This is a genomic window from Methylocella sp. (assembly GCF_044226135.1).
Lineage (GTDB): Bacteria > Pseudomonadota > Alphaproteobacteria > Rhizobiales > Beijerinckiaceae > Methylocapsa.
The window spans coordinates 56385-113060 of sequence record NZ_JBGAHM010000005.1 but is presented as its reverse complement, the minus strand read 5'-3'; the positions used below and the strand labels follow the sequence as shown (position 1 = coordinate 113060).

General features: G+C 69.4%; 48 protein-coding genes (2 of these 48 running past the window's edge). 29 read left to right on the top strand and 19 right to left on the bottom strand.

Annotation, left to right across the window (positions count from 1 at the left end; translation table 11 throughout):
* The 7 genes from ACILRB_RS04340 to ACILRB_RS04310 all read left to right on the top strand — a co-directional run.
* Positions 1–1331 carry the 3' portion of an acyl-CoA synthetase gene (locus ACILRB_RS04340; protein ID WP_395665070.1) on the top strand. Its footprint begins 310 nt before the window's first position, so the window shows 1331 of its 1641 coding nt (coding positions 311–1641); the start codon falls outside the window, past its left edge; its stop codon occupies positions 1329–1331.
* A 73-nt stretch (positions 1332–1404) separates the two neighbouring features.
* A complete protein-coding gene (locus tag ACILRB_RS04335) occupies positions 1405–2034 on the top strand; it encodes a TetR/AcrR family transcriptional regulator (RefSeq protein WP_395665069.1) in 630 nt (209 codons plus the stop codon).
* 337 nt (positions 2035–2371) lie between these two features.
* The gene (locus ACILRB_RS04330; protein WP_395665068.1) at positions 2372–2605 is read left to right on the top strand and encodes a hypothetical protein; all 234 of its coding nucleotides are present in this window, start codon (positions 2372–2374) and stop codon (positions 2603–2605) included.
* 139 nt (positions 2606–2744) lie between these two features.
* The gene (locus ACILRB_RS04325; protein WP_395665067.1) at positions 2745–3044 is read left to right on the top strand and encodes an HdeA/HdeB family chaperone; all 300 of its coding nucleotides are present in this window, start codon (positions 2745–2747) and stop codon (positions 3042–3044) included.
* A gap of 31 nt (positions 3045–3075) precedes the next feature.
* Complete coding sequence (locus tag ACILRB_RS04320) at positions 3076–3369, top strand: HdeA/HdeB family chaperone (RefSeq protein ID WP_395665066.1); 294 nt, start codon at positions 3076–3078, stop codon at positions 3367–3369.
* 187 nt (positions 3370–3556) lie between these two features.
* Complete coding sequence (locus ACILRB_RS04315) at positions 3557–4840, top strand: AraC family transcriptional regulator ligand-binding domain-containing protein (protein WP_395665065.1); 1284 nt, start codon at positions 3557–3559, stop codon at positions 4838–4840.
* Positions 4837–5082, top strand: a complete 246-nt coding sequence (locus tag ACILRB_RS04310) for a hypothetical protein (RefSeq protein WP_395665064.1) — start codon at positions 4837–4839, stop codon at positions 5080–5082. Before ACILRB_RS04315 ends, ACILRB_RS04310 begins: the two co-directional genes overlap by 4 nt.
* 79 nt (positions 5083–5161) lie before the next feature.
* Here ACILRB_RS04310 and ACILRB_RS04305 read toward each other — a convergent pair whose 3' ends face one another.
* Positions 5162–5563, bottom strand: a complete 402-nt coding sequence (locus tag ACILRB_RS04305; RefSeq protein WP_395665063.1) for a GtrA family protein — start codon at positions 5561–5563, stop codon at positions 5162–5164.
* 107 nt (positions 5564–5670) lie between these two features.
* Between ACILRB_RS04305 and ACILRB_RS04300 the strand changes: the two genes are divergently transcribed.
* From ACILRB_RS04300 to ACILRB_RS04285, 4 genes are all read left to right on the top strand, one after another.
* Positions 5671–6168 carry a DUF992 domain-containing protein gene (locus ACILRB_RS04300; RefSeq protein WP_395665062.1) on the top strand — a complete coding sequence of 166 codons (498 nt, stop codon included), beginning with the start codon at positions 5671–5673 and terminating at the stop codon, positions 6166–6168.
* A gap of 104 nt (positions 6169–6272) precedes the next feature.
* Complete coding sequence (trxB, locus tag ACILRB_RS04295; RefSeq protein WP_395665061.1) at positions 6273–7262, top strand: thioredoxin-disulfide reductase; 990 nt, start codon at positions 6273–6275, stop codon at positions 7260–7262.
* A 105-nt stretch (positions 7263–7367) separates the two neighbouring features.
* Positions 7368–7730: a ComEA family DNA-binding protein gene (locus tag ACILRB_RS04290; protein WP_395665060.1), complete on the top strand. Its 363-nt coding sequence runs from the start codon at positions 7368–7370 to the stop codon at positions 7728–7730.
* Positions 7731–7860: 130 nt separating this feature from the next.
* Positions 7861–9360 (top strand): phosphomannomutase/phosphoglucomutase, encoded by a 1500-nt coding sequence (locus tag ACILRB_RS04285; RefSeq protein WP_395665059.1) that lies wholly within the window; start codon positions 7861–7863, stop codon positions 9358–9360.
* Between the two features lie 79 nt (positions 9361–9439).
* Here the strand turns inward: ACILRB_RS04285 and ACILRB_RS04280 are convergent, their stop codons facing one another.
* The gene (locus ACILRB_RS04280; RefSeq protein ID WP_395665058.1) at positions 9440–11776 is read right to left on the bottom strand and encodes a glycosyl hydrolase family 28-related protein; all 2337 of its coding nucleotides are present in this window, start codon (positions 11774–11776) and stop codon (positions 9440–9442) included.
* A gap of 375 nt (positions 11777–12151) precedes the next feature.
* The gene (gene dgcA / locus ACILRB_RS04275) at positions 12152–13132 is read right to left on the bottom strand and encodes an N-acetyl-D-Glu racemase DgcA (RefSeq protein ID WP_395665057.1); all 981 of its coding nucleotides are present in this window, start codon (positions 13130–13132) and stop codon (positions 12152–12154) included.
* Positions 13133–13294: 162 nt separating this feature from the next.
* On the opposite strand from dgcA, the gene ACILRB_RS04270 reads away from it, so the two are divergent.
* A complete protein-coding gene (locus ACILRB_RS04270; protein WP_395665056.1) occupies positions 13295–13666 on the top strand; it encodes a FecR/PupR family sigma factor regulator in 372 nt (123 codons plus the stop codon).
* Between the two features lie 3 nt (positions 13667–13669).
* Here the strand turns inward: ACILRB_RS04270 and ACILRB_RS04265 are convergent, their stop codons facing one another.
* From ACILRB_RS04265 to ACILRB_RS04245, 5 genes are all read right to left on the bottom strand, one after another.
* Positions 13670–15454 carry an acyl-CoA dehydrogenase C-terminal domain-containing protein gene (locus ACILRB_RS04265; RefSeq protein ID WP_395665055.1) on the bottom strand — a complete coding sequence of 595 codons (1785 nt, stop codon included), beginning with the start codon at positions 15452–15454 and terminating at the stop codon, positions 13670–13672.
* Between the two features lie 71 nt (positions 15455–15525).
* Positions 15526–17886: a 3-hydroxyacyl-CoA dehydrogenase/enoyl-CoA hydratase family protein gene (locus tag ACILRB_RS04260; protein WP_395665054.1), complete on the bottom strand. Its 2361-nt coding sequence runs from the start codon at positions 17884–17886 to the stop codon at positions 15526–15528.
* On the bottom strand, positions 17886–19019 hold the full coding sequence (locus ACILRB_RS04255) for a thiolase family protein (RefSeq protein ID WP_395665053.1): 1134 nt from the start codon (positions 19017–19019) through the stop codon (positions 17886–17888). Before ACILRB_RS04255 ends, ACILRB_RS04260 begins: the two co-directional genes overlap by 1 nt.
* 183 nt (positions 19020–19202) lie before the next feature.
* A complete protein-coding gene (locus tag ACILRB_RS04250; protein WP_395665052.1) occupies positions 19203–19589 on the bottom strand; it encodes a hypothetical protein in 387 nt (128 codons plus the stop codon).
* A 148-nt stretch (positions 19590–19737) separates the two neighbouring features.
* Positions 19738–20853, bottom strand: coding sequence for a hypothetical protein (locus ACILRB_RS04245; protein WP_395665051.1), 1116 nt, complete (start codon positions 20851–20853; stop codon positions 19738–19740).
* Between the two features lie 452 nt (positions 20854–21305).
* Between ACILRB_RS04245 and ACILRB_RS04240 the strand changes: the two genes are divergently transcribed.
* From ACILRB_RS04240 to ACILRB_RS04210, 7 genes are all read left to right on the top strand, one after another.
* Entirely contained in the window at positions 21306–22424 is a 1119-nt protein-coding gene (locus ACILRB_RS04240; RefSeq protein ID WP_395665050.1) for a glycosyltransferase family 4 protein, read from the top strand.
* A complete protein-coding gene (locus tag ACILRB_RS04235; RefSeq protein ID WP_395665049.1) occupies positions 22421–23662 on the top strand; it encodes a hypothetical protein in 1242 nt (413 codons plus the stop codon). Before ACILRB_RS04240 ends, ACILRB_RS04235 begins: the two co-directional genes overlap by 4 nt.
* Positions 23659–25125: an O-antigen ligase family protein gene (locus ACILRB_RS04230; RefSeq protein WP_395665048.1), complete on the top strand. Its 1467-nt coding sequence runs from the start codon at positions 23659–23661 to the stop codon at positions 25123–25125. The genes ACILRB_RS04235 and ACILRB_RS04230 overlap by 4 nt, the downstream gene beginning before the upstream one ends.
* Positions 25122–26150 carry a glycosyltransferase family 2 protein gene (locus ACILRB_RS04225; RefSeq protein WP_395665047.1) on the top strand — a complete coding sequence of 343 codons (1029 nt, stop codon included), beginning with the start codon at positions 25122–25124 and terminating at the stop codon, positions 26148–26150. Before ACILRB_RS04230 ends, ACILRB_RS04225 begins: the two co-directional genes overlap by 4 nt.
* 258 nt (positions 26151–26408) lie before the next feature.
* The gene (locus ACILRB_RS04220) at positions 26409–27581 is read left to right on the top strand and encodes an acyltransferase family protein (protein ID WP_395665046.1); all 1173 of its coding nucleotides are present in this window, start codon (positions 26409–26411) and stop codon (positions 27579–27581) included.
* 2 nt (positions 27582–27583) lie between these two features.
* On the top strand, positions 27584–28813 hold the full coding sequence (locus ACILRB_RS04215) for an acyltransferase family protein (RefSeq protein ID WP_395665045.1): 1230 nt from the start codon (positions 27584–27586) through the stop codon (positions 28811–28813).
* A 38-nt stretch (positions 28814–28851) separates the two neighbouring features.
* Positions 28852–30564 (top strand): FAD-dependent oxidoreductase, encoded by a 1713-nt coding sequence (locus tag ACILRB_RS04210; RefSeq protein WP_395665044.1) that lies wholly within the window; start codon positions 28852–28854, stop codon positions 30562–30564.
* A 97-nt stretch (positions 30565–30661) separates the two neighbouring features.
* Here the strand turns inward: ACILRB_RS04210 and ACILRB_RS04205 are convergent, their stop codons facing one another.
* Both ACILRB_RS04205 and ACILRB_RS04200 read right to left on the bottom strand, forming a co-directional pair.
* Entirely contained in the window at positions 30662–31762 is a 1101-nt protein-coding gene (locus ACILRB_RS04205) for a thioesterase domain-containing protein (protein WP_395665043.1), read from the bottom strand.
* Positions 31763–31856: 94 nt separating this feature from the next.
* Entirely contained in the window at positions 31857–32558 is a 702-nt protein-coding gene (locus ACILRB_RS04200) for a hypothetical protein (protein ID WP_395665042.1), read from the bottom strand.
* A 351-nt stretch (positions 32559–32909) separates the two neighbouring features.
* Here ACILRB_RS04200 and ACILRB_RS04195 point away from each other — a divergent pair, with 351 nt between their 5' ends.
* Positions 32910–34334 carry a GumC family protein gene (locus ACILRB_RS04195; protein ID WP_395665041.1) on the top strand — a complete coding sequence of 475 codons (1425 nt, stop codon included), beginning with the start codon at positions 32910–32912 and terminating at the stop codon, positions 34332–34334.
* Between the two features lie 67 nt (positions 34335–34401).
* On the opposite strand, the gene fdhE is transcribed toward ACILRB_RS04195, so the two are convergent.
* The 4 genes from fdhE to fdnG form a co-directional block, all read right to left on the bottom strand.
* Positions 34402–35334 (bottom strand): formate dehydrogenase accessory protein FdhE, encoded by a 933-nt coding sequence (gene fdhE / locus ACILRB_RS04190; RefSeq protein WP_395665040.1) that lies wholly within the window; start codon positions 35332–35334, stop codon positions 34402–34404.
* Positions 35335–35440: 106 nt separating this feature from the next.
* Positions 35441–36094, bottom strand: coding sequence for a formate dehydrogenase subunit gamma (locus tag ACILRB_RS04185; RefSeq protein ID WP_395665039.1), 654 nt, complete (start codon positions 36092–36094; stop codon positions 35441–35443).
* On the bottom strand, positions 36091–37035 hold the full coding sequence (gene fdxH / locus ACILRB_RS04180) for a formate dehydrogenase subunit beta (RefSeq protein WP_395665038.1): 945 nt from the start codon (positions 37033–37035) through the stop codon (positions 36091–36093). Before fdxH ends, ACILRB_RS04185 begins: the two co-directional genes overlap by 4 nt.
* Before the next feature lie 69 nt (positions 37036–37104).
* Complete coding sequence (gene fdnG, locus ACILRB_RS04175; RefSeq protein WP_395665037.1) at positions 37105–40179, bottom strand: formate dehydrogenase-N subunit alpha; 3075 nt, start codon at positions 40177–40179, stop codon at positions 37105–37107.
* Between the two features lie 239 nt (positions 40180–40418).
* Between fdnG and selD the strand changes: the two genes are divergently transcribed.
* Positions 40419–41468, top strand: a complete 1050-nt coding sequence (gene selD / locus ACILRB_RS04170) for a selenide, water dikinase SelD (protein ID WP_395665036.1) — start codon at positions 40419–40421, stop codon at positions 41466–41468.
* Positions 41469–41474: 6 nt separating this feature from the next.
* On the opposite strand, the gene ACILRB_RS04165 is transcribed toward selD, so the two are convergent.
* Together ACILRB_RS04165 and ACILRB_RS04160 are read right to left on the bottom strand one after the other, a co-directional pair.
* Positions 41475–44585 (bottom strand): hypothetical protein, encoded by a 3111-nt coding sequence (locus tag ACILRB_RS04165; protein ID WP_395665035.1) that lies wholly within the window; start codon positions 44583–44585, stop codon positions 41475–41477.
* Between the two features lie 134 nt (positions 44586–44719).
* Positions 44720–46237: a hypothetical protein gene (locus ACILRB_RS04160; RefSeq protein ID WP_395665034.1), complete on the bottom strand. Its 1518-nt coding sequence runs from the start codon at positions 46235–46237 to the stop codon at positions 44720–44722.
* Between the two features lie 530 nt (positions 46238–46767).
* Here ACILRB_RS04160 and ACILRB_RS04155 point away from each other — a divergent pair.
* From ACILRB_RS04155 to ACILRB_RS04145, 3 genes are read left to right on the top strand one after another with little or no spacing between them, the layout of a single operon-like run.
* Positions 46768–47790: an iron ABC transporter substrate-binding protein gene (locus ACILRB_RS04155; protein ID WP_395665033.1), complete on the top strand. Its 1023-nt coding sequence runs from the start codon at positions 46768–46770 to the stop codon at positions 47788–47790.
* Positions 47791–47838: 48 nt separating this feature from the next.
* Complete coding sequence (locus ACILRB_RS04150; RefSeq protein ID WP_395665032.1) at positions 47839–49431, top strand: ABC transporter permease; 1593 nt, start codon at positions 47839–47841, stop codon at positions 49429–49431.
* A complete protein-coding gene (locus ACILRB_RS04145) occupies positions 49428–50480 on the top strand; it encodes an ABC transporter ATP-binding protein (protein WP_395665031.1) in 1053 nt (350 codons plus the stop codon). Before ACILRB_RS04150 ends, ACILRB_RS04145 begins: the two co-directional genes overlap by 4 nt.
* A gap of 49 nt (positions 50481–50529) precedes the next feature.
* On the opposite strand, the gene ACILRB_RS04140 is transcribed toward ACILRB_RS04145, so the two are convergent.
* Entirely contained in the window at positions 50530–51390 is an 861-nt protein-coding gene (locus ACILRB_RS04140) for a transglutaminase family protein (RefSeq protein WP_395665030.1), read from the bottom strand.
* A gap of 216 nt (positions 51391–51606) precedes the next feature.
* On the opposite strand from ACILRB_RS04140, the gene ACILRB_RS04135 reads away from it, so the two are divergent.
* Positions 51607–52020 (top strand): DUF3775 domain-containing protein, encoded by a 414-nt coding sequence (locus ACILRB_RS04135; RefSeq protein ID WP_395665029.1) that lies wholly within the window; start codon positions 51607–51609, stop codon positions 52018–52020.
* Positions 52021–52093: 73 nt separating this feature from the next.
* On the opposite strand, the gene ACILRB_RS04130 is transcribed toward ACILRB_RS04135, so the two are convergent.
* Entirely contained in the window at positions 52094–52447 is a 354-nt protein-coding gene (locus ACILRB_RS04130; protein WP_395665028.1) for a c-type cytochrome, read from the bottom strand.
* 153 nt (positions 52448–52600) lie between these two features.
* Here ACILRB_RS04130 and ACILRB_RS04125 point away from each other — a divergent pair, with 153 nt between their 5' ends.
* From ACILRB_RS04125 to ACILRB_RS04110, 4 genes are all read left to right on the top strand, one after another.
* Entirely contained in the window at positions 52601–54064 is a 1464-nt protein-coding gene (locus ACILRB_RS04125; protein WP_395665027.1) for an NAD-dependent succinate-semialdehyde dehydrogenase, read from the top strand.
* A gap of 128 nt (positions 54065–54192) precedes the next feature.
* Entirely contained in the window at positions 54193–54507 is a 315-nt protein-coding gene (locus ACILRB_RS04120) for a hypothetical protein (protein ID WP_395665026.1), read from the top strand.
* Between the two features lie 208 nt (positions 54508–54715).
* On the top strand, positions 54716–55927 hold the full coding sequence (locus tag ACILRB_RS04115) for an MFS transporter (RefSeq protein ID WP_395665025.1): 1212 nt from the start codon (positions 54716–54718) through the stop codon (positions 55925–55927).
* A gap of 90 nt (positions 55928–56017) precedes the next feature.
* On the top strand, positions 56018–56545 hold the full coding sequence (locus ACILRB_RS04110) for a flavin reductase family protein (protein ID WP_395665024.1): 528 nt from the start codon (positions 56018–56020) through the stop codon (positions 56543–56545).
* Between the two features lie 24 nt (positions 56546–56569).
* Here the strand turns inward: ACILRB_RS04110 and ACILRB_RS04105 are convergent, their stop codons facing one another.
* Positions 56570–56676, bottom strand: partial view of a LysR family transcriptional regulator gene (locus tag ACILRB_RS04105; protein ID WP_395665023.1) — the 3' end only. 787 nt of this gene lie beyond the right edge of the window; the window shows 107 of its 894 coding nt (coding positions 788–894); its start codon lies beyond the right edge, outside the window; its stop codon occupies positions 56570–56572.

Genomic DNA, 56676 nt, shown 5'->3' with positions numbered 1-56676 from the left:
CGCGGCTCGACGCCGAAAGCCTCGCCTTCATGCTGTCGCACGCCGGCGCGAAGGTCGTGCTCGTCGACCCCGAATTCGCCGACGTGATGGAGAAGGCGCTCGCGCTCGTCGATGGCCCCGCGCCCTATGTGATCGACGTCGACGACGCCGCCGCGCCGCGCCGGCGCCTGATCGGCGCGATCGAATATGAGACCTTCATCGAAGGCGGCGACCCGGCCTTCGCGATCCGCCCGCCCGACGACGAATGGAGCGCGATCGCGCTCAACTACACCTCCGGCACCACCGGCGACCCCAAGGGCGTCGTCTACCATCATCGCGGCGCCTATCTCGCCTCGGTCAGCAACATCCTCGCCTGGGGCCTGCCGCAGCGCGCCGTCTATCTGTGGACGCTGCCGATGTTCCATTGCAACGGCTGGTGCTTCCCCTGGGCCATGGCGGCGGTCGGCGGCCTCAACGTGTGCCTGCGCAAGGTCGACCCGGCGAAGATCTTCGAGCTGATCCGCGCCCATCGCGTCACCCACATGTGCGGCGCGCCGATCGTCTACAATTTGCTCGTGGCGAACGCCGAGGCCGCCGGCGGGCCGGTGCGCGTCGAAGGGCTGGTCGCCGGCGCGCCGCCGCCGAAGGCGGTCATCGCCGGCGCCGAGCGGCTCGGCCTGGCGCTGACCCATGTCTATGGCCTGACCGAAACCTTTGGGCCGGCCTCGATCTGCGCGCAGAAGCCCGAATGGGCGCAGCTCTCGACCGAGGAGCGCGCCCATCTCAATCGCCGCCAGGGCGTCGCCTATCCGCTGCAGCAGGAGATGGCCGTGCTCGACCCGACGACGCTCGAGCCCGCGCCGGCCGACGGCGAGACGATCGGCGAGATCATGTTCCGCGGCAACATCGCCATGAAGGGCTATCTGAAGAATCCCGAGGCGACGCGGCGCGCCTTCGAGGGCGGCTATTTGCGCACCGGCGACCTCGCCGCGCGCGACCCCGACGGCTATGTGGTGATCAAGGACCGCTCCAAGGACGTGATCATCTCGGGCGGCGAGAACATCTCCTCGGTCGAGGTCGAGGACGCGCTGTGCCAGCATCCGAGCGTGATGATGGCGGCCGTCGTCGCGACGCCCGACCCGAAATGGGGCGAGGTCCCCTGCGCCTTCATCGAGCTGCGCCCGGGCGCGGCCGCGACCGAAGCCGAGATCGTCGCCTTCTGCCGCCAGCATCTCGCGGCCTTCAAGATCCCGAGGAAGGTGGTGTTCTGCGCCATTCCCAAGACGGCCACGGGCAAGATGCAGAAATACCTCCTGCGCCAGCAGGCCCGCTCGGCCGACGCCATCTATTGACGCGACGCCGCCAAGGCCCTTTGCTGCGCAAGGAACCTCGCGGACGGCGCGGGACAGGCGCTGGAGAAGGTTCATGACCAAGGCGACGGCGGAGACCAGGCCGTCCCGCTCGGCGACCATGCGCGCCCTTCTGAAGAAGCGGCGCGGCGACCGGCGGCTCGACATCGTCGAGGCCGCCGCGGCCCTGTTCGCCGAACGCGGCTATCAGGGCGCCTCGATGCGCGACATCGCCGACCAGGTGGGGCTGCTCAGCGGGTCGCTCTATCATCATTTCAAGTCGAAGGACGCGCTGTTCCTCGAAATCCACGAGCTCGCCCTCCAGGGGGCGGCCGATCTGATCGAGGAGGCGGTGGCCGGCCGCGAAGACCCGTGGGACCGCCTCGAAGCCGCCTGCGCGCAGCTTATCGAGATCCAGCTCGACCCCCATTCCGTGACGACGCCGCTGATGAACGACCTGCGCGCCGTGCCGCCCGACGTGCGGGCGCGGCTCGTCGAGCGGCGCGACGAATTCGAGACCGTCTTCACCCGGCTCGTCGACGCCCTGCCGCTCGACGGGCGGCTCGACCGCAGTCTCTACCGCGTCCTTCTGCTCAACCTCATCAACACGGCGAGCGTCTGGTACAGGCCGGGGCGCCTGTCGCCGACCGACATCGGCCGGCAGATCATGCTGATTTTCAGGCGCGAGGCGCGCGCCGCGCCCTAGATCCGCGTCAGGCCCACGGCCGCCGCGCACCCCCCTGTTGCCGGAAACACACAGCGGCCCGGCGTCTTCGCGCCTGCGCCGCGATGAGCGCGGGCTGTCAGATTCAAGGTGAAAACTGTCAAGTTCGCCCGCTCCGTTTGGATTATGCGCAGAGTCAGGCCGCCACGGTTGGGCGAACCGCCTCCCGGCGCCGCCGGACGCGGGGCGCGCATAGCCCTTCTACAACTGGACCGGCGTCTATGTCGGCCTCGTCGGCGCCGCCGCCGGATCGGGCGGGCGCACGTCGAGCGCCGGCTCTTGCGCGCCAGACCCAGTTTACGCCAGGAGAGTAAGACCGATGCCCGCCAAAAGCCTGTCGATCGCCGCAGCCCTGCTGTTTTCCGCCATGCTCGGCGCGGCCTCCGCGCAAGCCGCCACCCTGGCCGAAGAGCAGGCCGCCTGCGAGGGCGACGCCTTCGAATATTGTTCCGCGTATATTCCAAACCGCGACGAGATCCGCGGCTGCCTGTTTGAATATCGCAACGAGATCAGCCCCGCCTGCCGCGCGCTCGTCGCGCCGCGGGACCGCTGACCCGGCCGCGCTTTCGCAAGGGGACGCGACCCCTTGAGGCGTCAGGCCGCCGCCAACCGGGACATGCGTCGCGATTCGCCGTTTCAGGCGACGCCTGTTCCAGAAGACCGCCCGTTTCAAGAAACGCCAGGGAAAGACAATGAGCAAACTCGCCATCGCGCTCGGCCTCGCCGGCGCGTTCGTCTGCGCGTCGGCGCAGGCGCAGGTCATGATCGACATGCGCCTCGTCACCTGCAAGGACTTCCTCGCCATGACGCCCGCCGACGCGGCGCTGGCCAGCGGCTGGCTCAGCGGCTGGTTCAACCAGAAGACCGGCTCGACCACCGTCGATCTCGAGGCCTTCGCGCGCAACGTCCAAAACGTCACGAAGTGGTGCGCCTCCTATCCGCAGGAAACCCTGATGGACGGCCTGCAGCGCGCCACCGCCACCAAGCAATAAGGCCCGCCGCGCCGAATCCGGAGAAGCTCCCATGAAAATCAAGATCGCCGCCGCCGTCGCGATGATGACGCTCGGCGCGGCTTCCGCCGCCCGGGCGCAGGTGATGGTCGACATGTCGCTCATCACCTGCAAGCAGCTCGTCGAATCGCCCGAAGAGCGCATGCCCTTCATCACGGCCTGGATGGCGGGCTATTTCGGCGCCAAGGAGAACCGCTCGACGATCGACCTGCGGTATCTCGCCCGCAACATCAAGGTCGCGACCGAATATTGCCGCTCGCATGGGTCCGAGACCGTGATGCAGGCCGTCGAGAAGACCGCCAAGTAAGCCGGACGGCGGCGTTTGCCGCGCCGCGCGGGGCGCATGGACAAAGGCGGCGGCCGTGTTTCGGCCGCCGCCTTTCGCGTTTTTCGCGCGGCGGTCCGCGGCGGCCGGAATCGACTTGACAGATCAGGACGCCAGACGACAGATTGAGCCTTGCTTCTTCTCGCCGTCTGTTCATTTCCCCCGCGCCATGTCCAGTCTTTCGCATGAAGTCGACGTCCCGGAGGCCAACGGGCAGGCGCCTGTCATTCCGATCTATCGCGCGGGCCTCGGACGCCTGCTGCCGCCCGGCCATGTGCGGATCGCGGTGGCCGGCGCCGTGCCGGATCTGATGCGCCAGTTCGGCCTGCCGCTCGACGACATCTTGCGCAAGGCGGCGTTGCCCTGCGACGTGTTCGACCACCCGGACAACGCCATCCCCTTCGACTCGCTCGGCGACATCCTTTCGTTCGGCGTCCGGTCCACGGGACGCGAGGATTTCGGCCTGCTCATCGGCGAACGCGCCGGCGCGTCGTCCCTCGGGTTGAGCGGTTTTCTGCTGCAACAGGCGGTAGACGTGCGCACCGCGCTCGGCGACCTCGTGCGCTATCTGCATCACCATGACCGGGGCGCCTCTCCCTTTGTCGAAGTAGACGGGGTCGACGCATTTCTCGGCTATTCGATCTCCCATTACGACGGCCCCGGGCGCCCCTTCATCTATGACGGCGCGCTGGCCATCGGGCGCAACATCATGGCGGGCCTGTGCGGGCCGCAGTTTTCCTTCGTCGACGTGTCGCTGTCGCGGCCGAAGCCGTCCAGTCCCGCCCGCTACGCCCAGTTCTTCGGCGCGCCCGTCAAATTCGACGCGGAACGGAGCGCGCTTCGCTTCCGCGCCTCCTGGCTCGACCACAAGCTTCCGAAGACGGACGCGCTGCTGCGCCACATGCTGCAGGAGCAGCTCGACCTGCTCGAGGCCGAGGAGGCCGGCAATGCGACCGAGCAGGTGCGGCGCCTGCTGCGCGCGGCGCTGATCAAGCGTCCCATGGCCCATGAGGACGTGTGCGCGCTGCTGAACGTCGGGCGCCGCACCCTGACCCGGCGGCTGGCGGCGGAAGGCGTCACCTTTCAGGAAATCCACAACGAGATCCTGTTCGAGATCGCCCGCCGCATGCTGGCCCAGCCCGCCCGCCGATCACCGAGATCGCCCTCGCGCTGCATGTGGAGTCGGAGCCTTCGCCCGCGCCTTCCGGCAATGGGCGGGCATGTCGCCGCGCGCCTGGCGCATGAGCCGGCGCCTGCCCGCAGGGATCTGACGCGGGCGCCGCCTCCCGCGCCCGGCGAAAACGCCCGCGCCGCGCCACATGCCGGGCTCGCCAATTGCCGGGCTCGCCATAAAGCTTTCTTTAACGACGTCGTGAACCGAAGCGGGGACGTCCACGTTATGGAGAGGGTTGTCCGGGCGAAGTCCGGCCCAGAGCTGGAGTTGGGGGGATGAAGCAGTTCGCCATAGCGGCGGGGGTCGCCGCGCTGTTCGCCGGATCCGCGGCGGCCGCTCTCGCGCAGGTGCGCACTGTCGGGCCGGCGCGGCCGATCCTCGCCACGGGCCCGCTCGTCAACGTTCCGCCCCTGCTTCAGGCCCAGCCGATCGAATATCGCTCGGCCGCGCCCGCGGCCGCGGACCCTGCGCCGGCCGCGGCGCCTGGCGGCGCCCCGCCCGAGGCGCGTCAGGCGCCATGACCGCCCCCGGGGCCGCGCGGCATGGGGCGCTTCGCCGGGCGGCCGCCCGCCCGCGTGGACGCCTTGCCGCGCGGACGCCTTACGACCCAGCGGCGCGGGGCGGCTCCCGAAACGTCCACAGCCGATGGGCCGCGAAGGTCCAGATCGTGACGATCCCGCTTGCGACCATCTGCGCCGGGATATAGGGCGCGCCGAGCCCATCGACGAACAGCCGCATCAGCGCATAAGTGAGGCCCGCCGCGCCGAGCGCGACGAGGCCGAAGCGCAGGCCGGCGCTGCGATGCGAGCGCGTCGAGCTGAAAGTGCGGCGGCGGTTCTCGCCATAGGACAGGACCGCCCCCGCGAGCGCGCCGGCGAGCGCGGCCGGCGGCGCGGCGACCCCGAACATTTCGACGAGACAGATCAGCACGGCGTAATGCAGCGCCGTCGCCGCCACGCCGACGCCGAGGAAGGCGGAGAACTGGCGCGCCAGCCCCTTCATGCTTATAGATCGCCTCGCTTCATTCCCGCGCGCGCCTGCGCCGCGAAAGGGAGGCGACCTTCGGCCGGACGCGCGCGAAGGTCAACGCCGATCGTTCAGGAGTCGTCATGGCCAAGTTTCTTTCCTTCAACCGCGCCGCCTTCGCCGGCGCCTGCCTGCTCGGCGTCCTCGCCGGCGGCGGCGGGGCGCAGGCCGCCTGGACCCAGGCCGGCGTCCTGACCTGCAACGTCTCGGCGGGCTTCGGCTTCGTGCTGACCTCGAGCCGCGCCCTGTCCTGCGTCTTCAAGCCGCGGCGCGGCCCGGTCGAACATTATGTCGGCACGATCCGCCGCTTCGGCCTCGACATCGGCTTCACCACCGGCGGCACCTTCGCCTGGGCCGCCCTTTCGGCCGGCCGCAACGTGCCGCCCTACGCGCTCGCCGGCGAATTCGTCGGCGCCGGCGGCAACGCGGCCTTTGGCGGCGGCCTCTCGGCCAATGCGCTGGTCGGCGTCAACAACCGCTCGATCAGCCTGCAGCCGCTCGCCGTCGGCGTCGAGACCGGCGTGAACCTCTCAGCCGGCGTCGGCGCGCTGCGGCTCGAGCCCGTCGCCAATCCGCGCTGACGCGCCCCCGCCACGGGCGCGGCGCAAAGGTTGCCCCCGCCTTGCGCCGCGCCTAAATTCGGCGGGCGGCCCGTTCCGTCCGCGAGACCCTTGAGACCCGCCCGATGACGTCCTCCGCGCCCGCCCCCTCGACCGGCCATCCCCGCCTCATCATTCTGGGGTCGGGGCCCGCCGGCTACACCGCCGCCATCTATGCGGCGCGGGCCATGCTCGAACCCGTGCTGATCGCGGGCTTCGAAGCCGGCGGCCAGCTCATGATCACGACCGACGTCGAGAATTACCCGGGCTTCGCCGAGCCGGTCCAGGGCCCCTGGCTCATGGAGCAGATGCGGCTTCAGGCCGAGAAGGTCGGAACCCACATGATTTCCGACCATGTCACGCAGGTCGATCTCTCGCGCCGCCCGTTCCGCCTGTTTGGCGACAGCGGGCAGGCCTACGCCTGCGACGCGCTGATCGTCGCCACGGGCGCCAGGGCCAAATGGCTCGGCCTTCCCTCCGAGGCGGCGTTCAAGGGCTATGGCGTCTCGGCCTGCGCCACCTGCGACGGATTCTTCTATCGCGGCCGGGACGTGATCGTCGTCGGCGGCGGCAATTCCGCGGTCGAGGAGGCGCTTTATCTCAGCCATCTCGCCGCCCGCGTGACGGTCGTGCACCGGCGCGACGCCTTCCGGGCCGAGCGCATCCTGCAGGAGCGCCTTTTCGCCCGCCCCAATGTCGAGGTGATCTGGAATCACGCCGTCGAGGAGATCCACGGGACGCAGGAGCCGCCCGGCGTGACCCATGTCACGCTGAAGGACGTGACGAGCGGCGCGCTGCGCCAGGTGGACGCGCATGGGCTGTTCGTGGCGATCGGCCACCAGCCGGCCTCCGACCTGTTCAGGGGCCAGCTCGAGCTCAAGCCCAACTTCTATGTCAGGACCGCGCCGGATTCGACCGCGACCAACGTGCCGGGCGTGTTCGCCGCCGGCGACGTGACCGACGACATCTATCGCCAGGCGGTGACGGCGGCGGGCATGGGCTGCATGGCCGCGCTCGAGGCCGAGCGTTTCCTTGCGGCGCTCGAACATCACCCGCAGACCGCGCAGATCGCCTGACCCGTCGCGCAGGATCATATTTCGCGTGAACGCCGGCCGGGGCGTTGTGGCCGGCGCCCGAACTGTCATTCTGGCGCCCGCGCCGTCCTGCGCCGGAGCCTCGCCATGACCCAGATTCGCGCCCTTCCCTTCGCGCTCGCCCTCTCCTGCGCGCTGGCCCTGCCCCTTGCCGGCGCGCTCGCGCCCGCCGCCGCGCAGACGGCCGCGCCCTCCGCCGCGCCCGCGCCGGGCGCCAAGCCCGCCCCCGCGGCGAAGCCCGCCGCGCCGCACGCCAGAACCGAGCTCATCGACATCAATTCGGCGAGCGACGCCGAGCTGCGCGCCCTGCCGGGCGTGGGCCTCGCGCGCGCCGGCGACATCATCAAGAACCGGCCCTACAAGGGCAAGGACGAGCTCGTGCAGAAGAAGATTCTGCCCGGCGCGGTCTATGACAAGATCAAGGACCAGATCATCGCCAGGCAGAAATAGGCCGGCTTCGCGCCCTGGCGGGCGGGCCGGCGCGGCGCGCGCCATTCATTCGTCGCCAAACTTGTGCTAAGCGCGGCTCAAGCTCACCGCGCCGGGCGTCTTTGCGCGTCCGCAACCCTGGAAGGCGTCCATGTTCCCGAAGCCCCAGCCGCAGCTCTTTCCGAACACGCTCGCCTATGAAACGACGCCGATGGTGAAGCCCACGGGCTTCCGCGAATATGACGCGCGCTGGCTGTTCGAGAAGGAAATCAACCTCATGGGCGTGCAGGCGCTGGGCCTCGGGCTTGGCGCCTTCCTGCATGAGGCCGGCGTGAAGCCCGAGATCGTCACCGGCCACGACTTTCGCGGCTATTCGGCCTCGATCAAGATCGCGCTGATCTCGGGCCTGATGGCCGCCGGCGTCAAGGTGCACGACATCGGCCTCGCGCTCTCGCCGATGGCCTATTTCGCGCAATTCGCGCTCGACGCGCCGGCGGTCGCGATGGTCACCGCCTCGCACAACGACAATGGCTGGACCGGCGTCAAGATGGGCGCGCAACGCCCCGTCACCTTCGGCCCCGACGAAATGAGCCGGCTGAAGGAGATCGTGCTCGCCGGCGCCTATCGTTTCGCCGAGGGCGGCTCCTACCGCTATGTCGAGAATTTCCCCGCCGTCTACGCCGCCGACCTGACCAACCGGCCGAAGCTCAGGCGCAAGCTCAAGGTGGTGGCGGCCTGCGGCAACGGCACCGCCGGCGCCTTCGCGCCGCAGATCCTCGAAGCGCTCGGCTGCGAAGTGATTCCGCTCGACACGAAGCTCGACTTCACCTTCCCGCGCTACAATCCGAACCCCGAAGACCTCGAAATGCTGCACGCCATGGCCGACAAGGTGCGCGAGACGGGCGCCGACGTCGGGCTTGGCTTTGACGGCGACGGCGACCGCTGCGGCGTCGTCGACAATCATGGCGAGGAGATCTTCGCCGACAAGATCGGCGTCATGCTGGCGCGCGACCTCTCGGCGCTCTATCCCAATTCGACCTTCGTCGTCGACGTGAAGTCGACCGGCCTGTTCGCCGCCGATCCCGAGCTGCAGGCGCGCGGCGCGAAGGCGGACTACTGGAAGACCGGGCATTCCTACATCAAGCGCCGCGTTTCGGACCTTGGCGCGCTCGCGGGCTTCGAGAAATCCGGCCATTTCTTCTTCAACGCGCCGGTCGGGCGCGGCTATGACGACGGGCTTCTGACGGCGATCCATGTGCTCGACATGCTCGACCGCAATCCCGACAAGTCGATGGCCGATCTTTACGCGGCGCTGCCCAAGACCTGGGGCTCGCCGACGATGTCGCCGCATTGCGACGACGAGAAGAAATATGGCGTCGCCGACAAGGTGCTGGCGCGGCTCTCCGCCCTGCACGCCGGAGGCGCGTCCTTCGCCGGCCAGAAGATCAAGAGCCTCGTCACCGTCAACGGCGTGCGCGTGACGGTCGAGGACGGCACCTGGGGGCTGGTGCGCGCCTCCTCGAACAAGCCCGAGCTCGTGGTCGTGGTCGAAAGCCCCGTCTCCGAGGCGCGCATGCGCGAGATGTTCGCCGCGATCGACGGGGTGTTGCGCGAGAATCCGGAAGTGGGCGCCTACAACCAGACGATCTGACGATTTTTGCCGGCCGGGCCTGTCCGCCCGGCCGGCGACGCTCCGGGGGCGGGGCCGCGCCCGCCCCCTTTTCGCGGGGCTAGTCCTTGCCGACGACCGTGCCCTTGGACTTGCCGACGGCCGGGACGATCGCGAGGTCGCTCAGGAAGGTCGAGACGGAGCCGGCCGAAGCGCTCGTCACGGCGTTCCAGATCGTCGTGTCGACCGAGCCGGTGTTGAGGCGGTAGGCGACCGGGCAATTGACGCAGACGTCGCCCTGAAACACCATGCCGCGCATCGCGCTCGGCGAGCCTCCGAGAAACGGCCCGCCGCCCGCGTTCTGGTAGACGGTCATGTGGTTGAAGCCCTCTTCGGAAAACAGCGCCAGCGTGCCCTTGCGTGCGACGATCTGGTTGGCGCGCGCCTCGATCGCGTAAAGGCTTCGCCCCCAGAAGTCGTTCTCCGAGATCATCACGAAATTGACCGTGACATAGGACGGGAACAGCCCCTTCGTGTTGCGCAGCGCGTTGTTGTTGATCTCGATGTTGAGCGCCACGTTGAATTCGCGCGGCGCGCCGCTCGGCGCCTTCTGCGCCGGATACAGATAAATCCCGCCATTGTCGACAAGCTGGTTGGCGACCACCGACACGTTGAGATGGGCGCCGTGATACATGGCCACGCCGAACGGATTGCCGGACATGGTGTTGTTGCGGATGATCGCGTTTTCGAGCGACGGCACGGCGACCGAGAAGCGGTCGCCCGCCGCGGGCGCGACGTCGAAGGGCGATTCGAGCGTGAAAGCGTCTCCGTCACAGGAAAGGACGCGCCTGTGCTGGCCGGCGCCGGCGCCGCTGACGACGAAGAGCCGCGCGCCCGGATAGACGCGCCAGCCGCAGCCCGGGCATTTGGGCCGCGCCAGAAGCTGCGCGCCCGAGACCGAGGCGATGGTCCCCGCCTCCTCGCGCGGCGAAGGGCCGCCGCCCTCGCTCAGGATGGTTTCGCCGTCATTGTTGTTCCACAGGATGGTCCCGTCGGAGGTCGAGAAGGCGTTGTTCTGGATGACGAGATTGGCGACGAAATTGGTCGAGAGCTGGCGGCCCATGACGCGCGAGACCTTCTCGCCCATCGCGACCGGACGCGGCGGATAGGGAAAGGGCCATGACCAGCTCGCCTGGCCCGGACCGGCGACGATGACGTCGGAGGCGCTGCGCACGAAACGGTTGTTTTCGACGAGCGCGCCCGTCACGTCCTTGAAGGAGATCTGGTCGGTGGTCCAGCTGATCGTGTTGTTCCGCAGGACCACATTGGTGACCGAGGCGAACCTGAACGGCCCGATCCCGCCGGTGCGCTGCGCCGGATCGCCGGTCAGATAATTGACCCTTTGCCTGAAGGTGGAGTTCAGGATGGCGATGCGGTCGCCCTTGAGGGAGATCGGGCCGCCCGTGCCAAGATCCCAGACCACGCGCTGGATGATGAACTTTCCGAAGGGCTGGTCGTAGCTTGAAAGATTGCTCGTCGCTCCGCTCGCGTCCTGATTCTGGAGCGTGAGGTCGACGAAGCCCGTCAGCGCGGAGCCCGGCTCGATGATGAAGCCCGGCCGCGTCGCCCGGTAGACGATTTTCGACGACGCCGCAGTGTAGCCTCGCAGCACCACGCCCGGCTTGAGGTCGATGCTGGCCGAGCCGATGTCATAGACGCCCGGCGGCAGATAGACGACGCCGCCGTAGGCCGCCGCGAGGTTGATCGCGTTCTGGATCGCCGCCGCGTCATTGGCCTTGCCGTCGCCCTTCGCCCTGACCGACAGGGCGACGTCGGTCTTGACGTTGAAGACATGATGGTCGGCCTTCTTCGCCCCCGCGGCGCCGGCCTTGTAGCCCGGCCCGTCGGCGGCCGTGGCCGCGAAATCGAAGGCCCAGGGCAGGCCGACGGCGAAAGGGTCCGGGCCGCGGTCGCGCCCGAGCAGCGTCGCGGCGCTCGGGGCGCTCCAGACATAGCCGTTGAACACCTTGACCCGGTAGCTGCGGCCGGCGACGACGCCCGCCGGCGGCGTGACAAAGAGCGCATAGGGACTCGAGCCCGAGGTCGTCACGACCCCCTTGAGCTCGGCCCCGCTCGCCGCGTCGACGAACACGGCGGCCGGCGCGAGCGGGCCGATGTAGAGATTGCGGCCGAACACGCGCAGCCGCGTCCCCGGCGCGGCGTCGGGCATGTCGAAATGATGCGCCTCCGGCGCGTTGAGGCGCGCGGGGGCGCTCGTCGCGCCGCCGTTCGCGACCGTGACCTCGTAGACGTCGAGGACGAGCGATCTCGGGACCTGCGTCACCGCCGTGCCGTCCTCCGCGCTCTTGACAGCGAGTTCGACGGTCTTTTGCGCGCGCAGCGCCTTGAGGAAGATGCGCGGCGCCGCGCCAAACCCCGATCCGTGCAGGCTGAACACGTCTCCGGGCTTCGCCGTGAACGGACGGACGGCGATGAAGGGCGCGGCCGTCGCCGGCGCGCAGGCCGCGCCAAGCAGGCTTGCGGCGAAGAAGACGCCTAACGCAGCGAACCGGCGCGGACCCCGCGAATTCGCGCGTAAACCGCAAACAATTTTGAGATAAATCCAAAACATTCCGCCGGCTCTCCAGTCTCCGCCGGCGGCTCCGCTGCGTCATATCGTCGAGATGACGCAGCGTAACGCCGGCTTTGACATGAAGAGTGCTGGAAAGACGTTGCGTCGCCCTCGCCGAAACGGGGCGTTATTAGCGGATAGGATTTAGTCAACTTGCGCGGCGGCGTGACGCAAGGCGTCGGGCGCGCAGGCCCGCGCCGCTCAGCCCCAGAGCGCGGGCGGGGCCGGCAGGATCTGCGAACCCTCGTAGACGAGCCCCTCGGGGCGGTCGCGCGCCAGCAGCAGCGGCCCGTCGAGGTCGACATAGCGGGCCTCCCCCGCGACGAGCAGCGCCGGGGCCATGGCCAGCGAGGAGGCGACCATGCAGCCGACGAAAAGATCGAAGCCGAGCGCGCGCGCGTCCCTCGCGCAGGCCAGCATCTCGGTCAGGCCGCCGGTCTTGTCGAGCTTGAGGTTGACCGCGTCATAGCGCTCGCGCAGCGCCGCGAGGCCCGCCCGCGCATGGACGCTTTCATCGGCGCAGACGGGCACGGGCCGTGCGATCCGGGCGAGCGCCTCGTCGCGCCCGGCCGGCAGCGGCTGCTCGACGAGCGCCACGCCGGCCCGCGCGCAGGCCTCGAGCCGGCGCTCGAGGTCGTGCGGCGCCCAGGCTTCGTTGGCGTCGACGATCAGCGTCGCCGCGGGCGCCGCCGCGCGCACGGCCGCAAGCCGCGCTTCGTCGCCTTCGCCGGCGAGCTTGACCTTGAGCAGGGGGCGCGCCGCAGCCCTTCGCGCCGCCGTGGCCATGTCTTCAGGCGTCCCGACCGACAGGGTGAAGGCGGTCGAGACCGCGCGCGGGGCCGGCAGGCCGGCGATCTCATGGACGCGCCGCCCGCTGCGTTTGGCCTCGAAATCCCACAGGGCGCAGTCGAGCGCGTTGCGCGCGGCGCCTGGCGCGAGCAGCGCCTGCAGCGCGTCGCGGCCGGCCCCGGCCTCGAGCGCCGCCCGCGCCGTCTCGACGTCGGCCAGCGCGCGTTCGACGCTCTCGCCATAGCGCGCATAGGGGACGCATTCGCCGCGTCCGCGCGCGCCCTCGCCTTCGAGCGTCGCGACGATCACGACGGCTTCGGTCTTGACCCCGCGCGAGATGGCGAAAGTGCCGGCGATGGGAAAGCGTTCGACGGCGACGGAGAGTTTCGGCATCGGCTTCGATTAGACCGCCCGCCGCGCCCGTTCAACCGCGCCGCCGCGCCGAAATGCGACGGCGGGCCGGAAAATTCCGCATCCTTATGTGCGGAAAATTTGGCCTCGCTCGTTTATTAGAATGGATGTAAAAAGCGGCTCGGGCCCAGAAAGGCGAAACTCATGACGGCGCATGGCGGCGACGGGCCGAACGACGCGCAGCGCGACGCCGCCGCGCTCTGGCTCATGCGCCGCGCCGGCGCGAAGCCCAGTCCGTCGCTTGAGCGGAACTTCGCCGCCTGGCTCGACGCCGATCCAGACCATGAGCGCGCCTATCGCGACGCCGCAAGGCTGTGGATCGCGCTTGAGGGTCCGGCGCTGCGGCTCGCCCGCAGGGCCGCGCCCCTCCAGGGCCGGCGCCTGCGCCGCCTCTGGATCTCCGGGCCGACGGTCGCCGCGCTCGTCCTCGGCGCCCTCTTGTGCTTTGGCCATGGCCCGCGCCACGACGCGACGCCCGCGCCTTCCTCCATCCCCGCCCCCGCCCCGGCGCGCTGAGGCTCAAAAGGCCAGATCGTCGAAGGCCATGACGGGCGCGGCGCCGGCCCTGATCGCGGCGGCGAGCCCGCTCGTCTGCGGCAGCAGCCGCCGCATGTAGAAGCGCGCCGTGGCGATCTTGGCCGCATAGAAACGGTCGTCCTCGCCCGCGCCCTGTTTCTGAAGCGCGATTTCGGCCATGCGCGCCCACAGATAGGCGAGCGCCACGAGGCCGAACAGGCGCAGATAGTCGGTCGCCGCCGCCCCCGCTTCGTCCGGGTCGCGCAGCGCCGCGCGCGCGGTCTCGGCCGTCGCCTGCTGCAGGCGGCCGAAGGCCTTTGCGAGCGGCTCGACGAATTCGGCGAGCGCGGCCTCGCCCGACTTCGCCTCGACATAGGCCGAGACCGGATGAAAGAAGGCGCGCAGATAGCGGCCCGCGTGGGCGCCCGTCTTGCGGCCGATGAGGTCGAGCGCCTGAACGCCGTTGGTGCCTTCATAGATCTGGGCGATGCGCGCGTCACGGGCGTATTGCTCCATGCCGTTCTCGCGGATGTAGCCATGCCCGCCCATGATCTGCATGCCGAGATTGGCGGCCTCGGTCCCGAGGTCGGTCAGGAGCGCCTTGACGATCGGCGTGACGAGGGCGACGAAATCCTCGGCCTCGCGCCGCGCCGCGGCGTCGGGCGAGCGCCTGAGGTCGAGGCTGCGGGCGGCCCAGGCGGCGAGCGCGCGGCAGCCTTCGACATAGGCGCGCTGGGTCAGGAGCATGCGCCGCACGTCCGGATGCACGAGGATCGGGTCGGCGGGCTTTTCGGGATATTTAGCGCCCTTCAGCGCGCGCCCCTGCAGCCGCTCGCGGGCGTAGGCGGCGGCGCCCTGATAGGCCGCCTCTCCCACGCCGAGCCCCTGCACGCCGACGGCGAGGCGCTCGGCGTTCATCATCGAGAACATGGCGCGCAGCCCCTTGTGCGGCGCGCCGACGAGAAAGGCCGTCGCGCCGTCGAAATTCAGCACGCAGGTGGCCGAGGCCCTGATGCCCATCTTGTGCTCGATCGAGCCGCAGGAGACGCCATTGCGCTCTCCGGGCGCGCCGTCTTGGCGCGGCAGGTATTTGGGCGCGAGGAACAGGCTGACGCCCTTGACGCCCTTCGGCGCGCCGGGCAGGCGCGCCAGCACGAGATGGACGATGTTGTCGGACAGGTCGTGCTCGCCCGCCGAAATGAACATCTTCGAGCCGGAGAGCGCATAGGAGCCGTCGGCGCGCGGCTCGGCGCGCGTGCGCACGAGGCCGAGGTCCGTGCCGCATTGCGGCTCGGTGAGGCACATGGTGCCCGACCATTCGCCCGACGCCATTTTGGGCAGATACTCCGCCTTCAGCGCGTCGGAGCCATGCTCGTCGAGGCAGAGATAGGCGCCATGCGTGAGCCCCGGATAGAGGCTGAAGGCGAGATTGGCCGAGCAGATCATCTCGGTGATCATGACGTTCAGCATATGCGGCGCGCCGAGCCCGCCGTGGGCTGGATCGCAGGCGAGCGAGGACCAGCCGCCCTCGCAATAGCGGCGATAGGCCTCGCGAAAGCCCTCCGGCGTGCGCACCACGCCGTTTTCAAAGGCGCAACCCTCCTCGTCGCCGGGACGGTTCAGGGGAAAGAGCACGTCCTCGCAGAGCCGCGCCGCCTCATCGAGGATCGGGTCCATGAGCTCGCGCGAGAACTCCTCATGGCCCGGCAGGGCGGCGACCTCGTCCGCGCCCATCAGCTCGTAAAGGACGAAGCGCATGTCGCGCAGCGGGGCTTTGTAGCTCATCATGACCGGCGTCATCCTTCAAGGCGCCCATCCGGAAGCCGCAAGCTTTCGGACCCGGGCGGCCGCGTCGAAACTCAGTTGCGCAATGGCTTGCCCGTCTCCAGCATGTGCTCGACGCGCTCGAGCGTCGCGCGGTCGCGCACGAGGCTCATGAAGGCCTCGCGCTCGAGCTTCAGGAGCGCGTCCTCGCCGATCGGCGAAAGCGCGTCGGCGTCGCCGCCGGAAAGAACCCTCCCGAGCGCCGAAAGCACCGTCATGTCATGGGCGCTCGCCTTGCCGGCGAGACGAAACGCGCCGGCCGCGAGCCGCAGGGCGCAGGCGCCGCTTGGCCCCGGCAGGGCGAACGCCGGCGCCGGCGGCGGCGCGTAGCCCGGCGCCAGCGCCAGCGCCTTCGCCTTGGCGTCGGCGAGCAGCCGGTCGCGATTCATGGTGATCCCGTCTCCCGGGCGAAGGTAGAGAAGCTCCTTCGCCTCGGCCGCGGATTTCGCGACGCGCGCCGTGCCGACAAGCTCGAAAACCGTTGAGACCGCCGGCATCGGGCCTTTGGGGAGGCGCCCGTGCGCGGCCCAGCGCGCCAGCATCTCCTTGCAGCCGCCCCAGCCCGGAATGAGGCCGACGCCGACCTCGACGAGGCCCATGTAGGTTTCGGCGTGCGCCTGCACGGCGTCACAGTGAAGCAGGATCTCGCAGCCGCCGCCGAGCGCCATGCCGGACGGCGCGCCGACCACCGGAAAGGGCGCGTATTTCAGCATGCGATAGGCGGTCTGGCCCTGCGCGACGAGCATCTCGATCTCGGGCCAGATCGCGATGTTGGCGGCGAACAGCGCGAGGCCGAGATTGGCGCCGACGGAGAAATTCTCGCCCTCGTTATAAATGACGAGCGCCCTGTGACGGCGCCCGACTTCATGAACCGCGCGCATCAGCAGCTCGAGCGTGTCAGGGTCGAGCGCGTTCATCTTGCTCGTGAACTCGAAGCAGGCGACGCCGTCGCCGACGTCCCACAGCGCCGCGGCGGAATTCCTGAGGAGGGGCGCGCCGCGCAGCTTCACGTCTTCGAGCAGGAGCACGCCGTCGCCCCGGCGCGCCGGGGCATAGGCGCCGTCGGCCTGAAGGGTTTCGCGCGCGCCGTTCTCGACGCGGCTGAAGCCGCGCCCGGCGGCCGTGCGCAGCAGATCGGGAACGGGGCGCCCCTCGGCCGCAAGCCGGTCCGCGAGCCAGCCCGCGCCGATCCTGTCGATCAGCTCGAAGGGCCCGTGGCGCCAGCCGTAGCCGAGCCGCATCGCCGTATCGACGGCGGCCGGATCGTCGGCCGCGTCGCCGACGAGCGCGGCGGCGTAGGCGAGCGTCCCGCTCATCACGCGCCACACATATCGGCCTTCGCGGCTGTCGTGGGACATCAGGCGGCGCAGGTCGCCGCGGCTTTCGTCGAGCGCCTCGATCGCGGGCTTGCGCGCCGTGCGATAGTCGAGGGTCGCAAGGTCGATCGCCTCCTTGACCCGGCCGCCGCCGGCGCGGTTGAGGCGGTAGAATCCGCCCTCGGCCTTGCGGCCGGTGAGCCCGCGCGCAATCATCGCCTCAAGCGCCGGCGCCGGCTTCGCCACGCGCTGGAACGGATCGTCGGGGGCGAGCGCGGCCGCAAGGCTCTGCGCCACATGGGGCGTGAGATCGAGGCCGACGAGATCGAGCAGGCCGAAGACGCCGGTCTTGGGGACGCCGACCGGCCGGCTCAGAAGCGCGTCGGCCTCCTCGACGTCAAGCCCCTCCGCGATCGCGAGCGACACGGCGGCCTGCAGCCAGAAGGCGCCGAGCCTGTTGGCGACGAAGCCCGGCCGGTCCTTGCAGAAGATCACGGTCTTGCCGAGAAAGACGTCGCAGAAACGCGCGACGCGCGCGACCGTCTGGGTGCGCGTCAGCGGCCCCGCGACGATCTCGAGAAGGCGCATGTAGCGCGGCGGATTGAAAAAATGCGTGACGAGGAAATCTTCCGCGAAACGCTCGGGCAGCCCCTGCGTCAGCGCCGCGAGCGGCAGGGTCGAAGTGTTCGAGGAGACCGCCGCGCCGCGCTTTCTCACCGCCTCGACGCGACGGTAGAGCCCCTGCTTGACGTCGAGCCGCTCGACCGCCGCCTCGACGATCCAGTCGCAGTCGGACAGAAGGCCGAAATCGGCGTCAAGGTCGCCCGGCGCGACGAGCTTGGCGGCGGCGCGGCTCATGAAGGGCGCGGGATCGGCCTTCAGCATGCGCTCGACGGCGGCGCGCGCCAGCGCCCCCGGCTCGCCGTCTCTGGCGAGGTCGAGCAGGACCACGGGAACGCCGGCGTTGGCGACATGGGCGGCGATGGCCGCGCCCATCACGCCCGCGCCGATCACGCCGACTTTTGCGATCGCGCCCGCGTTCCCCGCCGCGCTCCCGCCGCCGTCAGACATGTCGGCCATCATACGGCCTCCAGGATCGTGGCGATTCCCTGGCCGCCGCCGATGCATTGCGTGGCGAGCGCATAGCGTCCGCCCTCCCGCCGCAGCAGCGAAGCCGCCTTGCCGAGGATGCGCGCGCCGGTCGCGCCGAGCGGATGGCCAAGCGCGATGGCCCCGCCGTCGATGTTGGTCTTTTCGAGATCGAGCCCGAGGTCGCGCGCGCAGGCGAGCGCCTGCGCCGCGAACGCCTCGTTAAGCTCGATCACGTCGAGGTCGCGCGCGGCGAGGCCGGCGCGCGCGAGCGCCTTGCGCGTCGCGCCGATCGGGCCAATCCCCATGAGCTCCGGCGCGCAGCCGCAGACCGCGACGGATTTTATGCGCGCCAGAATGTCGAGCCCCATGCGGCGCGCGTAGTCCTCGGAGGCGATCAGCACCGCCGCCGCGCCGTCGGTGAGCGGCGAGGCGGTTCCGGCGGTCACCACGCCGTTCTCGTCGAAGGCGGGCCTGAGCGCCGCGAGGCCTTCGGGCGTGGTCTCGGGCCTGAGGCAGCCGTCGGCGGCGATCGCGCCCGAGCGCGTCTCGACGGGGACGATTTCGGCCGTCAGGCGCCCTTCGGCCTGCGCCTGCGCCGCGCGGCGCTGCGAGGCGAGCGCGAACGCTTCCTGGTCGCGCCGGCTCACGGCCCATTTGGCGGCGACGTTCTCGGCCGTCTCGCCCATGCCCATATAGGCGCCGCGCTCGACCTCGGCGAGCGCGGGATTGGGCAGCGGGTTGAAGCCGCCCATCGGCACGCGGCTCATGCTTTCGACGCCGGCCGCGACGAAAAGCTCGCCGGCGCCGAGCGCGACCGCGCCCGCCGCCATATGGGCCGCGGTCATGGAGGAGCCGCAGAAGCGGTTGACGGTGGCGGCGGCGACGGATTTGGGCAGGCCCGCGAGAAGCCCGGCCATGCGCGCGAGATTGAGCCCCTGCTCGCCTTCAGGGAAGGCGCAGCCGACGATGAGGTCCTCGACGTCGTCGGCGCGGGCGCCCGAGCGGCTGACGAGCGCCGCAATCAGCGCGCCGACGAGATCGTCCGGCCGCACGCCGGCGAGCGCGCCTTTCGCCGCCGGCGTGAAGGGGGTGCGCGCATAGCCCGCGACGACTGCGTTCATTTCGAACCTCCCTGGCCGTCATTTCAGCCGAATCTAGCCCGGCGCGCGCCGGCCGCAAACCGCGCGACGGGCGATTTCTCCCTCCGCCGGCGCGCAATTTCGCGTCAGGGTTAGCGCGGCGAGACGAATTTCCGGCGACGGTTCGTCCGCCGCGCCGCGAATCGCGCTTCAAAGGGTCGGGCGTCAGGGCTTCGCCACACGCCAGACCGACTTGAAGCCGTCGCCGGCGGCGTCGCCGGGCTTCGCGTCCTGCGCGAAGCGGTAGAGCGGCTTGCCCTTGTAGGCCCATTGCAGGGCGCCGTCCCCGCGCGAGACGAGGGTGAACCCGCCGTGCGCCGCGGCGCCCGCGCCCGCCGCGAGCGGCGGCCAGAGCTTCGCGCAGTCGCCGACGCAGGCCGATTTGCCGCCTTCGTCCCTGTCGAAGGTGTAAAGCGTCATGCCCCGCGCGTCGACGAGCGCCGCGCCCTTGGCGGTCTCGCCGGGCTTCGCCGGCGCGCCCTCTTGGGCGAAGGCCCCGCCCACGACGAGACATGAAGCGAAAGCGCAGGCCGTGATGAGTGTCTTGCGCATTTGAACGTCCTCCCGGCGCCCGCCCGGGACGCGTCGCGTCGATCTTCCGTCCGGGCGCGGGCGCGTCTCCCGGGACGCCGGGCGCGAGGTCAACGCGCGTAAACGCCCGTCGTTTGCGGCCGCGCAGGATTTCGACGCCGTCAGGCGGTCACCAGCCGACCCGCGTGAGCCTGGAGAAGATCGCGTTGAGGTCGTTCTGCAGGCCGTAGCTCCAGGCGCGCAGGACCGGATTGGCGGCCGCGCAGTTCGGATTGACGCGGATCGTCGCGCCGCTTCCGCCGCGATCGACGATGATGAAGCCATAGGTTTTCGCCGCCGCGGCGATCGCCGCGCCCTCGGCCGTCGCGAGCTTGAGCGAGGCGACCGAAACCGAGGGCGGCAGCGCGAGCCGCGCGCCCATGGGCAGGGCGCCGGAATAGGGCTGCTGGTTCGTGGTCGCGTCGCGGTCGAAGGCGTAGGCCGGATAGGCGATCTGCGTCGCAAGAAGGCTCGCCGGCGCCGAGATCGCCATGGCGTGCCTCACGCCCGCCGCAAGCTCCTCGTCGCAGAGCAGCCCGGCGTAGCTCGGCAGCATCGAGGCCGTCTGCCCGTTCTGCCAGCCGTCGCCAAGGCCCGTCGCCGACGACACGGCGTAGGAGAGCGCGACGAGCTGGCCCGAGCCCAGGACGATCGTGGCGTAGGTTTCGAGCACCGATCCGTTCGGCTGGGCCACCGCCATATGGCCGTCGGCGCCGGTCGCGGGCTTCATGGCGGCGCCGACATAAAAGCGCGCCGGCGGCGACGCCGGGTTGAGCGTCTTGTTATAGGACGACGGCAGGGTCCAGGCCCCGGCTTTCGTCGTCGAATAGACGTTGCCGGGATAGGGAAAGGCGGTCTTCGACGAGGCGAGAATCTCGGCCTCGACCGCCGCGCCATTGCCGGCGCGCCGCCATTCGCCCGTAAACACCTTGTACCAGGCGAGGGGATTGTAAAGCAGCGGGCGCGACGCGTCCGCGGTCGTCGCCCTGTAGAAGGGAATGCTCCAGACGTTCTGGGCGTCCCAGGAGTCGACGCCCGCAAGAAGGCCCGGGGCCGCCGGCGCGGAGCCGTAGACGGCGCTTGAGGGAATCGCCGTGTTCCAGGGGGAGGCCGACGAAAAGGGCCGGTCGGCCGCCGCCGCGCCGCCGGCGACGATCGCGGCGGCGCAGGCGAACGGGACGGCGCAGGCGAGCGGGGCGGCGACGCCCCGGCGCGAGGGCGACGGGGCGAGGGTCCGGGCGTTCATCGACGACCTCCTGAAGCACAATGACTATCATCAATGATCAGAAATCGCCATCAATATGGCCTGCGTCCCGCGCCGGCGCGCCGTCGTGTCAGGCCGTGCAGGCGCCCGCAAATAACCCGACAGGTTTCATGACCGTATTCGATAGTCAAAACTCATCATACCCGCGCCATCAGCCATGTGCACGAAGGACACAGGCCGTCCGAGACAATCATGATCCGGGGGGCGCCCCGATATGATTTAAAAATTTGACAGAACTTTAATGTTTTGATTATGAGTAGCTTTAGCTCGGCTCTATATAAAGCTGCTCGACGACGCCCTGTCTCCAGAGGCCGGGCGGCGACTGATAATAAATAAAAACAATCAAATTGATCATCTGGCGCATCCGCCCGACCTCCGCCGGTCGAACGGCGCAGGCAGAACTTTTGCGACAATTACTTTGAAAGGCGAATGTTGTGCGTATCGCAATGATCGGCTCTCGTGGCGTGGGCTCCGGCTACGGCGGCATCGAACGCGTTCTTGACGAGCTGTGTCCAAGGCTCGGCGGGCTCGGCCATGAGGTCGACGTCTTTTCCGATCCCAGCGTGACGTTCGAGGACCATGGCGGCGTGCGCGCGCTGCGCACGGCCGCCGTCGGCGGCAAGCATTTCGAGACGATTTCGCGCAGCCTGGTCGCGCTGCGCGAGGCGATGGGCCGCTACGACGTCGTCCACTTCCACGCCGTCGGCCCGGGCATTCTTTCGGCGGCGACTCATCTTTTCGGCCAGCGCTCGCTCGTGACCATCCACGGCCTCGACCAGAAGCGCGACAAATGGGGCCGGGCGGCGCGCATGAGCCTCAGCCTCGCCGAGCGGACCCTGGTCGCCAACGCCGACCAGATCTCGGTCGTCTCCGAAAATCTGCGGCGCTACTTCGCCGAGCGCTACGACGTCGCCGCCCGCTTCATTCCAAACGGCATGCCCCGGAAGTCCCATGTCGCCCCGGGACCGCGGTTCGCCGAACTCGGCCTCGAACCCGGGCGCTACGTCCTGTTCGCGAGCCGGCTCACCCCCGAAAAGGGATGCCAGGACCTCATCGCGGCGATGAACGCGCTGCAGACCGACATGAAGCTCGTCGTCGCCGGCGGCTCGCGCGAACCGGCCTATTATGACGCGCTGCGCGCCGCGGCCGACCCGGCGAAGACGTTTTTCGTCGGCCACCAGTCCGGCGACGCGCTCGCCGCCCTGTTCAGCAACGCCTATCTCTTCGTGCTGCCTTCCTACATCGAGGGCATGTCGATGGCGCTGCTCGAAGCCGTCGCCCATGGCGTTCCGGCGATCGTCAGCGACATCCCCGAGAATCGCGCGGTCGCCGGGGCCTGCGGCTTCTATTTCGCCCCGCGCGACGTCGCCGCGCTCGGCGCCCTCCTCGGGCGGCTCGTCGCCGACCCGAACGCCGTCGCCGAGGCGGCGCGCGAGCTCAAGACGCTCGCCCGGCCCGACTGGGACGACGTGGCGCGACGCTACGACCGGCTCTATCGCACGCCGCTGCGACGACCCGTGGCCGCGACGCTCATTCAGGGCGCCAGGGCGTGACGGCCCGCTCCGACGCCGGCGCGCTGCGCCAGACGGCGCGGCGGCTCTCCGCGCGCTTCGGTCATGAGGCCGGCCTCGTGCTCGCCGCCCGCGTCCTGCAGAATCTCAACGGCCTGCTGCTTTCGGCGATCATCGTGCGCAGCTTCGGCCTGCCGGCCGCCGGCACGCTGACCATCGCGACGGCCGCCGTCGCCGTCATCGCCCTCGTCGGCGCCTTCGGCCTGCCCTATGTCTTCGCGCGGATGGACGCGCCCATGCCCGTGCGCAACGCGCTCGGCTGCGCGGCCGCGCTCGTCGTCGTCCCGGCGAGCCTTCCCTTTCTCGCCGTGCTCGGCGCGCTCGCCGGGCGCAGCCATGAGGAGGCGCTGGTCATCTTCCTGCTCGCGCTCGGCGGGCCGTTTTTCGCGCAGGGCAACCTTTTGAACGCGCTGCAGGTCCTGCAGGGCAAGGCGGGCGAGGCCGTCATCGCGCCGGCCGCCAATTCGCTCGGCCTGCTGTTCGCGGCGCTGTTCGGCTCGTCCTACGCCGGCTTTGCGGCGATCCTCGCCGCCTTCCGCTTCGCCGGCGTCGCCGTCGCCTTCCTGCGGCTTAAGCGCGCGCCGCTCGATTTCAGGCTGTTCGTCAGGCAGGCGCGCGAAGGCTCGCGCTTCCTCGTCGGCGATTCGATGAATCTCGGCGTCGACCAGGCGTCCGTGCTGATCGCCTCCTATCTGATGAGCCGCGCCGACCTCGGCCTGTTCGGCCTCGCGCGCCAGATGCTGACCGTCGCCGAAACGCCCGGCTGGTCGCAGATGCAGGCCAAATATCCGGCCGTCGTCGGCGATCCCGACGGCGCCCTGCCGCCGCTGCGCCGCCTGATGCTCAAGCTCGGCGCGGCCTGCGCGGCCGGCGTGGCGCTGCTCGCGGTCCCGCTCGGGCTGTTCGTCTTCAACCTGCCGCGCTTCACGCTGCTCGCGCCGCTGCTGCTCGCCTCGACGCCGATCCGCTATCTGCTGTCGACCTATGACCTGCATCTGCGCGCCATCGGCGCGCTCGACGCGGTCAACCGCGTGTCGGCGATCAGGGGCGCGCTCGGCCTCGTCGTCATTCCGCTCGGCGCGGCCTTCGCCGGCGCGCTGGGGGCGATCCTTGGCGTCATCCTGCATGTCGCCCTCGCGACGGCGCTCACCGCGCGGGCGAGCGCGGCGTTCGGCCCGCGCGCCGCGCCGCGCATGAGCGAAGCGGGAGCGCCCTCGTGAGCGCCGGCGCGGCCGTCCCCGCCCTCGCCGCGGCGCCGGCGCGCGCCACGCCCCGCCTCGCCGCCGTTCTGCGCGGCGCGGCGCTCTATCGCGCCTATCTGCGCGCCATTCCCGCGCTCTGGTTCCTCGGCGCGCTCGCCCCGGCCTGCGCGCTGATGCTGCTGCGGCTCGCCTCCGAGCGCTGGCCGCGCGGGAAAATGATCAACGTCATTATTGCGAGCTGGTTCGCGATCGGCCTGTCGCAGGCGGCGGCCGCGATCCTCAACGGCGTCGCGCTCGGCGACTACGCGCGCGGCTTCGCCAATGCGGCCGGATTCGGCGTCGTCGGCTGGGGCTTCGGCGGGCTCGCCGTCGCCGCCGGCGCGGCGCACCGGCTCGACGATCCGCGCGCCGTCCGCGCCGTCGCCTGGGTCGGACTCTACATGCTGATTCTCGCCGGCGTCGCCGCGGTCGGCCATCTCCTCGGCCGTCGCGCGCTCTATATCTGGCCGACGCCGCTCGGGCTGCTGCTGCCCAAAAGCCCGACCGTCACCTTCTACACGGCGGCGCTGATCTACCAGACCGAAGAAACGCTCGGCGAACTGACGACGCGGCTGGTGCTGTTCTTTCCGTGGGCGCCCGCGCTCGGGCTCGGCGCGCTCGCCGTGACCTTCATCAGCCTGCTCGAACGCAATCTCCTGTGGCGCGTCCTCGGCGTGAGCGGCGGCGCGGTGGCGACCGTGTTCAGCTGGAGCCGCATCGCCATCGCCGCGCTCGCGGTCGTCGGCGCGCTGATCGTCTTCATGCGCGCGCCGCGCGGCATGAAGCTCCTCGTCGTCGGCGCAGGCCTGTGCGGGCTGTTCGCCCTGCCGCTGATGGGCGTCGACCCGATCGCCGAAATCGCGCAGATCCAGGACAAGGCCAACGCCGCCCGCGCCGGATCGAGCCTCGCGCGCGACCTCATCTATGAAAAAAGCTACGAAGGCTTTCTCGAATCGCCCCTGATCGGCCATGGCTGGATCGGCGACTCCGTGCACGCCAAGGAGAACCTGCCGATCGGCAGCCACTCCACCGTCTACGGCCTGCTCTACATGGGCGGCGCGCCGACCTTCGCCGCTTTCGTCCTCGCCATGGCCCTGACCTTCGTCGGGCTCGTGCGGCGTTATCTCACGCTGGCCGCCGACGACCCGCGCCGCGACGGACTGATCGTCGCGCTCGGGCTGTTCCTGTGCCTCGCGCTTTACTGCCGCTACGAGGCGCTGTTCAACCTGACGCTGCCCTGCGTCTTTCTCTTCGCCTTCATCGGCGCCGCGCTCGCCCCTTCCGCCGTCGCCGCGCCGGCCGCCTTGCGCGACGACCCCGCCCGGCCGCTCTCGCGCGCGCCGGAGCGCGCCGCGCGCGCGCTCGATCCGATTTTTTCTTGCCGCCGGAGCCCGGCCGGACCGCGCCGCCGCACGCCGCATTCAGGAGACGAGAGCCCATGAACGCCGAAGACCCACGCCCGTCGCCGGACGCCGACGCGTCAGAGCGCGCGCCGCCGCTCTCGATCGTCATTCCGGCCTATAATGTCGCGCCCTATATCGAGGCCGCCGTCCGCTCCGCGCTGGCCCAGACGATGCGCGACCTCGAAGTCGTGGTCGTCGACGACGGATCGACCGACGACACGCCGCGCGTCCTCGCACGGCTCGCCGCCGCGCTCGATGATCCGCGCCTGCGCATCCTGCGCCAGGACAACGGCGGGCTTTCGGCCGCGCGCAACGCCGGCATTCTCGCCGCCCGCGGCGAATTCATCGGGCTGCTCGACGGCGACGACGTCTGGCTGCCGCAGAAGGCCGCGCTGCATCTCGGCGTCATGACGGGCGACCCCTCGATCGGGCTCACCTTCAGCCATTCCGAATATATGACGGAGGCCGGCGCGCGCAGCGGAGACATCCTGCTCGCGGGCAAGGCCCATCCCTCCCTGCACGACATGATCCGCCGCAATCATTTCGGCAATGGCTCGACGGTCGTGGCGCGGCGCGCCTGCTTCGAGGAGGCGGGACTGTTCCTGCCGGAGCTCAGGAGCTGCGAAGACTATGAGATGTGGCGCCGCATATTGTGGATGACAGGCTATGAGGCCCAGCTCATCCCGCGGCCGCTCACGCTCTACCGGCTGCGCGAAAGCAGCCTCTCGTTCGATTCGCGCAAATTCGTCGGCTACGCCGACATGGCCATGGCCATCCTGCGCAGGGACATGCCCAACGTGCCCGAGCGCGTGATGCGCGCCGGCCACGCCGAACACTACCGCATCGCCGCCTGGAAAGCCGTGTCCTGCGGCCGGCGCGGCGACGCGCTGGCGCTGATGCTGCGGGCGCTCGCGCTGCGCCCGTTCTTCCTGTTCACGGACTGGCGCGCGCTTGGCGCCGCCGTCGCCATCGCCGCGCCGCAGAGCCTGCGCGACGTTCTCGCGTCGACGGTCAAGGCGCTCCAGAAAAGTCATTCCGGCGTCAAGTCGATCATGGAGACCTGACCCCGCCCGAACGCCTCGCGCCGGGGGCCGCCCCCGGCGCTTTCGACACGCCGCACCTATCCGACACGCCGCTCATATCCGACGCGACGCGTCGCGGCGCCGATCGCCCGGAACGCCCGTCCGCATTGATTTGAACAAATATCTGAGGGTCGTCTTCGGCCTTCCATTTTTAAAATGACGAACGTCTTGAACCGCCCCGGCCGTCAGGCGCCGCACATCTTCGGCGCCGGCCCGGCCCGCGACACGAGTCGAGGATCGATGCAGATCATTTACGACGAAGCGACTCGCGAAACGCGCCGCGTCTCGCCGGGCGTCGAAGCGAGGCGCGAAGAGCGGGACGCCGCGATCGACGTCGCGCGCGGGATCGCGATCCTGCTCGTGATCTACGCGCACGGCCTCCAGGTCTTCTTCGGGGCGCGTCCCGACGGCGCCTTCTCGGACGCGGCCTTCGCGCAGTGGCGCGTCATCTACAGCTTCCACATGCCGCTGTTCTTCCTGATCTCGGGCATGACCGCGCAGAATCTCCCGCGAAAATCATGGCGGCGAATCTTCGAGCAGGCGCTGTTCCTCGTCGCGCTCGCCTATGCGTCCCATGTCGCGGGCGTGGCGCTCGCCGCGGCGCTGGGCCGGATCCCGGCCGACTCCGGCGCGATCTTCAGAACGCTCGTCCGGCCGATGCTGATCGGCAAGGATTTCAGCCTCGTCACCACATGGTTCCTCGTCGCCCTCGCCGGCGCGCAGATTCTCGCCGCCGCGATCGTCAAGGGGCCCGCCGCGCCGCGCTGCGCCGCGATCGCGCTCGCCGCCGCGCTCGTCCTCGCCGATCCGTTCCTTCCCAATCCGTTCCAGATCAGGTCGTTCGCGCCGGGCCTGCTGTTCTATCTCGCAGGCTATACGCTCGCGCGGGTCAGGGCTGCGCCGCCGGCCGTCGTCGCGCCGGCGCTGCTCGCCGCCGTCGTCGTGCTCGCGCCGCTCAACAACGCCTGTCTCGCCGAATGGTCCTGCGCGCCGCTGAAGGGCTTTTACGCCGATTTTCTCGCCGGCCGCTTCGGCGTCCTGATGATCACGGGCGATGTCGGCTTTTTCCCTCTGTTCGCGCTGACCGCGCTGCTCGGCTCTCTTCTGGTCGTGATCGTCGGCCGCGCGATCGCCTCCGGTCCGCTCGCAAGCTCGCTCGCCAGGCCGCTTGCCTGGAGCGGCCGCAACGCGCTCGACCTCGTGCTCGTCAACGGCGTCTTCATCGTCTTTCTGCAGCCGGTCCTGCAGCGCCTGCCGCCCTCAGACGACGCGCTCGCGCATGTCGGCCTCGGCGCCGCCATCGTCGCCCTCAATCTCATGTTTATGATCATTCTTTCGCCGCCGCTGCGGCGGCTCGTTCAGTTTTCAAGGTTTTGCGCCGCGCGCGCGGTCGGCGCGCCCTCAAAGGAGTGACCATGTCATCTGCCGTCCAGCTCCCCGGGGGGCGCGGCCTGCGCGCCTTCGCCCGGGCGACCCTGCCCGCATGGCGCGGTCCTGACGGGCGTCCCAAAAGCGCCGGCGACGTGCTCGCCGCGCATCGCGGCCGCGGTCCGGGCTTCGACATGGCGCGGCTCGTCCTTTCGCTCGCCGTGCTCGCCTTCCACGCGATCATCACCGCTCATGGACAGGAGGCGCAGGACGCCGTGCTGTCAGGCCCGTTCAAGCCGGCCTTCCTCGCCATCCTGCCGATGTTCTTCGCGCTCAGCGGATTCCTGATCGCCGGCAGCCTCGAACGCACGAAATCGCTCAAGATCTTCATCATGCATCGCGTGCTGCGCATCGTCCCGGCGCTGTCCTGCGAGGTGTTCCTGTCGGCGCTCCTGCTCGGCCCGATCGTCACCGCCTACACGCTCCACGCCTATTTCACCGACCCGCAGTTCTTCAGCTATTTCTTCAACGTCGTCGGCAAGATCCGCTATTACCTGCCGGGCGTCTTCCTCGACAATCCGCTGCCCGGCGTCGTCAATTTCTCGCTGTGGACGGTGCCGATCGAAATCCAGTGCTACGTCGGGATTTCGATCCTCATCCTGCTCGGCCTCGCGTCGAACAAGAAGGCGATGCTCGCCGTCTTCGCCGTCGCCATGGCCGGACAGCTCGCGGGCGAAATCCACGGCGTCCTCGCGCCGAACCCCAAGGACATCGTCACCCATTACACGCTGTTTTCCTGCTTCATCGGCGGCGTCGCCTTCTATCTCTGGCGCGACCGCGTGAAGCTGACCTATCTCGGCATGGCCGCCGCCGTCGCGGTCATGGCGGCGTCCTTCTCCACGAGCGCCTATTACGCCTTCGCGCCCGCCTGCGCCGCCTATCTGATCGTCTGCTTCGGCATGGCCGCCTTTCCCCGCATCCCCCTGCTGTCCGACGGCGACTATTCCTATGGAATCTACCTCTACGGATTCCCCGTGCAGCAGACGCTGATGCATTATTTTCCCGGCCGGCAGAACTGGGCGTTCAATCTCGGCCTCGCGATCCCCCTCACTGTCGTGGTCGCCTATCTGTCGTGGAACCTCGTCGAAAAGCGGGCGCTCTACCTCAAGGACCATCCGCGGCTTCGGCGCTTCATGGCCTATCCCGTGCGCCAGCGCTCCCGCGCCGCTTTCGCCGCCTGGCGCGGGCGCGTGTCCGTCGCGTCCGGCGGCCGCTGAACCACTCCCGATCTTCGTCACATCTTTCGGAGGCGCATATGATCATTGAAGCCACGCAGGCGGACGACGGCGCGGAAATCTGCGCGGACGTCTGCGTCATCGGCGGCGGGGCCGCTGGAATCGCCCTCGCCCTCGCCCTGCCGCGCTCGCTCAAGGTCGTGCTGATCGAGGGCGGAGGGCTGACCTCCGACCCCATGTCGCAGTCGCTCTACGCCGGCGAGAGCGTGGGCCTGACGCATGACTCGCCGGCGGATTCGCGCAGCCGGTTTCTCGGCGGCAGCACCAATTGCTGGGGCGGCTGGTGCCGTCCGCTCGACCCTTTCGATTTTGAACGCCGCCCCTGGGTGCCGCACAGCGGCTGGCCGATCCGCAAGGCCGACCTCGAGCCCTATTATCGCCACGCCGGCGAGCTGCTCGAACTGCCCGACGCCGATTTCACCCTCGAGCGCTGGGCGCCCGAAATCGCGCGGCTGCGCGCGGAGCTGATGCCGGTCGCGGGGTCAGACCTCGTCAATGTGCTTGACCAGCTGAGCCCGCCGACGCGCATGGGCGACGTCTACCGCGAGCGCCTGCGCAAGGCGCCCAACGTCCGGGTTCTTCTCCACGCCAATGTGGTCCGCGTCGCGACCGACGCGCGGGGCGAGGCCGCGACCGGGGCGGACGTCGCGACGCTCGACGGCAAACGCCTCTCGATCCGCGCCGCCGTCACCGTCCTCGCCGCCGGCGGCGTCGAGAACGCGCGGCTGCTTCTGGCGTCGAACGACGTGCGGGCGGACGGGCTCGCCAACGGCTCCGGCCTCGTCGGGCGGTTCTACATGGACCATCCGCGCCGGCAGTCGACGCAGCTTCGCATTGTCGACGCGGCGCGCTTCCGCCCGCTCTATGACGCGCTGATGCATCGCATTCATCGCGGCACGGGCGACGCGCGCGCGCGTCTCGAAGTCCATCTCGCGCCGAGCTTCGACGCCCAGCGCCGCCTCGGCCTCTCCAATTCGCGCGTCTATCTCGTCGGCGCGCGCGGCGGCGACGTGGCCAAAGCCTACAGGGCGATGAAGCGCATCCAGAGGGCGATCAACGGCCGCAAGCGTTTCGGCTATCCCCTGTCGCGCGCCGCGCGCGATACGCTGCGCGAGCTGCCGGGCCTCTTCGCCCATGCGCCGGGAACGCTCGCGGCGATCGCCGACGTGATGCTCGCGCCCGTTCTCGAAAAGACCGACTTCACGCTCGAATCGGTGATCGAACCCGTTCCCAACCCGGACAGCCGCGTCACGCTCGCCGCGACGCGCGACCGGCTCGGCGTCAGCCAGCCGCGCATCGACTGGCGCCTGACGGCGCAGGACGAGGAGCATTTCCGCACGCTCGACCGGCTCGTCGTCGACGGCCTTTGCGCCGCCGGCGTCGCGACCGTCATCGGCTCGTCCTCCGGGCCTGGCGAGGAGACTGAAACGCTCGGCTGCTGGCATCACATGGGCACCACGCGCATGCATGAGGACCCGGCGCAGGGCGTCGTCGACGCGCAGTGCCGCGCCCATGACGTGCGTCATCTCTATGTCGCCGGCAGCTCCGTGTTTCCGACCGTCGGCAGCGATTCGCCGACAATCACGCTGGTCGCGCTCGCCCTGCGGCTTGCGGACCGCATCGCGCTCGATCTGAAGGAGGGCGTGGCGCGTCCGGTCGGCCGCCGGAGCGACGACGCGGACGCGCGCACGGAAGCGTCCGAAAGCGTCTTCGCCATGACCCCCGCGACGTGAGTCCCGCAACATGAAGCCTGCGCCCTGAGGGCGCGGGCCGACGCAAAAAGGGGACGCGGCGCGCCCCCTTTTTGCGTTCAGGCCGGCTGAGCGCCGTTCAGCCCCGGTTCAACGCTCCGAGCGCGTCCGACATTCTGTCGGCGAGCTCGCCGACGAAGGGCTGGCGCATCAGGCTCGCATGATCGCCGCCGCAGGCGAAACGATCATAGCCGCCGAGATAGGGCGGGAAGACGTCGGTCGGCGGGCACGACAGCGGGTCTCCGCCCGCGGACTCGAAAATGGCCGCCCTGCCTGCATAGGGCTTGATCTCATAGGCGTAGAACGCCGCAAGGCCCGCGTCCCGCGCGTCGGCGAGCTCCTTCGGGAGATTGGCGAGCGTGTAGGGCGAGGCCGAAGCGGTTCCCGCGCCGCCCGTCAGCCGTCTCAGGCGCCGCGCGAGCGGCGCCGCCCGTTCGCCGAGATAGGACAGGATCTGGCGCGGCGGCAACGCCCTCAGCGTGTCGAAATGGGTCTTGAGCCGACGCAGCAGAAAGGCCCGCTTGACCGCCGGCGGCCAGAAACGCTCCGGCAGATTGGGCTCGATCAGGCCGAGGAACTCGACCCTTTCGCCGGACGCCGCCAGAAGACGCGCGGTTTCGAGGGCAATGAGGCCGCCGAGGCTGAAGCCGGCGAGCCGGTAGGGGCCATGCGGCTGGATGGCTCTTATGGCGTCGGCCTGGACGCGGGCCATGTCGACGACGCTGCGCAACAGCGGCCCCCGGCCGTCAAGGCGCTGCGTCAGATTGGCGTAGACCGGCCCGCCGGCCCGAACCAGCCGGCCGAGGTCGTAAAGCTCGAGGATGATTCCGCCAAGGCCCGGAAAGAGAAAGAGCGGCGTTCCGCCCTCGTGCGGCTGCACGAGCACGGCGACGGGCTGGGGCGGCGCCTCGCCCCGGCGCACGATCTCGGCGAGCGCCGGAATGGTCGACGCCTCGAACATGGTCGTGATCGGCAGGGCGACGCCGGTCAGCTCCGTTATGGCGCCGAACAGCCGGTGGATGCGCTGCACGCCGAGCTTGAGGTCGAGCAGGCTCGCCGCGCGCGCCTGCGGGCCGCGTTCGAGAATCTCGTCCCAGAGCTTGCCGATCAGCTCTTCCGGATCGTCGGGGAGAAGGGACGGCCTGTCGCCGATGCTCTCGCCGGCGAAGAAAACAGCCATGGGGACGCGCTCCGCTTGAAGCGGCGTCCGGCAAGCGGCGCCGCGAGGATGGACGACAGATGTGAGTTCCGGACGTGGAGTTTTGACTTCAGGTTCAAAGCCAGCGTTCGAGCCAGCGCGGGATGCGGCTTGCGGCGCGGTTGAGCACGCATCCGACGAGCTGGCCGCCGAAGCGTTCGACGTCGTTGCGCGTCTGGACGATCCGCGAGCGGGTGGATGCGCCCGCCCCGACGACCAGCACGGTTCCGTCGCTGCATCGCGCGAGCGCGAGCGATTCGGGCGCCTCCGCGGGCGGCGGGCAATCGAGGACGACGATCGGAAAGGCCTGCTTCGCCGCGTCGAACAGGCGTCCGAGGTCGCTGAGGTCGAAGCTCGAAAAGGCGCCGCTGGCCGCCGTCAGCCGCGCCAGCACGACGCCCGGCGCGTCGGGCGAGGGCTGCGTCGCGCCATGCAGCGCGCCCTTTTCGGAAAAGGCTTCGATCAGGGATTGCGGCCCGGGGCGCGTCGGCGCGTCGGTCGCCGAGCAGTCGATGAGCAGGACCGAGCCCTGCCAATGCGCGGCGGCGGCCTCCGCGAAGCCGGCCGCCGTGACGCTCGCGCCTTCGCCGTCAGAGGAGGCGAGAAACTGCAGCACGAAAGGCGCGTCGCTCCGGTTCAGCGCCTTGATCGCATGGAACAGATGAAGAAAAGCCTTGTGCGGCGGCCGCGGCCGCGCGGCGGCGACGGACGGAAAGGCGGCGCGGCGTTCAGCCGGAACGCGCGCCTCTTCGACGGCCTGGGTCGCGCCCGCCCTCATGAGGCGCCCCCGGCGCCCCGCGACGACTCTGGTGCAGATCGCTTTTTCATATAGATAACGCCCTTTAAGAAAAAGCTGGCGGAAAATCATTCAGCCGCCGCCGATCGGGACGATCATATCCCCGGCGCGCTATGCTCGAATGACTAAATTCTATAAAAGTTTTTCGATATTCCACACAGCGGCGAATGATTTGCACGCTACATTGACGGCTGGTGCAATGCAACAGAGTATGGCAAGCCGAACGCGCCAACACGTAACCGTCAACGCCTCCCCTTTACATGGCGGCGATTGTTGATCAGGCTGGCGCAATCCGTCGTTTTCGCGCCCGCGCCGGGCGGCCTGGAGTCTTTCATGAGCCTTTCTTCCGACGCGCCGTCGCCGCGCGGCGACGCGCGCGCCCTGCGCGCGATCGCCGACGGTCTTTTCAGGGACTGGCGCGCCGTCGCCGTTTCGGCCTGTCTCGTGATGGCCGCCGCCTGCGGCGTCGCCCTTCTCGTCAAACCGCAATACACGGCCGAAGCGACCCTGCTCGTGCCGCTGTCGCCCGACTACGCCGCCCGCGCGGCGGTGGGTTCGGAGACCGCGGCCTCCCCGATCATGCTCGAAAAGGACGCGATCCTGAAAAGCGAGGTCGAGATCCTGACGAGCCCGTCGCTGGCCAGGGCGACGATCGAGTCGGTCGGCCTCGCCCGGTTGTTTCCCTCGATCGCGCAGCCGGGTTTCAGCGCCCGCATGAGGGACGACATATCAAATGTCGTAGAAAATCTGATGAAGTCGGCGGGCCTTCCCGACCGGCGGCGGCCTGCGGCCGACCCGCTCGACCTCGCGACGGTCGCCTTCGCCAAAAGCCTCAAGGCGACGCCCGACAAGATCGGCAATCTGATCGCGGTCAGCTTCCGCAACGCCGACCCCGCCGTCGCCGCCGAGGCCGTCAACACGCTCGTCGCGCGCTACCTGACGCGCCGCGCCGCGCTGTTTTCCGACGTCCAGTCGCCCGCCGTCGAGGCCGAGGCGAACATGTTGCGCGCGCGCGCCGACGCGGCCGGACGCGCGGTCGCCGCGTTCAAGGCGCAAAACAACATCGCCGACCACAGCCTGCAGCGCGACCTGCTGCTGCGCCAGCGCGCCGACATCGTCCGCGACCGGCAGATCGCCGAGGCCGACGGCGCGCAGGCGAAAGAACGCGTCGACGTGCTGAGGCACGAGCTCGACCAGGCGCCGAAAGACGTCGTCACCTATGGCGGCGCCCAGCAGCTCGTGCGGCACGGCCGCCCGAACGTCATCGACGCGCTCGAAATCGACCGCGCCCGGGCGCGCCAGACCTTCGAGGCCGCAAACGCCCGCGTCGCCACCGACGACGCCCAGGTCGCCGCCGTCGACGCGCAGATCAAGGCGATGGAGGCGAACGCCTTCGAACTCGCCCGCCTCGAACGCGAGCGGACCTTCGCCGAAGACCATTACGCCGCCGTCGCCAAGACGCTCGACGCGCGCCGTTTTCAGGAGGACGTCGCCGCGCGCAAGGCGGCGAGCGTGCGCGTCATCGAGCCGGCGTCGCCTCCGGTCGCGGCCGACGCCCGCCGCCTGGTGATCCTCGCCGCCGGCGTGTTGCTGGCAATTTTCGCCGGCGTGCTCGCCGCCGTGCTCGCGGAGGTTTTTCGGCGCGGCTTCGTCTCGCCGGACACGCTCGAAAGGGCGCTGGGCCTGCCCGTGCTGGCGACCATCCCCGTCCTCGACCCCGCGCCCGGCGCCCGCGGCGCGCCGCGGCTTCGCGGCTAGCGCAGGCTCCGGCTGCGGCAGGCGCGCCCGGCCCTGTCGCCGGGCGGCGGTCTCTCCGGCGAAAGCTTCAGCCGACGAGCAGAAGCGGGTTCGGCGCGTTGCGCGCCCAGCCGGCCTCGGACGTCTTGAGATCGAGCCCGAGCGTCAGGAGATCGTCGGCGTAAGGGTCGGCGGCCGTGTCTTTCGACTGGTAGATGATCTTCGCATAGGAGCGGCATTCGTCGCAGGTCTCCGCCTTGACCAGCTCCTCGCCCTCAAAGCTCCGCACCGCCGTCGAGCGCGACTCGCCGCAGGAGACGCACTGGGCCCGCACGTAATTCCAGGCGGTCCCGCAGATCGAGCAATGGAGATAGCGCGCGCCCGGAGTCTTGCCCGACGCCGTGACGAGGCTCGCCACGGGCGTCGACCCGCAGCAGGGGCAAAGCCCGCGCTCCGGCAGGAGGCGAAGCGCCGACGCGTCGAGCGCGCCGGCGAGCCGCGTGAAATAGGCCTGGAGCGCGGCCGCGACGAACAGCGCCTCGCCCGCCTGCCCCGCTTCGACGGAATCATGCACGAACGCGTCGGCGAGCGCCTCGGCCGCGCCTGCGCCGGCCGCCTTGAGCGCGCGCGCGACCTCTCGCGCCTGCGCGGGCGCGGGCGCGGGCGCCTCGGCGACATGGGCGAGCAGCACGGCGAGGCCGTCGCGCCAGCAGGGCGCGCGCCTGTGGCCGTCGAGGGCGAGCGGCGGCATGCGCGCCTCGACCGCCTGGGCGACAAAGTCGGCGCCTGGCGCGGGACATTCACTGAGCGCGTCGCAGGCCGCCTGCTGCGCGCGCGCGACCACAGCCATGAAGCGCAGCCAGCCTTCCATGGGGTGGCCCTGCGCGCGCGCCTCGAGCCTTGCGGCGGTGCGGGCGAAGCGCGTCGCCGGATCGGGCAGGATCAGCGGATCGGGCGCCGTGACGCCGCCCTGCGGATCGCCCATCCAGGCGCCGCTGGAAGAAACCTCGCCCTGCCTCATCGCGTCCTGGCGCTCCTGCGCCGGCGCATCGCATCGACGCGCCGGCCCTTTGGCAAAATGGCGCGCGGCGCGCGGCCGCGCAAGGCGCGCGTGACGGCGGGACGCCTCACCCCCGCGGCCTCGGCCCGGCCGAGCCGCTTTCGGCGAGACGGCGCAGCCATTTGCGATGATGGCGATAGGCCCAGCCCGGCGTGACCCACCCTTGAGTCATCGCCCGCATGGAGCCGCGCACCCAGATGGCGGCGTAGACATGGACGATCCACACCAGAATCGCCGCGACCGCCGCGAGCGAATGAACGAGCGTCGCGACGCGCTGCGTCTCGATGCTCGTCGCCGCGCCGAAATAGACCTCCCAGATCATGAGGCCGCTGACGAACAGCGTCGGCACGAGCAGCGCCATCGACCAGTAGACGGCCTTCTGGCCGGCGTTGAGCTTGTCGACTTCCGGCACATGCTCTTCGTCATTGGCGAGCACGCGCGGCGCGGCCTTGATCCAGTCGAGGTCTTCGCGCTTCGGGAGGTTGTCGCGCCAGAACTGCGCGAACAGGCCGACATAGCTCAAGAACAGCACGACCCCGATCCATGGATGGACCGCGCGCGTCCACTGGCCGCCGCCGAACAGGCCGCTCAGCCAGTAGAACAGCGGATGAAACATCGAAAGGCCGGAAAGGACCAGCAGCACGAAGCAGCCGGCGGTGATCCAGTGGTTGATCCGCTCGCTCGTCGTGTTGCGGATCAGCGTTCCCTTCGGATAGCTCATGTCCGCGCGCTCCCGCTTTGCGCCTCGCCGCGCGCCGCTTCATTGCTCGTCAGGAAAAGCGTCTTGGCCTCCGCCTCGTCGGCGGGCTCGACCTCGTTCGGGCCGACCGTGACCCAGTGGAAGAAGCCGGCAACCGCCCCGAACGCCATGCCGGCGATGGCGAGCGGCTTCAAAAGCCCCTTCCAGGCCGCGACCAGCGGGCTGACGCTGGGGTTCTCGGGCAGGCCTGCGTAAAGCGCCGGACGGTCGGCATGATGCAGGACATACATCACATGCGTGCCGCCGACGCCCGGCGGATCGTAGAGCCCGGCGTTCGCGAAGCCGCGGCCCTTGAGCTCGTCGACGCGCTCGCCGGCCCATTCGGTCATGTCGGCCTTGGAGCCGAACAGAATGGCGCCCGTGGGGCAGGCCTTGACGCAGGCGGGTTCGAGCCCGACCGCGACGCGGTCCGAGCAGAGCGTGCATTTGTAGGATTTATGGTCGTCCTTGCTGACGCGGGGAATGTTGAAAGGGCAGCCCTTCACGCAATAGCCGCAGCCGATGCAGGCGTCGGAGATGAAATCGACGATCCCGTTGGCGTATTGGACGATCGCGCCGGGCGCGGGGCAGGCCTTGAGGCAGCCGGGATCGGCGCAATGCATGCAGCCGTCCTTGCGGATCAGCCATTCGAGGTCGCCCTTGTCGTTGTCCCATTCGGTGAAGCGCATCAGCGTCCACACCTCGGGGGCGAGGTCGTGCGGATTGTCGTAAGAGCCCTCGAACGTCCCGATCGCCGGGCGCAGATTGTTCCATTCCATGCAGGCCGACTGGCAGGCCTTGCAGCCGATGCAGCGCGACACGTCGATGAGCTTCGACACCTCCGCCTCATGCGCGCGCGCCGAGGGCGGCGTCATGGTCGTCGCCGAGCGCCTGATGATGTCCTGCGATTGCAAATCCGCCATGGCGCGGCTCCTTCAGGCCGTCGCGGGGGAGGTCGTCTCCGCCGCGAGGCCGGCATGTTCGAACAGGCGTCAGGCGACCGGCGGCGAGGCCTTCTCGACATTGACGAGGAAAGCCTTGAACTCCGGCGTCTGGGTGTTGGCGTCGCCGACCGAGGGCGTCAGCGTGTTGGCGCCGTAGCCCTTGCGCGCGACGCCCGTGAAGCCCCAGTGGATCGGCACGCCGATCACATGCGTCGGCTTGCCGTCGACCATGATCGGCTTGATGCGCTTCGTCACATAAGCCTTGCAGACGATCTCGCCGCGTTTCGAGGCGATGCGCACCCATCCGCCCTGGGTCAGGCCTTTTTCTCTGGCGAGCGCCTCTCCGATCTCGACGAACTCCTCGGGCTGGAGCACGGCGTTGATGACCGCGTGCTTGGTCCAGTAGTGGAAATGCTCCGTCAGCCTGTAGGTCGTCGCCACATAGGGGAAGTCGGCCGCCGAGCCGAACATCTTGCGGTCGTCGGGGAAGACGCGCGCGGCCGGATTGGTCCGCACTTTCGGATGCAGAATGTTCTCCGAGGGCGATTCAAAGGGCTCGTAATGCTCCGGGAAGGGCCCTTCGGCCATCTGGTCGCGCGCGAACAGGCGGCCCAGACCTTCGTCGTTCATGATGAACGGGCTGACGCCGTCCGACGGCTTGGCCGCCGGCGGATAGTCCGGCACGTCGAGCCCCGTCCAGAGCGACCCGTTCCACTGGATGATGGATTTCTTCGGGTTCCAGGGCCGGCCCTCGACGTCCGCGCTGGCGCGGTTGTAGAGGATGCGCCGGTTCGCCGGCCAGGCGAAGGCCCAGTTCGGGGCGATGCCCTGCTCACGCGGGTCGGTGGCGTCGCGCCGCGCCATGGTGTTGCCTTTCTCGGTGTAGCAGCCCGAGAAGATCCAGCAGCCTGAGGCCGTCGAGCCGTCGTCGCGCAGCTGCGCGAAGCCGTCGATGAGCTTGCCCGCCTTGACCGTGACGGCGCCGGCGTCGTCCTTGAGGTCGGCGAGGGCGCGCCCGTTCATCTCCTTGGCGAGTTCTTCCGGCGTCGGGTCGTCGGGGTCGAGGTAATTCCAGGAGAGCGCATTGATGGCGTCGGCCGGAGCGCCGCCCTGCGCGCGATACTTCGCCTTCATGCGCCGGAAGATCTGGCTCATGATCCAGATGTCGGATTTCGCGACGCCCGGCGCGTCGGCGGCCTTCCAGTGCCATTGCAGCCAGCGCGCCGAATTGACCAGCGAGCCATCCTCCTCGGCGAAGCAGGTGGTCGGCAGCTGGAACACTTCGGTCTCGATCGCCGCCGGATTGGACGGGTTCTGCGGCCCCTCGTCGCGCCAGAAATTCGCCGTCTCGGTGTTGAGCGGATCCATGACGACGAGAAACTTGAGCTTCGACAGGCCGCGGCGGATCTTGCCGCGGTCGGGGAAAGCCTGCTGCGGGTTGAAGCCCTGGCAGATATAGCCGTTGATCTTGCCCCGATTCATCATCTCGAAGGCGTAGAGAATGTCGTAGCTCTTTCCCGGCTCCGATTTCGGCAGGAAGTCATACCCCCAGCTGTTGTCGGCCGTGGCGGCCGCGCCGAAGGTCGATTTCTGGAAGCTTACGAAGAATTTCGAATAATTGCGCCAGTAGCTGACCTGGCCCGGCCGCAGCGGCTTGAACTGCCGCGTCTCCATGTATTTCTGATAGGTCGGCTCGGCCTCCGTCGGCAGCGTCATGTAGCCGGGGATCAGGTTCCACAACAGGCCGACGTCGGTCAGGCCCTGGATGTTGGAATGGCCGCGCAGCGCGTTCATGCCGCCGCCGGCGACGCCGATGTTGCCGAGCAGGAGCTGGATCATCGCCATCGCGCGGATGTTCTGCGAGCCGACCGAATGCTGCGTCCAGCCGAGCGCGAACAGGCTCGTCAGCGCCTTGTCGGGCGCGGAGGTCGAGGCGAACAGGTCGCACACGGCGAGAAACTTGTCTTGCGGCGTGCCGGTGATGCGCGACACCGTCTCGGGCGTGTAGCGTTCGACATGGGCGCGCATGAGGTTGATCACGCAGCGCGGATGCGCCCAGGTCGGATCCTCCCTGGCGAAGCCCTGTTCGTCAAGCTCATAGTTCCAGCTCGACTTGTCGTAGCTGTGCTTCTCCTCGTCATAGCCTGTGAACAGGCCGTCGTCGAAGCTGTAGCCTTCCTTGACGATGAGGCCGGCGTTGGTGAAAGCGCGGACGTAGCGCTCCTGGATCCTGCCTGTCGCGAGCAGGTTGCGGATCACGCCGTTCAGGAAGGCGATGTCGGTTCCGGGCCTGATCGGCACATGCATGTCGGCGACGGACGCCGTGCGCGTGAAGCGCGGATCGACGACGACGAGCTTCGCGCCGTTCTCGATCTTGGCCTCGATCACCCATTTGAAGCCGCACGGATGCGCTTCAGCCGCATTTCCGCCCATCACCAGCACGACATCGGCGTTCTTGATGTCCTGCCAGGTGTTGGTCATCGCGCCGCGACCGAATGTTGGAGCCAGACTGGCTACCGTCGGTCCGTGTCAGACACGCGCCTGATTGTCGAAGACGAGCATCCCGAAGGAGCGGGCCACCTTCCATGTCAGGAGCGCGGTCTCGCTCGACGAGGCCGAGGCGGCCAGCATGCCGGTGGTGATCCAGCGGTTGACGGTCACGCCGGCGTCGGTCTTGGCGACGAAATTGGCGTCGCGGTCCTGCTTCATGAGGGTCGCGATGCGGTCGAGCGCGAAGTCCCAGGAGACGTCCTTGAATTCGGCCGTTCCGGGCGCGCGATAGCGCGGAACCTTGAGCCGCTCCGCCGCATGCACGATGTCGAGCAGGCCCGCGCCCTTGGGGCAGAGCGTGCCGCGGTTGACCGGATGGTCAGGATCGCCCTCGATATGCATGATCTCGGAGCGGGCGTTCTTGGAACGGTCGCCGAGACTGTAGACAAGGATGCCGCAGGCGACCGAGCAATAGGTGCAGGTGTTGCGCGTCTCGGACGCCGCCGCGAGCTTGTAGGGCCGCACCGCCGCCGCGAGCGCCTCGCCGTCCGCGCCGAACCCGAAAGCGCCGAGGCTCGAGGCGGCGAGGCCCGCCGCGCTGAGCTTGATGAATCCGCGACGACTGAGGTCCATGGCGGCGCTCTCCTCCAGGCTAATCCGGGCGGATCCTTGGTTGGAACAGGTCTTATTCCAACTCCATTATTACCTCAAGGTTCATCATTCTCAAATCAAATCAAACTCCCGATACCGTATACTTGAGTATATACTTCGCCACGCCCGGCCGCAGGCCGCGCCGACGCCGCGCCGACGCCGCGCCTTGCAGGCGCCGCGCCCGGGGCTATGGTGGGCCCGTTCAACGCCCGGAGCCTCACGTGTCCGAACCGTCGCCCGTCCGTCTCACCAGCCTCGCCCATGGCGGCGGCTGCGGCTGCAAGCTCGCCCCCGCCGTGCTGCAGAAACTGCTTGCCGACCAGTCCATGGGCCCGGCCTCGCCCGAGCTTCTGGTCGGGCTCGAGACCGGCGACGACGCCGCCGTCTGGCGCATCGACGACGAGCATTGCGTCATCGCCACGACCGACTTCTTCATGCCGATGGTCGACGATCCGCGCGACTTCGGCCGCATCGCCGCGGCCAACGCCCTCTCCGACGTCTACGCCATGGGCGGCCGGCCGATCATGGCGCTCGCCGTGCTCGGCATGCCGCTCGACAAGCTGCCCGTCGAGACGGTGCGCGAGATCCTCGCCGGCGGCGCCTCGCTCTGCGCCGAGGCCGGCGTGCGCGTCGCCGGCGGTCATTCGATCGATTCGCCCGAGCCGATCTACGGCCTTGTCGCGATCGGCCTCTGCCGCGCCGCCGAGGTCAGGCGCAACAGCGGCGCGAAGCCCGGCGACGCGCTGATCCTGACCAAGGCGCTCGGCGTCGGGCTCTATTCGGCGGCGATCAAGAAAGGCGTCCTGCCGCCCGACGCCTATGCCGAGATGATCGCCTCGACCACGCTTTTGAACCGCGTCGGCGCCACGCTCGGGCGCGAGCCCCGCGTGCATGGCGTGACCGACGTGACCGGCTTCGGCCTCGCCGGCCATGCGCTTGAAATGGCCCGCGGCGGCGGCGTCACGCTCGAGATCGAGCTTGCGCGCGTGCCCCTTTTCGCGCAGGCTGAAGGCTTCGCCCGCGCGGGCCTCGCCACCGGCGCCTCGACGCGCAACTGGGCGAGCTACGGCGCCGACGTCGCGCTTCCGGCCGCCGGCGCCGACTGGACGCGCGTCCTCGTCACCGATCCGCAGACCTCAGGCGGCCTGCTCGTCGCCTGCGAGGGCGCTGACGCCCCGCGCCTGCGCGCCATGATCGAGGCCGAGGGCTTCGCGCGCGCCGCGATCATCGGCTCCGTCGCCGAAGGCCCGGCGCAAGTCCGCTTCATCTGAGGCGGCTCAAGGGGAAGCCGAAGCCTCCCCCTTCGCGCCGAGCTTCGCCCCGGCGCGGCTGAAGTCCCAGGGCACGAAGCCGAGGCCGCAGGCGGTCGAGCGCCCGCCGGTCCCGCCGCAGGCCGGAAAGTCGCCGGTCGGCTTGAAGTCGAAGCCCTCCGGCGCGCCGCTCGTCCAGTCGACGAAATTGGGATCGACGCCGAACGATCCGTGCACGTCGTTGCCATAGACCGCGCGCCAGTCGGCGACGCTCACCTTGTCGCCGCGCGCGACATAGTCGGCGCTGAACGCCGCGGGCCCCGCCTGGAAGAAGACGTTCCGGTCGCGCAGGAAAGTGTTGTTTCCGGACGGCCGCATCTGCCGCGTGAGAAAGCCGAGGCGCTCCGGCGGGTCGGCGCGGTCGCTTCCGAGCACGGTCCAGACGAAGATGTTGCTTTCATAGACCGCGCGCGGATCGCGCAGGGCCTGCGCGAAGGTCCAGGTCAGCGCGCCGTCGGAACAGCTCCCGCTGAGGCAGGTCGGCGGGGTCGCGCCGGCCGCGCCCGCCATGGTCGTCGAATAGGCGCGCCCGTCCCAGATCACATATTCGGGCCGCTTCGGCGACGCGTCGAAGCGGCGCCCCTCGCGCCACCAGTTGTCCCAGGCGCCGGTCGTGCCGAGCAGGCCGTAGCTCGAGCGCTCATAGCTCGCGCCCGGCGGGAAGATCCCGGAAAAGATGTTGTTGCGGAACGAGGAGCGCAGCCCTCCGGTGTGCTGGGCGACGCTGCCGAGATTCTGGACCACGCCGTTCACGGACGGCTTCTGGTATAGAAGATTATGATGATAATTGATTCCGTTGGCGTTGTTTCCGTCGAGATAGGACAGCATGCAGTCGACCGTGTCGGGTCGGCAGCCCATGTCGTGGATGAGGTTATAAGCGATCTCGAAGCGGTCGTCGGGGTTCTCGCCAAGGCCGTCATGCGGGCCGCGGACGTAGACCACGCCGAAGTCGTGCATGCGCGTCGAATTGGGGACGGAGCCGCGCCCGCCCGAAAGGTCGGTCTCATAGCCCGCATAGCCGATGTCGTTGAAGACGAGCTTGTCGCCGAACACGCCGCGCTTGTAGATCGGCGTGCCGCTTTCGTCGCCGAGATTCTCGGGCAGATTCTCGATGCTTCGCGACTGCGCCGCGAAACAGTCGGCGACGCAGTAGTGAATAGTGTTGTTCCGCCACACGATCCGTTGCCCGCCGCTCATGGTGGCGACGCTCGAATTCATGCCGAAGAAGGCGGCGTTGGCGATATGGTTGTTCTCGAACAGGCCGCAGCACACCGTCTCAGGATCGCCCCGCAGCAGGGCGTTGGTGGTCGGCCCCGTGCGCGCCGCGCCGACATAGCCCGCGTCGTTCGAGAACGCCGTGCTGGCCCAGGCGGCGAGGCTCGCGCCGCTCATGATCGCCTGCCCGCCGATCATCTCCATGCGGTTGCCGCGCGCGCCATAATGGTTCGAGCCCCATGAGAAGCCGATCGCCGAGCCGCCGATCGCGTAAAATGCGCCGTCGTCGACATGGACGTTGCTCGCGCCGACGCCGGCGATGGTCGGCACATAGGTGAAATACTGGCTCGAGGCCGCCTGCTGCGCGCCGCAGACATTGCCCGACGCATCGCCCGTGTCGCAGGAGAAGGCGGCGACCTGCGTGTCCGAGAAGGTCACGCCTTCAAAGGTCTGGTTGCCGACCAGCACGCCCGTCCGCGCGCCGTTCGCCGCGGCGTCGGCGGCGGCGTTCGAGACGCGGATCAGATTGTCCAGCACGGGAATGACAAAGGCCCCCTTGCGCGCGAGCCCGCCGGCGTCCTTTCCCTCGCAGCTCTCCCCCGCGCGCAGCGAATAATAGATGCGGCCGGTCTTGCGGTCGGTATAGACCTCGCCGGCGAAGCCCTTCTCGCCGAGGCGGCCATAATCGTTGACGATGCGGTAGGGGGCGCCCTTCTCCTGCCGGTAGGGGCGCCAGACATAGGATTCGGTGACGATCCGGTCGCCCGTCTTCGAGGCGATCGGGACCATCGAGCCGCCTTCTCCGAATTCAATCTTGAGGTCGCGCACGTCGCCCGACGGCGAGGGCGTCGCGGAAATGTCTCCCGGATTGATCTGAAACAGGTTCGAGCGCTCCGGATTGCGCAGCGCCGTCAGCCTGTCGCCGAAATTCGTCGGCCAGGGCCCGGAGAGGAGAAACCATCGCCCCGACTCCGTCGCCTGCACGGCCGCCCCGCCGGGCGCGTTCGCGACCTCGACCACGCCGGCCCCCGAGGCGGCGGCTGAGCGCCCGACGACGTAATAGAGCCGGCCCTTCGCGAGGCCGCCGAGCGCGGCGGGCGCGCCCGCCCCGAACGAGACCGGATCGCCGACGAGGCCGACGCGCGACATGTCGCTGACGGCGATGGAGGACGATCCCGCGGCCAGCGTCGCCGTGACGGGAAGGTCCGTCTTCTCGCCCGGGGCCGGCAATGCGTTCCAGCCATAGGTCTTGCGCGGCGCATAGACGGGCGGCGCGAATTTTCCGTTCACGGTGGCGAAGCCCGCGTAGAAGCGCGACATGCGCCCGCGCGCGGGATCATTGACGAGCGGCGCGTAGGGCGCGAGCGCGTCCGACGCGCAGCCGGGGCCGCCGCCCGGCAGGACGGTCTTCTTGAACGTGCCGGAAATGTCCTTGCCGCCGCTCCAGACCGGCGTTTCGCCCGGATAGGCTTTCCAGGTCACGCCGTAGGACGGCGCCGTGTAGGAGGACGAGAGCGGCCCTGGCGTGTGCCGCGCGTTGAGGACGAGCGTGCCGGAATCGTAAGTCTCGTAGCGTCCGCCGCGCAGCATGATCACATAGCTGCGGTTCGGCGTCTTCGCGATATTGGCGGCGAGCATGGCGGCGGCCTTCGCCTGCGTCCTGCAGGGCTGCGTTTCGACGCAGTCGACGCCGATCCTGACGCCGGCCGAATCGACCCCCGTCGGCGCGATCCAGATGTCGGCGCGCGGACGCCCCCGCTCGCCCTCGACGCGCTTGGCCGACGCGGCCGCGCCGCCGGCGTGAAGGCCTGGCGCCGCGAGAAGGCACGCAGCGGCGAGGAGCGCCTTGGCCTGTATCTTCATGAGAGAAAGCCTCGAACGGATCGGGCCGGACGCCCGCGTTGCGCTGAAGCCTTAGACGGATGATGCGGCGGCCGCGCGGCGGCGGCCGCCGCGGAGCGGTCAAATATTCGCGTTCGCGGGGCGCGCCCGGACGGTCAGATTTCGACGGAGCTGATCTCCGAGCGCCGCCGCATGCGCGCCATCGGGCTGCGGCGCTTCAGGCGGGGGAACAGCATGACGCGCAGCAGGAGCAGGCTCAAGAACAGCACCGGCGCGACCCGGAAGAGGACGTTCAGCATGCCGTCGGACGTCGATTCGGCGATTTCCGCCTGAAAGCTCGCCAGGATGAAGATCGAGACCGGCGTCGCGCTGCGCAGGCTGGCGAAACGCGCGAGCAGCAGGAAGACCGGCAGATAGAACAGGAATGGATAGATCAGCACGCCGGGGAGGCCCCAGGCGGCGTAGGCCTCCATCGGCACGCCGATGACGAGATAGGAAATATACGGATATTCAAGAAGGCCGATGCGCCAGCTGATCCAGTCGCCGGTGCTGACGGCCTCCTTGGTGAAGCCGAGGAAGCCCGGCATGATGGCGGACATGGCCTTCTCGACGGCGCTCATGCCGACGAAGGCGTGCCCCTTCATGCCGTTCATCACGGCGTCGATCAGCGCGACGAAGGACAGGCGGTTTTCGACGTTGGCGCGATTGCCGTAATAGTCATAGTCGATGTCGTCGTCTTCCCGCTGCGCCTTGGCCAGGGTGGTCGTGTTCACGATGACCTTGCGGAAATCGGAATCGACGGCCATGCGCGCGCCGGTGTTGATCATGAGCTCCGCGAAGGCCGCGGGCGGCAACTCCTTGTTGCCGCGCATGTACAGCGTCAGCGGCGTCATGAAGTTCAGGAAGAACAGCGCGAACAGCGTCGCCGCCACGATGAGCCTGAGATTGATCGCCCGATAGATGATCCCGACCAGGGCGACGCCGAGGAGGCAGTCGACCAGGAAGCCGCGCATGTTGAGCGAGAGCACCGCGAGCAGCACGACGCCGAACATGCCGGCGAGGAACGGCGACATCACCGTCCGTCCGCCCGACGCGAGCACGGCGCGAAGGGCCTCGGCCACGAAGCCCAGGACGGCGAGAGAGGCGAGCGTCGTCGCGGCCACCATCAGCGGGCCCGCGTTGCCGCCTCCGGCGCCGCTCTTGTCCTTCATGCTGACGATCGCCATGCAGACGAGCCCGAAGCAGAAGGCCCCGATGGCGAGCTTGCGAAGGCCCGCGAGATCGAGCGGAAAGGCGAAGAAGTCGGTTCTCGGGTCGAAGCGCCGCGCGATCATCAGCACGACGACGCCGAGGCAGACGACCAGCGTCGCCATCGCATAGGCCGGCGTCGGATTGAACAGATGGCTGTCGAGCGGCTGCCCGTAGAGAGTCTTGAAGAGAATGCCGACGAGAAGGAAACGCAGGCCGAAGACGAGCGCGAAGAGCGAATAGATTTCGCAGCCGAAAATATGCAGCGGGATGAAGCTGACCGTCACGCCGAAGATGGCGAGCGCGACGACCGCGGCGCTGGCGCCGAAGTAGAGCTGGACCGCGCCGAGCGCGCACATGGTCAGGAACGGGACGACGATCGGCAGGCGCGTCTTGGAAAGATCGCTTGGATCGAACGCCTGCATAGTCGTCCCCTTTCCGGCGTCGCTCGCCCGGACCGTCGCCGTCGACGCGTCGCAGGGCGCCAGCTTGCCTTGGGTAAAGCTCATATAACGACAATTTGCAACTCATGCGGCGGAAAGACGGCGAAGTCTTCGCGCGCAAACCTGAAGCTTCGCGTCGTCTAAGCTTGGGCGCCGACGCCGCGCCGTGTTTGCGCCGGGGCGCGGGCTTGGGATTTTGGCGGGCTTGGGATTTTGAAACGAGGCCCGCGGCTTTTATCGCGGCGTTGAAATCGCGCGGCGCAGAGGCCGCGTCCATAAGCCGCGCCGTCCGCCCCGCACGCTTTCCGCCCGCCCGATCACGGGCTTTTGCGCCGGCTTTCGCGCCGCCGCCCTGCGCCCGGGCCGCAGGGGATCGGGCCGCGCGCCGCCCTGCTTGTTAGAATTATTCTACTGAAAAACTTCGTGCTTTTGGTTGAAGCGGGCGGAGAAATCGCCCTTTATGACGCTTTCGCGCGGCATGCGGCAGGAGCATGCGGCAGGAAAGGGCGTTGATGAAAACTCTGGTCTCCCGGCGGGGCTTGCTCGCCGCGCTTGTCGCGTCGGCCTGCGCGCTTCCCGCGCCCCGCGCCCCGCGCGCCGCGGACGCCGGCACGATCACGGTCTACAACGCCCAGCATGAAAGCCTCGCCAGGGCGTGGGCCGACGCCTTCACGAAGGAGACCGGGATCAGGGTTGTCCTGCGCGAGGGCAAGGACATGGAGTTCGCCAACCAGATCCTGCAGGAGGGCAAGGCCTCTCCGGCCGACGTGTTCATCACCGAAAACGCGCCGGCCATGGCGCTCGTCGACGCCGCCGGCCTTTTCGCGCCGCTCCCAAAGGAGACGCTCGATCTCGCCCCGCCGGAGTTCCGCCCGGCCGACGGCTCATGGATCGGCGTCGCCGCCAGAGCCACGGTCTTCGCCTATAACAGGAAGAAGCTGAAGGAGGCCGATCTGCCGAAATCGGCGATGGACCTCGAGGACCCGTCCTGGAAGGGCCGCTGGGCCGCCGCCCCGGCCGGCGCCGATTTCCAGGCGATCGTCGCGGCCATGCTGCAGCTCAAGGGCGAGGCGGCGACGCTCGCATGGCTCAAGGCGATGAAGGCCGGCGTCGTCCCGTTCCGCTCGAACAGCCTCGCGATGCGTGCGGTCAACCGCGGCGAGGTCGACGGGGCGCTGATCTATCATTATTATTTCTTCGGCGATCAGGCCCGCACCGGCGAGAACAGCAATTCCGTCGACCTGCGTTATTTCGGCCATGGCGACCCCGGCGCCTTCGTCAGCCTGTCGGGCGCGGGCGTGCTCGCCGCCTCGAAGAACAAGCCGCAGGCGCAGGCGTTCGTGCGCTGGCTCGCCGGCCCCGGCGGCCAGAAGATCCTGCGCGAGGGCAATTCCTTCGAATACGCCGTCGGCAGGGGCGAGGCCTCGCATCCGCAGCTCGTCCCGCTCGACGAAATCGACGCCCCGAAAATCTCTCCCGACAAGCTCGACAGCGCCAAGGTCGCCGATCTGATGACCCGGGCCGGCCTGCTCTGACGCCATGGACATGAATTTGAGCGCTCCTTCGACGCGCGGCGTCGCGCCATGACCGCCATCGTTTCGGACGACGCGCTCCTCGCCCGCGCGCGCAGCCAGGCGAGCGCGCTGCGCCGCGCCGGCCCCGCCGCCACGCCGTTCCTCGCGGTCTCCTCGCTCGTCGCGCTGTTCGCGCTGACGCCGCTCGGCTTCATCGTCTGGGTCGGGACGCAGACCGGCTGGGCGACGATCGAGAAGCTCGTCTTCCGCCCGCGCATCCTCGAACTGCTCGTCAACACGGCGATGCTCGAGGCGGCGACCCTGCCGCTGACCATCCTGCTCGCCCTCGCCCTCGCCTGGAGCGTCGAGCGCACCGACATGCCGGGCGCAAAGCTCTGGTCCTGGCTCGCCGTCGCCCCGCTCGCCATCCCGGCCTTCGTGCACGGCTATGGCTGGATGTCGGCGGCTCCCGACCTCAACGGCTTCGGCGGCGCGACCGTGGTCTCGACGCTCGCCTATTTCCCCTTTCTTTATCTGCCGGTCGCGGCGCAGCTGCGCCGGCTCGACCCGGCGCTCGAGGAGGCCGCCGCCTCGCTCGGCCTCGGGCCCTGCGCCGTGTTCCTGCGCGTCGCGCTGCCGCAGCTGCGGGTGGCGATCTGCGGCGGCGCCCTGCTCGTCGGGCTGCATCTCCTCGCCGAATACGGCCTGTTCGTGATGATCCGGTTCGACACCTTCACGACCGCGATCGTCGACCAGTTCCAGTCGGCCTTCAACAGCCCCGCGGCCAACATGATGGCCGGCGTGCTGGTGCTGTGCTGCCTTGCGCTCATCGGCGGCGAGACCCTCGCGCGCGGGGGCGAGCGCTACGCCAGGCTCGGGCCCGGCGCGCCGCGCCCGCCGCATCGCGCGCGGCTGCGGCCTGCGGCGAAATGGGCCTGCCTCGGCCTCAACGCGCTCGTCGCCGCGCTCGCCATCGGCGTGCCGGCGGCGACGCTTTTGCGCTGGCTCGCGCTCGGCGGGGCGGCCGCATGGCGCGGCGACGAGATCGTCCAGGCGCTCGGAACGACCGTCGCGCTGGCCCTTTCGGGCGCGGTCCTGACGACGCTCGCCGTCGCTCCCATGGCCTGGCTTTCGGTGCGCGCGCCGGGCCGGCTGGTGCGCGCGCTCGAGGCCTGCCATTATTATGTCGGCTCGCTGCCCGGCGTCGTCGTCGCGCTCGCCCTCGTGACCCTCACGGTGCGCCTCGCCCCGGCGCTCTACCAGACGCTCGCGACCCTCATCGCCGCCTATGTGCTGCTGTTTCTGCCGCGCGCCCTTGTCGGCCTGCGCGCCAGCGTCGCCCAGGCGCCGGTCGAGCTCGAGGAGGCGGCGATGGCGCTCGGGCGCACGCCGCTGCAGGCCATGGCCGGGGTGACCATGCGGCTCGCGGCGCCGGGCGCGGCGGCGAGCGCGGCGCTCGTCGGCCTCGCCGTCGCCACCGAGCTGACCGCGACCCTGATGCTCTCGCCGAACGGCACGGTCACGCTGGCGACGCGTTTCTGGGCCCTGACCAGCGAGATCGACTATGTCGGCGCGGCTCCCTACGCCTTCCTGATGGTCGCCTTCTCGGCGCCGCTCACCCTGCTTCTGCACATGCATTCGAAAAGGACCCTGCGCGGATGAGCTTTCTGCGGCTCGAAGGCGTCGGCAAGCGCTTCGGCGCGACGCGCGCGCTCGAGGACGTCTCGCTCGACATGCCGGGGCGCGGCCGGCTCGCCGTGGTCGGGCCTTCGGGCTCGGGCAAGAGCACGCTGCTGCGCGTCGTCGCCGGCTTCGAGGCCCCCGACGAAGGCCGCATCCTGCTCGACGGCGAGGCGCTCGTCGACGGCGGCGTGGCGGTCCCGGCGCACCGGCGCGCCATCGGCGTCGTCGCGCAGGACGGGGCGCTGTTTCCCCATCTCGACATCGAGGCCAATATCGGCTTCGGCCTGCCGCGGCGCGCGCCCGACCGCCGCGCGCGCGTGCTCGAACTCATCGACCTCGTCGAACTCGAACCGTCCATGCTGACGCGCCGGCCGCACCAGCTGTCCGGCGGCCAGCAGCAGCGCGTCGCGCTCGCAAGGGCGCTCGCGCGGCGCCCGCGCCTGATGCTGCTCGACGAGCCTTTCTCGGCGCTCGACACGGGCTTGCGCGACCAGATGCGCCGCACCGTCGCCCATGCGCTCGACAGGGCCGGCGCCGCCGCCGTGCTCGTGACCCATGACCAGGCCGAGGCGCTCGCCTTCGCCGACCAGGTCGCCGTCCTGCGCGACGGCCGACTGGCGCAGGTCGGGGCGCCGCGCGCGCTTTATTTCGCGCCGCGCGACCCCAAGACCGCGACCTTTCTCGGCGACGCGGTGATCCTGCCGGCCGAGGTGCGCGACGGCCATGCGCATTGCGCGCTCGGCCGGCTCGACGTCGAGGCGCCGGCGCGGCCCGGCCCAGGCCGGCTGATGGTGCGGCCCGAGCAGCTTCGGCTTCGCGCCCTCGCAGCGTATGAGGGCGCGGACGCGCCGGTGCGCGCCCGGGTCGAGGCGGTCGAATTCGGCGGCGGGTCCTGCGCCCTGCGCCTCAGGCTGCTCGATGCGCCGCAGGTTCCCGAAATCGCCCTGCGCGCGCCGAGCCTCGGCTGCGCCGGCGTCGGCGACGTTCTGGCGCTCAGCGTCGAGGGGCCTGCCTGGCTGTTCGAGTGACGGGCGGCGCGATCGACCGGGCGGATGCGCCGCCCGGTCGGGGCCGGTCCTAAAACACGCCGCCGTTCTGGCCGGTCTCCTCCGTCGAGATCGCGTCAGTGGTGCGCGGGCCGCATTCGGCGGTCCCGTCCGTGCGCTCGATCCACACTTTCACCGGCCCCGGCTGAATCAGCCCGAAGGGCGTCGCGAAGGCGACCTCGGCCGCGTCGCGGCCGACGCCGATGCGCACCAGCCCGTCGAGCGCCGCCTGCCGCGTGCCGTCGAACAGCCACCAGCGCCCGTCGAGATAGGCTTCAAACACCGCGTGGAAATCGGGCGGCTGCAACCCGAAGGCGTAGCAGGTGACATAGCGCGCCGGAATGCCGAGCGCGCGACAGAAGGCGATGCCAAGATGCGCGAAATCGCGGCAGACGCCCGCGCGCTGCACCAGAATTTCGATCGCCCCTGTCTTGGCGTCGGAGCTGCCGCGCTGATATTCGATGTTCTCGTAAAGCCAGTTGCAGATCATCGCCACCCGCTCATGCCCATGCGGACACTGCCCGAACTCGCGCATGGCGTAATTGACGAGTTCGTCCGAGGGCGCGAAACGGCTCGGCAGCAGATAGGGCAGGATGTCGAGCGGCAGATTCTTGATCGGAATCTCGCCGACGGTCGATGGATCCGCGCGATAGGGGTCGATCTCGACCTCCGCCGCATAGGAGACATGGAAATCGCCGACCTGCGCGACCGTCTGGACATAGCGGTTGCGCAGGTCCGGCTGCTCATAGGCGAGGCTTGGATTGCCCGGCGTGAAGATCAGTTTTTCCGACAGATTGAGGTGGCGCTGGAGACGCGCGACCTCGATATTGAAGATGAACACCGTCTCCGCGAGAATCTTGTAGGACAGTTCGCACCCGACCCGCAGCTTCATCGGCCTCGCCCCTCATGAAGAAAGCGGCCGCAGGGGCCGCGCATGTCTTCGTCAGGCGCATAAACGCCTGGGCGGCGAAAAAGCTGCAGCGCGGCCGTTGAGGAAAATTAAGGCGACGACGGCCGTTCCTGCATAAATTCGCGGCAGAACGAGTCGCGCGGCACGCTGTTCATGTGACGCAGCTGGCGCGTTCCGCCCGCATTCACGGAGGAGACCATGCCCGAGCTTTCGATCTCGACCGACGAAGTCTGCTTCATCATCCAGAAGGCGCGCCAGTTCGACGTCAAGGAAGGGCTGTCCGACCTCGATTCGGGCTCGAACGCCAGCGACGACGGCATGATCGACGTGCTCGAGGACCGCGCCGACGATCCGGTCGCGCGCGAGATCGCCGGCGCGGTCGACGGGCTCAACGTCGACGAGCAGGCCGAACTCGTGGCGCTCGTCTGGCTCGGACGCGGCGACGGCGGACTCGAGGACTGGGACGAATTGCGCGCCGAGGCGGCGCGCGCCCAGAACGGGCGCACGGCCGGCTATCTGCTCGGGATTCCCCTGCTTTCGGACTATCTCGAAGAAGGGCTCGCCCTTTTCGGCCTCTCCTGCGCCGATTTCGAGGCCGAAAATCTCGGCTAGCGCGTCACCGGTCAGTCGGACCCGATCCGACCGACAGGATGACGCTCCAGCGCTCCACTGCTCCAGGGCGACGTTATGGCTTGGGCTCGAGGCCGACGATATAGGCGGCAAGATCGGCGATCTCGTCGCGCGTCAGGCTCATGTCCGGCATTTTCGGATGCGGATCGGCGAGAAAGGCCTTCAGCGCGTCGGGCGAGACGACCTTGGCGGCGACGCTCATGAAGCTCGGCGCGCCGTCGCTCGCCGGGCTCTGCCCGGGCGCCACGACATGGCAGGACGCGCACCAGCGCCGCGCGATCGTCTCTCCCCTTGCGGCGTCGCCCTTCTGGGCCGCGGCCGGCGCGAACGCCCCGGAAAGCGCGAAACCGGCGCCCGCAAGCGCGAAAACGACGCCCCTGATCCCTGTCCGCCGTTCCGCCCTTCGCATGGTCCGCTCCCAGCCCTATGGTTTGCGGCCACAATAGGCCGCGCGCGCCCCGGGGCAACAGCCGCGATCGAGCCGCCCCCAGCCTCGCGCGGCCGTGAAGCCGCGCCGGCCTGAAGAAGAAGCCCCCTCAAGGAAAGCCCGGAAGGAGAAGTCATGGCGCGCGCGCTCAAGGATCCGGCTCTGTTGCGCGAAAAAGCCTTTGTCGGCGGCGAATGGATCGGCGCCGACTCCGGCGCCGTGTTCGACGTCGACAATCCGGCGACGGGCGCGCGGCTTGCGCAGGTCGCCGATCTCGGGCCGGCCGAGACGCGCCGGGCGATTCTCGCCGCCGAAGCCGCCCTGCCCAGCTGGCGCGCGCGCACGGCCAGGGAGCGCGCCGGCGTGCTGCGCGCCTGGTTCGACCTCGTCATGGCGGCGCAGGAGGATCTCGCCCGCCTCATGACGCTGGAGCAGGGCAAGCCGCTCGCCGAGGCGCGCGGCGAGGTCGCCTATGGCGCGAGCTTCATCGAATGGCACGCCGAAGAAGGCAAGCGCGCCTATGGCGAGACCGTCCCGGCCACGGTCCGCGGCCAGCGCATCGTCGTTTTGCGCCAGCCGGTCGGGGTCGTCGCCGCGCTGACGCCGTGGAATTTCCCGGTGGCCATGATCACCCGCAAGATCGCCCCGGCGCTGTCCGTCGGCTGCACGGCGGTGGTCAAGCCGGCCGAGGACACGCCGCTCTGCGCCCTCGCCCTCGCCGCGCTCGCCGAACGCGCCGGCCTGCCGCCGGGCGTGCTCAATGTCGTGACGGCGAGCGACGCGCCCGCCGTCGGCCGCGAGCTGACCGAAAGCGCGATCGTGCGCAAAGTCTCCTTCACCGGCTCGACCGAGGTCGGACGCCTGCTGATGCGCCAGTCGGCCTCGACGATCAAGAAGATCAGCCTCGAGCTCGGCGGCGACGCCCCCTTTCTCGTGTTCGACGACGCCGATCTCGACGCCGCCGTCGAGGGAGCGATCGCCTCGAAATATCGCAACGCCGGCCAGACCTGCGTCTGCGCCAACCGGCTTTTCGTGCAGGCCGGGATCCATGACGCCTTCGTCGCGAAGCTGAAGGCGCGGGTCGCCGGGTTGACGCTCGGCGACGGGCTTGAGCCCGGCGTCGCGCTGGGGCCGCTCATCAACCGGGCGGCGATCGAGAAGGTCGAGCGCCTCGTCGCCGACGCGCTGGACAAGGGCGCGAAGCTCGCGCTCGGCGGGCGGCGGGCCGCGCTCGGCCCGAATTTCTACGAGCCGACGATCCTGCTTGGCGCGCAGCCCGACATGGCGCTGGCGCGCGAGGAGATTTTCGGCCCCGTCGCGCCGATCTTCCGCTTCGAGACCGAGGCGCAGGCGATCGCGCTCGCCAACGCCACGCCCTTTGGGCTCGCCGCCTATTTCTATACGCGCGACCTTGCGCGGGCCTTTCGCGTCGCCGAGGCGCTCGAAGCCGGCATGGTCGGGATCAACGAGGGGCTGATCTCGAACGAGGTCGCGCCCTTTGGCGGCGTGAAACAGTCGGGCCTTGGCCGCGAGGGCGGCAAATGGGGCGCGGAAGACTATCTCGAGACGAAATATCTCTGCTTCGGCGGGCTCGGCTGACGCGCCGGGCGCGGCGCGGGCCTTGCTTTTTACGTCTCCCTGAGACCCGCGAGGGTTTCACGCCCCGCGGACAACGGCGCCGGCGAAGCGCCCGCAAGGGCCCCGGCGAGGCACAAGGAATTTGCAAGATGCCCTTGAATCTCAAGGCGGACTGGACCGACGCCGACCTTGCGAAGCTGATCGGCTCGGTCGAGGACGACCGCGACTGGCGGCTCGAGGTCAGCCCTGACGGGGTGGCGTCGCTTTCGGACAAAACGGCCAACCCGACCGGCGTCGAGCATGACGAAAAGCTGCACTGCTATTTCGAGACCTGGATGCAGGGCACGGATTTCGTCGGCCCCTCCGCCGCCGGCGACAAGGCGCTGATCGGCAAGATCGCCGCCGCCCTGCGCGACAATTATCCAAATTTGAAGAAGGACAAGTTCGTCTTCGTCGCGCTTTAGCCGGGCTGCGGCGGCGGCGGCGCGGAAAGGTCGCCGCGCCGAATTGCGCGCCGGCGCAAAGCGCACTAGACAGGCGGGCCGATCCGCGCCGGCGCGCCGAGAGCCGCGAACGCTGCGGCCGCAACGTCGCGCGAATAGGGAAATCGCGCGCGCAGGAAAATCGCGCGAAGGAGTTAAAGTCGCGCTCCGCGCGAACGGGAGAAGCGCCGTGCGAAGCGTCGACCGCGGGCGTTACGCCATGCTGGGCCTCGTGGGGGTCGTGCTCGTCCTGTCCATGGCGACCTGGTTCTCGGGCACCGCCGTTCTGGGCGAATTGCAGCGCGCGCACGGGCTCGACGAAGGCCAGGCCGCCTGGATCACCAACGCCGTGCAGCTCGGCTTCGTCGTCGGCGCGGTCGGATCGAGCGTCTCGGGCCTCGCCGACGCGATCGCCGCGCGCCGGCTGATGACGGGCGCGGCGCTGCTTGCGGCCCTCGCCAATTTCTCCCTTCTCGCGGCGCCGGATTTTTCCGGGCTGTTTGCGGCGCGCTTCGTCACCGGCCTCGCGCTCGCGGGGCTTTATCCGCCGGCGCTGAAGGTGATCGCCGGCTGGTTCGTCAAGGGTCGCGGCCTCGCCATGGGCGCGGCGGTCGGCGCGCTGACGCTCGGCTCGTCGGCGGCCTATCTCATCCGCGCCTTCGGCGGCGTCGACTGGCGCCTCGTCGTGACCGTGTCCTCGGCCGCGGCGCTCCTCGCCGCCGGCCTGACCGCGGCCTGTCTGCGGGAGGGGCCTTACGCCGCCGCGCGGCCGAAATTCCGTTTCGACGGCGTCGCCCTCGTGCTGCGCGACCGCGGCCTGCTGCTCGCCAATCTCGGCTATTTCGGCCACATGTGGGAGCTTTACGCGCTCTGGGCCTGGTTCTTCGCCTATGCGCAGGCGGCCGAACGCGCGCCGGCGCTCGCCGCCCTGCCGTCGGCCGCCATCCTGGCCTTTCTGGTGATCGGCGCCGGCGCCGCGGGCTGCGTCTGCGGCGGACTGCTCGGCGACCGCATCGGCCGCACCGCGACGACCGCGCTGATGATGTCGATCTCGGGGGTTTGCGCGCTGGCGATCGGCTTCGCCTTCGACGGGCCGGCCTGGCTGTTCGGCGCCGTCGCGCTGGTCTGGGGCTTTACGGCGGTCGCCGATTCGGCGCAATTCTCCGCCGCCGTCTCGGAGCTCGCCGACCGCGAGACGATCGGCGCGGCGCTCGCGCTGCAGACCGGGATCGGCTTCGCGCTCACGCTCGTCTCGATCCGGCTCGTGCCGCTGCTTGCGGGGGCGGTCGGCTGGCGCTGGGCTTTTCTGATGCTCGCGCCCGGGCCGTTCATCGGCGTGCTCGCCATGCTGGCGCTGCGCCGCAGCCCTGAATCGCTGCGCGTCGGCGCGGGGCTCAGATAGGGCGCCCGCGCGTTTGCGCACGCTCATCGCGCCGGCGGGCGCGAAGCGTTAACGGAGAGGCAGGCGGCCGGTCTGCGCGGAGTCCTGCACATGAAGGAAATCCCACTCAAAGACGCCTATCAGCTCGTCGAGCCAGGCCCGACGACGCTCCTGACCACGCGCCACGAGGGCCGCGCCAACGTCATGACCCTGTCATGGCACATGGTGGTCGATTTCACGCCGCGCCTCGCCTGCGTCGTCAGCGAGGCGAATTTCAGCCACGCCGCCCTCAGGGCGACGGGCGAATGCGTGATCGCCATTCCCGACGTCGGCCTCGCCGCCAAAGCGGTCGAGATCGGCAATTGTTCGGGGCGCGAGGTCAGAAAGTTCGAAGCCTTCGGCCTGACGCCAAAGCCGGCGCACAAGGTCGGCGCGCCGCTGGTCGCCGAATGTTTCGCCAATCTCGAATGTCGCGTCGTCGACGCGCAGCTCGCCGACACATACAACCTGTTCATCCTCGAAGTCGTGATGGCGTGGCGCGATCCGCGCAAGAAGGCCCCGAAAACGATCCATCATCAGGGCTACGGGCGCTTCATCGTCGACGGCGAGACGATCGAGCTGCCGTCGAACATGCCGTGAGCCGACGGCCCTTGAGCGACGGCTTCAAAGGTCCGCGCCGCCGGACGCGATGAGGGCGAGCAGGGCCCCGGCCGCGCGGCCGCGGCGGCGCGCGCGCGCTTCCACCGCGTAAAAGGCCCGGTCCTCGAAAC

Excerpts from the sequence above, each read along its gene's own strand:
- fdhE (WP_395665040.1), bottom strand. The coding sequence starts at position 35,334 with ATGAGGCAGGGCGAGGTTTCTTCCAGCGGCGCCTGGATGGGCGATCCG.
- ACILRB_RS04125 (WP_395665027.1), top strand. The coding sequence starts at position 52,601 with ATGGCGCGCGCGCTCAAGGATCCGGCTCTGTTGCGCGAAAAAGCCTTT.
- ACILRB_RS04150 (WP_395665032.1), top strand. The coding sequence starts at position 47,839 with ATGACCGCCATCGTTTCGGACGACGCGCTCCTCGCCCGCGCGCGCAGC.
- ACILRB_RS04320 (WP_395665066.1), top strand. The coding sequence starts at position 3,076 with ATGAAAATCAAGATCGCCGCCGCCGTCGCGATGATGACGCTCGGCGCG.
- trxB (WP_395665061.1), top strand. The coding sequence starts at position 6,273 with ATGACGTCCTCCGCGCCCGCCCCCTCGACCGGCCATCCCCGCCTCATC.
- ACILRB_RS04120 (WP_395665026.1), top strand. The coding sequence starts at position 54,193 with ATGCCCTTGAATCTCAAGGCGGACTGGACCGACGCCGACCTTGCGAAG.
- ACILRB_RS04290 (WP_395665060.1), top strand. The coding sequence starts at position 7,368 with ATGACCCAGATTCGCGCCCTTCCCTTCGCGCTCGCCCTCTCCTGCGCG.
- ACILRB_RS04260 (WP_395665054.1), bottom strand. The coding sequence starts at position 17,886 with ATGGCCGACATGTCTGACGGCGGCGGGAGCGCGGCGGGGAACGCGGGC.
- ACILRB_RS04315 (WP_395665065.1), top strand. The coding sequence starts at position 3,557 with ATGTCCAGTCTTTCGCATGAAGTCGACGTCCCGGAGGCCAACGGGCAG.
- ACILRB_RS04195 (WP_395665041.1), top strand. The coding sequence starts at position 32,910 with ATGAGCCTTTCTTCCGACGCGCCGTCGCCGCGCGGCGACGCGCGCGCC.
- ACILRB_RS04245 (WP_395665051.1), bottom strand. The coding sequence starts at position 20,853 with ATGAACGCCCGGACCCTCGCCCCGTCGCCCTCGCGCCGGGGCGTCGCC.
- ACILRB_RS04250 (WP_395665052.1), bottom strand. The coding sequence starts at position 19,589 with ATGCGCAAGACACTCATCACGGCCTGCGCTTTCGCTTCATGTCTCGTC.
- ACILRB_RS04140 (WP_395665030.1), bottom strand. The coding sequence starts at position 51,390 with ATGAAGCTGCGGGTCGGGTGCGAACTGTCCTACAAGATTCTCGCGGAG.
- ACILRB_RS04130 (WP_395665028.1), bottom strand. The coding sequence starts at position 52,447 with ATGCGAAGGGCGGAACGGCGGACAGGGATCAGGGGCGTCGTTTTCGCG.
- ACILRB_RS04285 (WP_395665059.1), top strand. The coding sequence starts at position 7,861 with ATGTTCCCGAAGCCCCAGCCGCAGCTCTTTCCGAACACGCTCGCCTAT.
- ACILRB_RS04270 (WP_395665056.1), top strand. The coding sequence starts at position 13,295 with ATGACGGCGCATGGCGGCGACGGGCCGAACGACGCGCAGCGCGACGCC.
- ACILRB_RS04255 (WP_395665053.1), bottom strand. The coding sequence starts at position 19,019 with ATGAACGCAGTCGTCGCGGGCTATGCGCGCACCCCCTTCACGCCGGCG.
- ACILRB_RS04325 (WP_395665067.1), top strand. The coding sequence starts at position 2,745 with ATGAGCAAACTCGCCATCGCGCTCGGCCTCGCCGGCGCGTTCGTCTGC.
- dgcA (WP_395665057.1), bottom strand. The coding sequence starts at position 13,132 with ATGCCGAAACTCTCCGTCGCCGTCGAACGCTTTCCCATCGCCGGCACT.
- ACILRB_RS04220 (WP_395665046.1), top strand. The coding sequence starts at position 26,409 with ATGCAGATCATTTACGACGAAGCGACTCGCGAAACGCGCCGCGTCTCG.
- ACILRB_RS04310 (WP_395665064.1), top strand. The coding sequence starts at position 4,837 with ATGAAGCAGTTCGCCATAGCGGCGGGGGTCGCCGCGCTGTTCGCCGGA.
- ACILRB_RS04155 (WP_395665033.1), top strand. The coding sequence starts at position 46,768 with ATGAAAACTCTGGTCTCCCGGCGGGGCTTGCTCGCCGCGCTTGTCGCG.
- ACILRB_RS04305 (WP_395665063.1), bottom strand. The coding sequence starts at position 5,563 with ATGAAGGGGCTGGCGCGCCAGTTCTCCGCCTTCCTCGGCGTCGGCGTG.
- ACILRB_RS04160 (WP_395665034.1), bottom strand. The coding sequence starts at position 46,237 with ATGCAGGCGTTCGATCCAAGCGATCTTTCCAAGACGCGCCTGCCGATC.
- ACILRB_RS04185 (WP_395665039.1), bottom strand. The coding sequence starts at position 36,094 with ATGAGCTATCCGAAGGGAACGCTGATCCGCAACACGACGAGCGAGCGG.
- ACILRB_RS04215 (WP_395665045.1), top strand. The coding sequence starts at position 27,584 with ATGTCATCTGCCGTCCAGCTCCCCGGGGGGCGCGGCCTGCGCGCCTTC.
- ACILRB_RS04110 (WP_395665024.1), top strand. The coding sequence starts at position 56,018 with ATGAAGGAAATCCCACTCAAAGACGCCTATCAGCTCGTCGAGCCAGGC.
- ACILRB_RS04135 (WP_395665029.1), top strand. The coding sequence starts at position 51,607 with ATGCCCGAGCTTTCGATCTCGACCGACGAAGTCTGCTTCATCATCCAG.
- ACILRB_RS04300 (WP_395665062.1), top strand. The coding sequence starts at position 5,671 with ATGGCCAAGTTTCTTTCCTTCAACCGCGCCGCCTTCGCCGGCGCCTGC.
- ACILRB_RS04335 (WP_395665069.1), top strand. The coding sequence starts at position 1,405 with ATGACCAAGGCGACGGCGGAGACCAGGCCGTCCCGCTCGGCGACCATG.
- ACILRB_RS04330 (WP_395665068.1), top strand. The coding sequence starts at position 2,372 with ATGCCCGCCAAAAGCCTGTCGATCGCCGCAGCCCTGCTGTTTTCCGCC.
- ACILRB_RS04145 (WP_395665031.1), top strand. The coding sequence starts at position 49,428 with ATGAGCTTTCTGCGGCTCGAAGGCGTCGGCAAGCGCTTCGGCGCGACG.
- ACILRB_RS04265 (WP_395665055.1), bottom strand. The coding sequence starts at position 15,454 with ATGATGAGCTACAAAGCCCCGCTGCGCGACATGCGCTTCGTCCTTTAC.
- ACILRB_RS04165 (WP_395665035.1), bottom strand. The coding sequence starts at position 44,585 with ATGAAGATACAGGCCAAGGCGCTCCTCGCCGCTGCGTGCCTTCTCGCG.
- ACILRB_RS04210 (WP_395665044.1), top strand. The coding sequence starts at position 28,852 with ATGATCATTGAAGCCACGCAGGCGGACGACGGCGCGGAAATCTGCGCG.
- ACILRB_RS04205 (WP_395665043.1), bottom strand. The coding sequence starts at position 31,762 with ATGGCTGTTTTCTTCGCCGGCGAGAGCATCGGCGACAGGCCGTCCCTT.
- ACILRB_RS04200 (WP_395665042.1), bottom strand. The coding sequence starts at position 32,558 with ATGAGGGCGGGCGCGACCCAGGCCGTCGAAGAGGCGCGCGTTCCGGCT.
- ACILRB_RS04225 (WP_395665047.1), top strand. The coding sequence starts at position 25,122 with ATGAACGCCGAAGACCCACGCCCGTCGCCGGACGCCGACGCGTCAGAG.
- fdxH (WP_395665038.1), bottom strand. The coding sequence starts at position 37,035 with ATGGCGGATTTGCAATCGCAGGACATCATCAGGCGCTCGGCGACGACC.